This window comes from Nocardia sp. NPDC058705, assembly GCF_042749305.1.
GTDB lineage: Bacteria > Actinomycetota > Actinomycetes > Mycobacteriales > Mycobacteriaceae > Nocardia.
In genome coordinates, this window is the sequence record NZ_JBHYRN010000031.1 from 1 (window position 1) to 56582 (window position 56582).

The 56582-nt window shown below is 67.2% G+C and carries 56 protein-coding genes (1 of these 56 running past the window's edge); 27 read left to right on the forward strand and 29 right to left on the reverse strand.

Going from position 1 to position 56582, the window contains the following annotated elements; all coding sequences use genetic code 11:
- The first annotated feature begins 184 nt into the window (after window positions 1-184).
- Complete coding sequence (locus tag ACFW6D_RS27105; protein WP_379239316.1) at window positions 185-463, forward strand: DUF4190 domain-containing protein; 279 nt, start codon at window positions 185-187, stop codon at window positions 461-463.
- Here the strand turns inward: ACFW6D_RS27105 and ACFW6D_RS27110 are convergent.
- The 7 genes from ACFW6D_RS27110 to kstR form a co-directional block, all read right to left on the reverse strand.
- Complete coding sequence (locus tag ACFW6D_RS27110) at window positions 460-1251, reverse strand: enoyl-CoA hydratase/isomerase family protein (RefSeq protein WP_379332672.1); 792 nt, start codon at window positions 1249-1251, stop codon at window positions 460-462. The genes ACFW6D_RS27105 and ACFW6D_RS27110 overlap by 4 nt on opposite strands.
- 14 nt (window positions 1252-1265) lie before the next feature.
- Window positions 1266-2441, reverse strand: a complete 1176-nt coding sequence (locus ACFW6D_RS27115) for an acyl-CoA dehydrogenase family protein (RefSeq protein WP_379239314.1) — start codon at window positions 2439-2441, stop codon at window positions 1266-1268.
- A 41-nt stretch (window positions 2442-2482) separates the two neighbouring features.
- Window positions 2483-3349, reverse strand: a complete 867-nt coding sequence (locus tag ACFW6D_RS27120) for a metal ABC transporter permease (protein ID WP_379332674.1) — start codon at window positions 3347-3349, stop codon at window positions 2483-2485.
- Window positions 3349-4182: a metal ABC transporter ATP-binding protein gene (locus ACFW6D_RS27125; RefSeq protein ID WP_379332676.1), complete on the reverse strand. Its 834-nt coding sequence runs from the start codon at window positions 4180-4182 to the stop codon at window positions 3349-3351. Before ACFW6D_RS27125 ends, ACFW6D_RS27120 begins: the two co-directional genes overlap by 1 nt.
- Window positions 4183-4190: 8 nt before the next feature.
- A complete protein-coding gene (locus ACFW6D_RS27130; protein WP_379332678.1) occupies window positions 4191-5075 on the reverse strand; it encodes a metal ABC transporter solute-binding protein, Zn/Mn family in 885 nt (294 codons plus the stop codon).
- Between the two features lie 134 nt (window positions 5076-5209).
- Window positions 5210-7780 carry a trehalose-phosphatase gene (gene otsB / locus ACFW6D_RS27135; RefSeq protein WP_379332680.1) on the reverse strand — a complete coding sequence of 857 codons (2571 nt, stop codon included), beginning with the start codon at window positions 7778-7780 and terminating at the stop codon, window positions 5210-5212.
- A 334-nt stretch (window positions 7781-8114) separates the two neighbouring features.
- Entirely contained in the window at window positions 8115-8729 is a 615-nt protein-coding gene (kstR, locus tag ACFW6D_RS27140; protein WP_378908636.1) for a cholesterol catabolism transcriptional regulator KstR, read from the reverse strand.
- Window positions 8730-8876: 147 nt separating this feature from the next.
- Between kstR and ACFW6D_RS27145 the strand changes: the two genes are divergently transcribed.
- The 8 genes from ACFW6D_RS27145 (at window position 8877) to ACFW6D_RS27180 (ending at window position 17748) form a co-directional block, all read left to right on the forward strand.
- Window positions 8877-10988, forward strand: coding sequence for an acyl-CoA dehydrogenase family protein (locus tag ACFW6D_RS27145; RefSeq protein ID WP_379332682.1), 2112 nt, complete (start codon window positions 8877-8879; stop codon window positions 10986-10988).
- 4 nt (window positions 10989-10992) lie between these two features.
- Window positions 10993-12072, forward strand: coding sequence for an acyl-CoA dehydrogenase family protein (locus ACFW6D_RS27150; protein ID WP_379332684.1), 1080 nt, complete (start codon window positions 10993-10995; stop codon window positions 12070-12072).
- Entirely contained in the window at window positions 12057-13220 is a 1164-nt protein-coding gene (locus ACFW6D_RS27155; RefSeq protein ID WP_379332686.1) for an acyl-CoA dehydrogenase family protein, read from the forward strand. The genes ACFW6D_RS27150 and ACFW6D_RS27155 overlap by 16 nt, the downstream gene beginning before the upstream one ends.
- Window positions 13217-14188: a bifunctional MaoC family dehydratase N-terminal/OB-fold nucleic acid binding domain-containing protein gene (locus tag ACFW6D_RS27160; protein WP_379332688.1), complete on the forward strand. Its 972-nt coding sequence runs from the start codon at window positions 13217-13219 to the stop codon at window positions 14186-14188. Before ACFW6D_RS27155 ends, ACFW6D_RS27160 begins: the two co-directional genes overlap by 4 nt.
- 121 nt (window positions 14189-14309) lie before the next feature.
- Window positions 14310-14732: a MaoC family dehydratase gene (locus ACFW6D_RS27165; RefSeq protein WP_379332690.1), complete on the forward strand. Its 423-nt coding sequence runs from the start codon at window positions 14310-14312 to the stop codon at window positions 14730-14732.
- A gap of 88 nt (window positions 14733-14820) precedes the next feature.
- Complete coding sequence (locus ACFW6D_RS27170) at window positions 14821-16008, forward strand: lipid-transfer protein (RefSeq protein WP_379332692.1); 1188 nt, start codon at window positions 14821-14823, stop codon at window positions 16006-16008.
- 108 nt (window positions 16009-16116) lie between these two features.
- Window positions 16117-17253: an alkaline phosphatase PhoX gene (locus tag ACFW6D_RS27175; protein ID WP_379332694.1), complete on the forward strand. Its 1137-nt coding sequence runs from the start codon at window positions 16117-16119 to the stop codon at window positions 17251-17253.
- Between the two features lie 57 nt (window positions 17254-17310).
- Window positions 17311-17748, forward strand: a complete 438-nt coding sequence (locus tag ACFW6D_RS27180; protein ID WP_379332696.1) for an NUDIX domain-containing protein — start codon at window positions 17311-17313, stop codon at window positions 17746-17748.
- On the opposite strand, the gene ACFW6D_RS27185 is transcribed toward ACFW6D_RS27180, so the two are convergent.
- Complete coding sequence (locus ACFW6D_RS27185; RefSeq protein WP_379332698.1) at window positions 17721-18368, reverse strand: TetR/AcrR family transcriptional regulator; 648 nt, start codon at window positions 18366-18368, stop codon at window positions 17721-17723. The genes ACFW6D_RS27180 and ACFW6D_RS27185 overlap by 28 nt on opposite strands.
- 64 nt (window positions 18369-18432) lie before the next feature.
- Between ACFW6D_RS27185 and zapE the strand changes: the two genes are divergently transcribed.
- From zapE to ACFW6D_RS27215, 6 genes are all read left to right on the forward strand, one after another.
- The gene (gene zapE, locus ACFW6D_RS27190; RefSeq protein WP_379332700.1) at window positions 18433-19596 is read left to right on the forward strand and encodes a cell division protein ZapE; all 1164 of its coding nucleotides are present in this window, start codon (window positions 18433-18435) and stop codon (window positions 19594-19596) included.
- A gap of 138 nt (window positions 19597-19734) precedes the next feature.
- On the forward strand, window positions 19735-20664 hold the full coding sequence (locus ACFW6D_RS27195; protein WP_379332702.1) for a DUF4129 domain-containing protein: 930 nt from the start codon (window positions 19735-19737) through the stop codon (window positions 20662-20664).
- 70 nt (window positions 20665-20734) lie between these two features.
- Window positions 20735-21229 carry a hypothetical protein gene (locus tag ACFW6D_RS27200; RefSeq protein WP_379332704.1) on the forward strand — a complete coding sequence of 165 codons (495 nt, stop codon included), beginning with the start codon at window positions 20735-20737 and terminating at the stop codon, window positions 21227-21229.
- Window positions 21230-21246: 17 nt separating this feature from the next.
- Entirely contained in the window at window positions 21247-22209 is a 963-nt protein-coding gene (locus tag ACFW6D_RS27205; protein ID WP_379332706.1) for an AAA family ATPase, read from the forward strand.
- Entirely contained in the window at window positions 22206-23480 is a 1275-nt protein-coding gene (locus tag ACFW6D_RS27210; protein WP_379332708.1) for a DUF58 domain-containing protein, read from the forward strand. The genes ACFW6D_RS27205 and ACFW6D_RS27210 overlap by 4 nt, the downstream gene beginning before the upstream one ends.
- On the forward strand, window positions 23477-23950 hold the full coding sequence (locus tag ACFW6D_RS27215; protein WP_379332710.1) for a hypothetical protein: 474 nt from the start codon (window positions 23477-23479) through the stop codon (window positions 23948-23950). Before ACFW6D_RS27210 ends, ACFW6D_RS27215 begins: the two co-directional genes overlap by 4 nt.
- Here ACFW6D_RS27215 and ACFW6D_RS27220 read toward each other — a convergent pair.
- Together ACFW6D_RS27220 and ACFW6D_RS27225 are read right to left on the reverse strand one after the other, a co-directional pair.
- Window positions 23934-24782, reverse strand: a complete 849-nt coding sequence (locus ACFW6D_RS27220) for a GNAT family N-acetyltransferase (protein ID WP_379332712.1) — start codon at window positions 24780-24782, stop codon at window positions 23934-23936. The two genes, ACFW6D_RS27215 and ACFW6D_RS27220, sit on opposite strands and share 17 nt — an antisense overlap.
- A gap of 39 nt (window positions 24783-24821) precedes the next feature.
- A complete protein-coding gene (locus tag ACFW6D_RS27225) occupies window positions 24822-25169 on the reverse strand; it encodes a winged helix-turn-helix transcriptional regulator (protein WP_379332714.1) in 348 nt (115 codons plus the stop codon).
- A gap of 69 nt (window positions 25170-25238) precedes the next feature.
- Between ACFW6D_RS27225 and ACFW6D_RS27230 the strand changes: the two genes are divergently transcribed.
- Window positions 25239-25997 carry an SDR family oxidoreductase gene (locus ACFW6D_RS27230; protein WP_379332716.1) on the forward strand — a complete coding sequence of 253 codons (759 nt, stop codon included), beginning with the start codon at window positions 25239-25241 and terminating at the stop codon, window positions 25995-25997.
- On the opposite strand, the gene dmpG is transcribed toward ACFW6D_RS27230, so the two are convergent.
- The 3 genes from dmpG to ACFW6D_RS27245 form a co-directional block, all read right to left on the reverse strand.
- Window positions 25987-27021 carry a 4-hydroxy-2-oxovalerate aldolase gene (dmpG, locus tag ACFW6D_RS27235; RefSeq protein WP_379332717.1) on the reverse strand — a complete coding sequence of 345 codons (1035 nt, stop codon included), beginning with the start codon at window positions 27019-27021 and terminating at the stop codon, window positions 25987-25989. The genes ACFW6D_RS27230 and dmpG overlap by 11 nt on opposite strands.
- A gap of 15 nt (window positions 27022-27036) precedes the next feature.
- Entirely contained in the window at window positions 27037-27945 is a 909-nt protein-coding gene (locus ACFW6D_RS27240; protein ID WP_379332718.1) for an acetaldehyde dehydrogenase (acetylating), read from the reverse strand.
- A gap of 127 nt (window positions 27946-28072) precedes the next feature.
- Complete coding sequence (locus ACFW6D_RS27245) at window positions 28073-28858, reverse strand: 2-keto-4-pentenoate hydratase (RefSeq protein WP_379332790.1); 786 nt, start codon at window positions 28856-28858, stop codon at window positions 28073-28075.
- 125 nt (window positions 28859-28983) lie between these two features.
- Between ACFW6D_RS27245 and kstD the strand changes: the two genes are divergently transcribed.
- Both kstD and ACFW6D_RS27255 read left to right on the forward strand, forming a co-directional pair.
- Window positions 28984-30687 carry a 3-oxosteroid 1-dehydrogenase gene (gene kstD, locus ACFW6D_RS27250; RefSeq protein ID WP_379332720.1) on the forward strand — a complete coding sequence of 568 codons (1704 nt, stop codon included), beginning with the start codon at window positions 28984-28986 and terminating at the stop codon, window positions 30685-30687.
- 105 nt (window positions 30688-30792) lie between these two features.
- Window positions 30793-31653, forward strand: coding sequence for a MaoC/PaaZ C-terminal domain-containing protein (locus ACFW6D_RS27255; protein WP_379332722.1), 861 nt, complete (start codon window positions 30793-30795; stop codon window positions 31651-31653).
- Window positions 31654-31689: 36 nt separating this feature from the next.
- On the opposite strand, the gene ACFW6D_RS27260 is transcribed toward ACFW6D_RS27255, so the two are convergent.
- The gene (locus tag ACFW6D_RS27260; RefSeq protein WP_379332724.1) at window positions 31690-32283 is read right to left on the reverse strand and encodes a TetR/AcrR family transcriptional regulator; all 594 of its coding nucleotides are present in this window, start codon (window positions 32281-32283) and stop codon (window positions 31690-31692) included.
- A gap of 31 nt (window positions 32284-32314) precedes the next feature.
- On the opposite strand from ACFW6D_RS27260, the gene ACFW6D_RS27265 reads away from it, so the two are divergent.
- Window positions 32315-33511, forward strand: a complete 1197-nt coding sequence (locus ACFW6D_RS27265) for a saccharopine dehydrogenase family protein (protein WP_379332726.1) — start codon at window positions 32315-32317, stop codon at window positions 33509-33511.
- Between the two features lie 53 nt (window positions 33512-33564).
- Here ACFW6D_RS27265 and hsaB read toward each other — a convergent pair whose 3' ends face one another.
- The 4 genes from hsaB to hsaA form a co-directional block, all read right to left on the reverse strand.
- The gene (hsaB, locus tag ACFW6D_RS27270) at window positions 33565-34131 is read right to left on the reverse strand and encodes a 3-hydroxy-9,10-secoandrosta-1,3,5(10)-triene-9,17-dione monooxygenase reductase subunit (protein ID WP_379332728.1); all 567 of its coding nucleotides are present in this window, start codon (window positions 34129-34131) and stop codon (window positions 33565-33567) included.
- Window positions 34132-34148: 17 nt separating this feature from the next.
- The gene (gene hsaC, locus ACFW6D_RS27275; RefSeq protein WP_379332730.1) at window positions 34149-35057 is read right to left on the reverse strand and encodes an iron-dependent extradiol dioxygenase HsaC; all 909 of its coding nucleotides are present in this window, start codon (window positions 35055-35057) and stop codon (window positions 34149-34151) included.
- Window positions 35054-35917 (reverse strand): 4,5:9,10-diseco-3-hydroxy-5,9,17-trioxoandrosta-1(10),2-diene-4-oate hydrolase, encoded by an 864-nt coding sequence (hsaD, locus tag ACFW6D_RS27280; RefSeq protein WP_379332732.1) that lies wholly within the window; start codon window positions 35915-35917, stop codon window positions 35054-35056. The genes hsaC and hsaD overlap by 4 nt, the downstream gene beginning before the upstream one ends.
- Before the next feature lie 71 nt (window positions 35918-35988).
- On the reverse strand, window positions 35989-37152 hold the full coding sequence (gene hsaA, locus ACFW6D_RS27285; protein ID WP_379239413.1) for a 3-hydroxy-9,10-secoandrosta-1,3,5(10)-triene-9,17-dione monooxygenase oxygenase subunit: 1164 nt from the start codon (window positions 37150-37152) through the stop codon (window positions 35989-35991).
- 194 nt (window positions 37153-37346) lie between these two features.
- Here hsaA and ACFW6D_RS27290 point away from each other — a divergent pair, with 194 nt between their 5' ends.
- The gene (locus ACFW6D_RS27290) at window positions 37347-38516 is read left to right on the forward strand and encodes a Rieske 2Fe-2S domain-containing protein (protein WP_379332734.1); all 1170 of its coding nucleotides are present in this window, start codon (window positions 37347-37349) and stop codon (window positions 38514-38516) included.
- Window position 38517: 1 nt separating this feature from the next.
- Entirely contained in the window at window positions 38518-38934 is a 417-nt protein-coding gene (locus tag ACFW6D_RS27295; RefSeq protein WP_379332736.1) for a hypothetical protein, read from the forward strand.
- Here the strand turns inward: ACFW6D_RS27295 and ACFW6D_RS27300 are convergent, their stop codons facing one another.
- The 7 genes from ACFW6D_RS27300 to ACFW6D_RS27330 form a co-directional block, all read right to left on the reverse strand.
- The gene (locus ACFW6D_RS27300; protein ID WP_379332738.1) at window positions 38935-39684 is read right to left on the reverse strand and encodes a DUF427 domain-containing protein; all 750 of its coding nucleotides are present in this window, start codon (window positions 39682-39684) and stop codon (window positions 38935-38937) included.
- A gap of 146 nt (window positions 39685-39830) precedes the next feature.
- Entirely contained in the window at window positions 39831-40886 is a 1056-nt protein-coding gene (locus ACFW6D_RS27305) for an acyl-CoA dehydrogenase family protein (protein ID WP_379332740.1), read from the reverse strand.
- 221 nt (window positions 40887-41107) lie between these two features.
- Entirely contained in the window at window positions 41108-42313 is a 1206-nt protein-coding gene (locus tag ACFW6D_RS27310) for an acyl-CoA dehydrogenase family protein (protein ID WP_379332742.1), read from the reverse strand.
- Window positions 42310-42675, reverse strand: coding sequence for a hypothetical protein (locus tag ACFW6D_RS27315; RefSeq protein WP_379332744.1), 366 nt, complete (start codon window positions 42673-42675; stop codon window positions 42310-42312). Before ACFW6D_RS27315 ends, ACFW6D_RS27310 begins: the two co-directional genes overlap by 4 nt.
- Window positions 42672-43814 (reverse strand): acyl-CoA dehydrogenase family protein, encoded by a 1143-nt coding sequence (locus ACFW6D_RS27320; RefSeq protein WP_379332745.1) that lies wholly within the window; start codon window positions 43812-43814, stop codon window positions 42672-42674. The genes ACFW6D_RS27315 and ACFW6D_RS27320 overlap by 4 nt, the downstream gene beginning before the upstream one ends.
- On the reverse strand, window positions 43815-44672 hold the full coding sequence (locus tag ACFW6D_RS27325) for an enoyl-CoA hydratase (protein WP_379332747.1): 858 nt from the start codon (window positions 44670-44672) through the stop codon (window positions 43815-43817).
- Window positions 44669-46267 (reverse strand): FadD3 family acyl-CoA ligase, encoded by a 1599-nt coding sequence (locus ACFW6D_RS27330; protein WP_379332748.1) that lies wholly within the window; start codon window positions 46265-46267, stop codon window positions 44669-44671. The genes ACFW6D_RS27325 and ACFW6D_RS27330 overlap by 4 nt, the downstream gene beginning before the upstream one ends.
- A gap of 79 nt (window positions 46268-46346) precedes the next feature.
- On the opposite strand from ACFW6D_RS27330, the gene ACFW6D_RS27335 reads away from it, so the two are divergent.
- The 5 genes from ACFW6D_RS27335 (at window position 46347) to ACFW6D_RS27355 (ending at window position 52299) form a co-directional block, all read left to right on the forward strand.
- A complete protein-coding gene (locus ACFW6D_RS27335) occupies window positions 46347-47528 on the forward strand; it encodes an acyl-CoA dehydrogenase family protein (RefSeq protein WP_379332750.1) in 1182 nt (393 codons plus the stop codon).
- A gap of 62 nt (window positions 47529-47590) precedes the next feature.
- The gene (locus tag ACFW6D_RS27340; protein ID WP_379332791.1) at window positions 47591-48376 is read left to right on the forward strand and encodes an SDR family oxidoreductase; all 786 of its coding nucleotides are present in this window, start codon (window positions 47591-47593) and stop codon (window positions 48374-48376) included.
- Between the two features lie 46 nt (window positions 48377-48422).
- Window positions 48423-49031, forward strand: coding sequence for a TetR/AcrR family transcriptional regulator (locus tag ACFW6D_RS27345; RefSeq protein ID WP_379332752.1), 609 nt, complete (start codon window positions 48423-48425; stop codon window positions 49029-49031).
- A 36-nt stretch (window positions 49032-49067) separates the two neighbouring features.
- Complete coding sequence (locus ACFW6D_RS27350) at window positions 49068-50222, forward strand: acetyl-CoA C-acetyltransferase (RefSeq protein ID WP_379332793.1); 1155 nt, start codon at window positions 49068-49070, stop codon at window positions 50220-50222.
- 115 nt (window positions 50223-50337) lie between these two features.
- Window positions 50338-52299 carry a molybdopterin-dependent oxidoreductase gene (locus tag ACFW6D_RS27355; RefSeq protein WP_379332753.1) on the forward strand — a complete coding sequence of 654 codons (1962 nt, stop codon included), beginning with the start codon at window positions 50338-50340 and terminating at the stop codon, window positions 52297-52299.
- Between the two features lie 173 nt (window positions 52300-52472).
- On the opposite strand, the gene ACFW6D_RS27360 is transcribed toward ACFW6D_RS27355, so the two are convergent.
- From ACFW6D_RS27360 to ACFW6D_RS27375, 4 genes are all read right to left on the reverse strand, one after another.
- A complete protein-coding gene (locus ACFW6D_RS27360; protein WP_379332755.1) occupies window positions 52473-53558 on the reverse strand; it encodes an NAD(P)H-dependent flavin oxidoreductase in 1086 nt (361 codons plus the stop codon).
- Window positions 53559-53664: 106 nt separating this feature from the next.
- Window positions 53665-54453 (reverse strand): CoA-transferase subunit beta, encoded by a 789-nt coding sequence (locus tag ACFW6D_RS27365; protein ID WP_379332757.1) that lies wholly within the window; start codon window positions 54451-54453, stop codon window positions 53665-53667.
- Window positions 54450-55337 carry a CoA transferase subunit A gene (locus ACFW6D_RS27370; protein ID WP_379332794.1) on the reverse strand — a complete coding sequence of 296 codons (888 nt, stop codon included), beginning with the start codon at window positions 55335-55337 and terminating at the stop codon, window positions 54450-54452. Before ACFW6D_RS27370 ends, ACFW6D_RS27365 begins: the two co-directional genes overlap by 4 nt.
- Window positions 55334-56098, reverse strand: a complete 765-nt coding sequence (locus ACFW6D_RS27375; RefSeq protein WP_379332759.1) for an enoyl-CoA hydratase family protein — start codon at window positions 56096-56098, stop codon at window positions 55334-55336. The genes ACFW6D_RS27370 and ACFW6D_RS27375 overlap by 4 nt, the downstream gene beginning before the upstream one ends.
- A gap of 70 nt (window positions 56099-56168) precedes the next feature.
- Between ACFW6D_RS27375 and ACFW6D_RS27380 the strand changes: the two genes are divergently transcribed.
- Window positions 56169-56582, forward strand: partial view of an SDR family oxidoreductase gene (locus ACFW6D_RS27380; protein ID WP_379332761.1) — the 5' portion only. 363 nt of this gene lie beyond the right edge of the window; only the first 414 of its 777 coding nucleotides appear in the window; its start codon is at window positions 56169-56171; the stop codon falls past the right edge of the window.

The window sequence follows — 56582 nt, forward strand, 5'->3', positions numbered from 1 at the left end:
GTTGCTGGAGGCTTCGCCTCGGACGCAACGGCGGCTAACTCGCGGCCGGGCCGCTACCGCCGCTGCGCGGCGGGCCCTCCCTATGGGTCGGGTGTGGGGGTTGGGAGTGCGGTTGTGGCGGGTGTCTTCGATTGCTGGTCGTGTAGTGGGGTCAGCAGCCTTCCCGCACAGTAAGATTCGACGGGTGGCGATTCCGAATCAGCCGATCGGTGAGACGGTCGAGCATCCGCAGGCCAACCTGATCCTTGTGCTCGGGCTGCTCAGTCCGTTCTGCTGCGGGATTTTCGGGCCTGTCGCGTGGGTGCTCGGTAAGCGGGCACTCAACGAGATCGACGCGTCCTACGGTGGGCTCAGTGGCCGCTCGCAGGTGATGATCGGCTATATCGCCGGTATCTTCGGCACCATCTGCATGCTGTTGTTGGCGCTGCTGTACCTGGCCGGTTCCTGTAACGGGAACTTCTAGTCCAGGCTCGGGCGGTCCCAGGCAGGCCATTCCCCGCTGACGCTGCCGGTCCAGTTCGGTGGGCGACGCTCCTTGAACGCCACCATCGCCTCGCCACCGTCGACGCTCTTGGCCACGTGGGCATTGAGCTCGGATTCGAGCTGCCCGACCACCGTGGGCGTCATGCCGAGGCTCTCCCAGATCAGCCGTTTGGTCAGCGCGACCGGCAGGGGAGCCGTCCCGGTGGCGATGTCGTGGGCCACTGCCATCGCCGTCATCAGTACCTCTTCGGCGGGCAGTGCGGCATTGGCGAGCCCGAGCGACTTGGCCTCGTCACCGTCGAAGGTGCGCCCGGTGAGCATGATGTCGGCGGCGTTGGCCAGCCCGGCCAGGCGCGGCACCGTCCAGTGCGCGAAGCCGTCGGCGAGCACCCCGCGTCGCACCTGATTCAGCCCGTACACCGCGTCGCGCGCGAAATACCGCAGGTCACACTGCAGAGCTAGCGCTAGTCCGATGCCGACCGCGTGCCCGTTCACCGCGGCGATCACCGGCTTGCGTACCTGCCAGGGCGGTGGGTCGAGGGTGGCGCTCACGTCGCCGCCGCGCGCGGCCAGGTCCGCACCCGCGCAGAAGGCCGGTGGCGTGCCGGTGATCACGACGGCGCGGATCGCGTCCTCGGTATCGCAGCGGCGTAGCGCCGCGCTCAGCTCGGCCGCCATCGTGGGGGTGACGGCGTTCTGCTTGGCTGGTCGGTTGAGCGTCAGCAGGGCGACGCCACTTTCGACATCGACGAGCAATTCCGAACTCATGGGATCGAATCGTACTAGCGACCGGCCAGCAAGTGTCTGCCGATCGCATACTTGTGCACTTCCGTCGGACCGTCGTAGAGCCGGAACGCGCGCATATCCCGGAACAACATCTCCACGACGGTCTCGTCGCTGATGCCGATGCCGCCGAGCACCTGCACGCATCGATCGGTCACCTTGAACAGTTCCTCGGACACATACGACTTAGCCATCGACGATTCGTGTCTGGCCTGCTGCCCCTGATCCATCAGCCAGCAGGTGTGCCAGATGGTCAGCCTGCACTGGTGCAGCGCCACCTCGTTGTCGGCGAGCATGAACGACACACCTTCGTGTTCGCCGATCGGCTTGCCGAAGGCGGTGCGGGTGCGCGCGTAGTCCAGGGCGATGGATTGTGCGCGGGCGGCCGCGCCGAGCCAGCGCATGCAGTGGGTGAGCCGGGCGGGTGCGAGCCGTAATTGGGCGTAGCGCAAGGCTTGTCCGGTGCGACCGAGCACAGCCGTCGGCGGGAGCGTGAGGTTGTCGAACCGCACCACGGCGTGGCCGCCGACGTAATTGCGGTCCATCGTGTTCATGATCCGCTCGATCACGATGCCCGGCGCGTCGCCTTCGGTGATGAACAGCGTCGGGCCGGCGGGCAGGTGCGGGTTCTCGGCGAGCAGGGCCATGATGATCCAGGTCTTGGCGCCGTCGGCTCCGGTGATCAACCACTTGAGCCCGTTGATCACGAAGTTCTCGCCGTCGAACACCGCTTCGGTACTGAGCTGTCCGGGATCCGAGCCGGCCCCGCCGGGTTCGGTCATCGCGAAAACGGAGCGCTGTTCGCCTCGGATCACCGGCATCAGATACTGGTCGACCTGCTCGGGATCGGCGATCTTGTCGAGCAGAAACATGTTTCCCTCGTCGGGCGCGGCGCAGTTCATCGCGACCGGTCCGAGCGTCGACCACCCCGCCGCCTCGTACACCAGTGCCTGCTCGACATGGCTGAGTCCGAGCCCGCCGTATTCCACCGGCGCCTGCACGGTCAGCAGCTTCTCGGCGCGGGCCAGCTCGACGAGTTCGGCCCGCAGCTCGTCGGTCGGGCCGTGCGCGGTGAGCCTGGGGTCGCGCTCGAACGGCACGATCTGCTCGACGACGAAGGCGCGAACACGATCCCGCAGCGCGGCCAGGTCATCCGGAACGGTGAAGTCGATCATGAACCGATTGTGCGCGCCACCTACCGTGCGCCGTGGCGAATTCAGCGCGCGTGGGCCAGCTGCCGATTGCGATGGCCGACGACCCGGCACACCAGATAGATCGTGAACGAGATCGCCGTGACGAAGGTCGACACCGGAACGCCGGGAGCGAGCGAGAGCAGCAGCCCTCCAACTGCGGCAACTTCAGCGAAGATCACCGACAACACCGTCGCCCGCATCGGACTCGACGTCACCTGCGCGGCCGCCGCGGCAGGCGTGATCAGCAACGCGAGCACCAGCAATGCTCCGACGATCTGCACCCCGAACGCGGCCGTGATGCCGAGCAGCACCGCGAACACCACCGACAACGCCCGCACCGGCACCCCGCGTGCGATGGCGACCTCGGGATCGGCACTGGCGAACAGCAACGGCCGATACACCACGGCCAGCACGGCCAGCACGGCCGCGGTACAGGTGACCAGCAGCGCGAGCCCGTCATAACCGACGCCCGCGACCTGTCCGGTGAGCAGCGAGAACTTCGACCCGGCCCGCTCCGGCGCCAGCCACAGGAACAGCACCGACAACCCGAGCCCGAACGAGAGCACCACCGCGATCACCGAATCACGTTCGCGCGCACGAGAACCCAGCCACCCGAACAAAACGGCAGCCACAACGGAACCAGCGATCGCCCCGAATCCGACCCCGACGCCCACGAGCAGGGCCGCCGACGCACCGGTCAGCGACAGCTCGCTGGTCCCGTGCACCGCGAACGACATCTGCCTGGCGACGATCAACGGCCCGATCAACCCGGCCAGCAACCCCAGCAACGCACTCGCCAACAGCGCCTGCTGCACGAAGTCATAACTGAGCAGGTTCGCGGTTGTCCCGAAGTCGAACATCTGCTGAAAGACCTTGGTGAGCTTGTCCATCAGGCGGTACCGCCCAGCGCATCCATATCGTCACCGGTACCGACGACCACCAGGCGTCCACGCACCCGCAACACCTCGACCTCGGTGCCGTACAGCTCCGACAGCGTTTCCGAGGTCATCACCTCATCGGGCGTCCCGATCCGGAACCCACCGTCGACCAGATACAGCACCCGATCCACCATCGGCAGGATCGGATTGATCTCGTGCGTCACGAACAGCACCGCCGTGTCGTGTTCGCGGCGCCGCTTGTCGACCAGTTCGGCGACCAGCCGCTGATTCGCCATGTCCAGGCTCAGCAGCGGTTCGTCACACAGCAGCACCGACGGATCGCCGACCAGCGCCTGCGCGACCCGCAACCGTTGCTGCTCACCACCGGACAGTGTCTCCAGGGGCGCGTGCGCGAAAGAACCAGCACCCACCGCGGCAATCGCGGCATCGACCTTCGCGGCCCGGCTCTGCCGCCCACGCCATCCGAGCCCCCACCGATGCCCGTCCACCCCGAGCCCGACCAGGTCGACCCCGCGCAACTGCACCCCGGCGTCGATCGTCTTCTGCTGCGGGATGTACCCGATGCCCGGGTTGCCGACCCCGGCGCGCCGCCCCGCGATCTCGGCGCTGCCCGAGCTCAAGCCGAGGGTGCCGAGCAGCACGCGCAGCAGCGAGGTCTTGCCGGAGCCGTTGGGGCCGAGGACGGCGATGAACTCACCCGGCCGCACGTCGAGGTCGAGGTCGTGCCAGAGGGTGCGGTCACCGAAGGCCATCGTCGCCGCGCGCAGGCGGATCGCGGCGGTGTCGGTTACCGACGCGGCGGACAGGGTGGTTGCCTCGGTCATGGAAGTCCTCAGCGCAGGGCCGCGGCGAGCGCCTTGGCGTTGGCGGTCTGCCACTGGATGTAATCCATTCCGGCAGGCAGGGTTTCGGTGACCTCGACGATGGCGATACCCGCGGTCTGCGCGGTGGCCCGCAGGTCCTGGGTGATCTTGTCCTCGGTCTGGGTGTTGTAGATCAGCGCCTTGACCTGCTTGCCGGTGATCAGGTCGCGAGTGGCGGCGACGGCGGCCGGGGACGGGTCGGTCTCCTGCTCGATCGCTTCCTGGAACTCGTGCGGGGTCTTGTCCTGCGCGGTCGCGGCGACGAGCAGGTAGTGCGCGAGCGGCTCGGACTGGGCGACCGGCGCGTTCGGCGTCTGGGTGGCGATGGTGCCGGTGATGGTGCTGACGCCGATCAGCTGGTTCTTGAAGGCGACCGCACGCTCGGTGTAGGCGCCTGCGTGCGCGGCGTCGACCTCGCCGAGCTGGGCCGCGATCTGGTCGGCGACGGCGGCGACGGTGGTCACGTCGTACCAGACGTGCTCGTTCTCGTCGCTCTTGTCCGCACGCTGCTCGAACGCCTCGACGGTCCGCTTGTCCTTGCCCGAGATGGCCTTCTCGATGAACTCGTCGTAGTGCCCACCGTTGAACACCACGAGGTCAGCGTCGCTGATCTTGGCGGTGTCGGTGGCCGAGGTCTCGAACGAGTGCGGGTCGGCGGCGGGATCACTGATGATCGAGCTCACCTGCGCGTCCGGCCCGGCGACGGCGGTCGCGATGGATCCCCACACATTGGTGGAGGCGACGATCTGGGGAGTATCGGAATCGGTGGAGCTGGTGCCGCAGGCGCTGAGGACAGCCACGGCCGCCACTCCCGCCGTGAGACCGGCAAACAAGCGGGCGAATCGAGGGTTCACGCGGCACTCCTGGCAAGCAAACTGTAGATCGTAATGGAAATCGTTACCGTTTTAGATTAGCAGCTACGAATACCCAGGACGAACCGCATCGAAAAGCCGGGCTCGAAATTCGAACCCGGCTTTGTCGAGCGTTGTCACACCAAGGCGTTGACCGGCTGGCTCAGTAGTTGGGCGCAGCGCAGCAAACCGAGGTGGCTGTAAGCCTGGGGGTGGTTGCCGAGAGAACGCTCGGCGACCGGGTCGTATTCCTCGCTGAGTAGGCCGGTGGGGCCTGCTGCCGCGACGAGCTGCGCGAAGAGCGCCTCGGCATCGGAGCGCCTGCCGATCAGCAGGTACGCCTCGACCAGCCAGGCGGCGCACAGGTGGAAGCCACCTTCGCCGCCGGGCAGACCGTCGTCGTGGTGGTAGCGGTACACCGTCGCGCCACTGCGCAGTTCGGCCTCGGTGGCCACGACGGTCGCGGCGAAGCGCGGGTCGGCGGGGTCGATGAGGCCGCTCAGGCCGATGTGCAGGGTGGCCGCGTCCAGGTCGGTGCCGTCGTAGGCGGCGGTGTAGGACTGGACCTCGTCGTTCCAGCCCTTGGCCTTCACCTCGTCGGCGATCGTGGCGCGCAGGGTCGCCCATTCGGGATCGGCCGAGCGATCGAAGCGGTCGGCCAGGGTCAGCGCGCGGTCGATGGTGAGCCAGCCCATCACCTTCGAGTACACGTGGTGGCGCGGATTGCCGCGGATCTCCCAGATGCCGTGGTCGGGCTCGGTCCAGCGTCGCTGCACCGCCGACACCATCGCGTGCACGAGTGCCCAGTCGGCATCCGGCAGCGCCTTGGCGGGTTCGGTGATGCCCTGACGCTCACGCTCGTGCGCCATCGAGGTGATCAGGTCGACGATCGGCCCGAACACATCGAGCTGCACCTGCATATTGGCCGCATTGCCCACGCGCACCGGCCGCGACCCGGCGTAACCGGGCAGCAGGTCGATCACGGCTTCGGGCGGCAGGGTCTCGCCGTAGATCGTGTACAGCGGGTGCAGGCGCTCCGGGCCGGGCAGGGTGTCGAGGACCTTGTGCACCCAGCCGAGGAATTCCTCGGCCTCGGTGAGCGAGCCGAGGTTGACCAGCGCCTGCGCGGTGAGCGAGGCGTCGCGCAGCCAGCAGTAGCGGTAGTCCCAGTTGCGCACGCCGCCGATGTCCTCGGGCAGCGAGGTGGTCGCCGCGGCCAGGATCGAGCCCGACGGGCGATGCACCAGTCCGCGCAGGGTCAGCGCCGAACGCTTCATCAGATCCGGCTTGAGCGGAGGCAGCTGCAATCCGGCCGCCCACTGCGCCCAGTACTGTTCGGCGAGCTGACGACGCTGCGGCTCCGGTGTCATCGACGGCGCGAGATCAGCCGTCCCACACCGCAATTCGAGCACCACCGGCCCGACCGCTGGGTCGACCACCGCGCGCGCCTGCTGATTGGTGCCGTCGGACAGGATCTCCCACTCCACACCGGGGGAGCGCAGCACCATCGGATCGTTGGTGCCGCTGACGATCAGTCCGTTGCGCACGGCTTCCATGCGCACCGGCACCTGCCCGAATTCCGGCTGCGGCGCGAAGGTGACCACGGCCTTCGCGGTGCCGGTGATCACCCGGGTCAGGTCCGTGCGGTTGGGCTCCACGTCGTGAGGCAGGTAGTCGGCCACTTGCAAACTGGCCCACCGGGTTTCGACCGTCATGGTGCCGTCCACATACCGCTGCGACAGCGGCAGGCTCGGCCGCTCCGGCGCCACCGTGAAGTGCCCGGCCGCCGCGCCGCCCAGCAGATGCGCGAACACCGCCGCCGAATCCGGCTCGGGATGGCAGAACCAGGTGACCGTCGCGTCGGGGGTGAGCAGCGCGACCGAGCGCGGGCTGGCCAGCATGCTCAACCGTTCGATCCGCGGCGCACTCGCTCCGGCCAGCCAGGTGCGCCGCTCCTCGACCAGGAACGCCAGCGCGCGCGCCACGTCCTCGGTGGAGTCCACGTGCAGCTTGGCGATGCTCTCGCCCTCGCCGACCTTGATGCCCACGTCGGGCCCGGACAGCACCCGGAACGCCTTCTCGTCGGTCACGTCGTCGCCGAAGAACACTGCGGCGGAAGCGCTTTCCTGGTGGCGGATGGTGTCGAGTGCGGTGCCCTTGTCGGTGGGGATCACCGCGAGCTCGATCACCGCCTTGCCCTCGGTCACCTGCACGCCGACCCAGCACGCCGGGCCCTGACGCACGGAAGTCAGTGCGCGCCTGCCGATTTCGGGGGTGGCGTTACGCACGTGCAGTGCGGCGCTGGCCGGCTTCATCTCGACCGTCACGCCCGGGTTCTCGGCGGCGATCTTCGAGAACGCGGAATTGATCTCTGTCAGTAGCTGTTTGGCGTCGTTGTCGATCGCGTGCACGAAGCCGACGTCGAATTCCGAACCGTGACTACCGATCAGCTGTACCTCGACCGGCAGGCGCGAGAGCGCGGCCAGATCGCGTAGTGCCCGACCGGAGATCACCGCCGCCGTAGTGTTCGCCAACCCCGCGAGTGCGCGTAGCGCGCTCACCGATTCCCGCTGGGGAAAGGCTTTCGCCGGGTCGGACACGATCGGGGCGATAGTCCCGTCGTAGTCCGAGGCAACCAGTAGCCGCGGCACGCGCGCAACCGACGCCAGTGCACGGCGGACATCCAAGGGCAGTTCCTGTGCGCTCACGCATCCAACCTAGTGATGGGAGGAGTTGATCAGGGGGCGCGAAAAACAATACTGCGTCAATTTTGCCGCGCGAGCGGCGCGGCGGGTTGTGCGGACGACCCCCGGTCGTTTGCTCGCGACTTTACGGCAAATTCCGGACCTGTGGTCGGCCACGACGCGCGGGATTGATCTAGGTCGCCGCCGGTCGGCGAGGCGCGCGCGGCCGGTAGATGCACTGTTTCGCATATGCGACGTCGGCTATGCATCTTCCCACTGGAAGGCGCACAGCCGACGCGTGTCAACTGCTATGGGTGTTTTGTGATGATGTAGCCGCGAGAAATGTCGTGTTGCTGGGTTATCCGCGATCGCCCAGCAACAGGTCGACGGTCAGCTCGAGTCGTTCCGTGACATCGGTCGCAGAGGCCCTGCGAGTGAGCCAGGCGACCAAGTTCGACAGCCACACATCGGAGATCACGCGGGCGATGGCGAGCTGACGATCATCGGGTTCGCCGTCGCTCATCGCGCGGGCGAAAACCCGGTCCATCACCTTGCCGACCCGATCCACTTCCGCGGCGGCCGAGGCGTCGGCGAACATGAACGCGCGCGTCATGGCCTCGGTGAGCAGCGGGTCGCGCTGCATCATCCGGGTGATCTGAGTGAGCAGGCCGTGCATGCGCTCGGACGGGCCGTCGCCGGGCAGCGGCTTGCGTTTGCCCTCGAACATCTCGAATTCCCTGGCCAGCGCCGAAACCAGCAGGTGCACCTTGGACGGGAAGTAGCGGTACAGGGTGCCGACGGCCACATCGGCGCGCTCGGCGACCGCCCGCATCTGCACGGCGTCGTAGCCGCCCTTGGAGGCCAGCGCGAGGGTGGCGTCGAGGATGCGCTTGCGCCGGTCGCGCTGCGCGCTGGAGCTGAGCTCTTCCTCGGACAGCGTGGTCACGGTGGGCGTTGGTGCGGGACTGTCCATCGTGGAAACCCTTTCGCATCAGTGGAATCTCATCGGCTGAGCCGCGCGGGGAGCGTCGAGCGAGTGTAGCGCTCTTGACTTATGCCCGGCCAAGATATTAGAACATGTTCTAGGAGTGGGAACCACGCCGGAAGGGCGGATCTTCTTGTGACCATCGCCACCACTGACGAGCATAAAGCCGTCGCGGCGTCGCTGCGGAGCTGGGCGAGTACGGTCGCGCCGATTGAAACAATGCGGGCCGGCGGATCGGGCGCCTGGCGCGAGTACTGGCCCGCGCTCGGCGAGTTCGGGCTGTTCGAAGTCGCACTGTCCGAGGACAATGGCGGCCTCGGCGGCACGGTCGCCGACCTCGCCGTGATGCTGGAGCAGACCGGCGACGACCTGGTCGGCGGCCCGGTGCTGGCCACCGCGCTGGCCGGACTCATCACCGCGGGCACGCTGGCTGTGCCGTGTGCTGTCGCGGTGCCCGGCGACGAGCAGGCCGCGAAGGCGGCAGCCATCGAGACGGGCTGGAGTGTCACCGGCACTTGGGATTTCGTCTACGGCGCCGATGCCGATACGCCCGTCCTGGTACCCGCTGACACCATCGACGGCACCCGCTGGCTGCTGATTCCCGCTGCGGCAGTGACGATTACGCCGCTGCCGCACGGCGATCACACCGTTTCGCTGGCGCGGGTGAGCGCTACCGAAGTAGCTGTCCCGGCCGAGCGATGCTTCGCACCCACGGCGGATGTCACCGACCTCTTCGTCGCGCTCGCGGTAGCCGAACTGGCGGGAGTCGCCGCCTGGACCCTGCGTACCGCCGTCGAATATGCCTGTGTCCGTGAACAATTCGGCAAACCGATCGGCAGTTTCCAGGCGATCAAGCACCTGTGTGCCTGGATGCTGTGCCGCACCGAGCTGATTCGCGCAGTCGCCGCCGACGCCGCCGCCGCGATCGACGACGGCGGCGACGAACTCCCGATCGCCGCCGCCGTCGCCGCGTCGGTGGCCCTCGACGCCGCGGTCGACAACGCCAAGGATGCCATCCAGGTGCTCGGCGGCATCGGCTTCACCTGGGAACACGACGCGCACTTCTACCTGCGCCGAGCGAGCTCGCTACGCCAGCTCCTCGGCGGTTCGGCCCGCTGGCGGGCCAGGGTCGCCGAGCTGACCAGGGATGGTCGACGCCGCACCACCGGTGCCGAACGGGTGCTCGGCGCCGCCGACACCGCACTGGTCGACGAGGTCGCCGCGATCGCCGCCCTCGAACCCGCCGACCAGGCGCGAGCGCTGGTGGAAGCGGGCATGGTGATGCCGCACTGGCCGCGCCCCTACGGCCGCGCCGCCGACCCGATGACCTGCCTGCAGATCGCCGAACAACTGCGCCGCGCCGACCTGGCGACTCCCGACCTCGCCGTCGCGGGCTGGGCGGTGCCGACGCTGTTGCGATTCGGCACCGAGGAGCAGATCGAACGCTTCGTCTGGCCGACCCTGCACGGCGAGGTCATCTGGTGCCAGCTGTTCAGCGAGCCCGGCGCGGGCTCCGACCTCGCCGCCCTGCGCACCACCGCCGAGAAGGTCGACGGCGGCTGGGTGCTGCGCGGTCAGAAGGTGTGGACCTCGCTCGGTTCCACCGCCAACTGGGGCATCTGCCTGGCCCGCACCGATCCGGCCGCGGCCAAGCATCGCGGCATCAGCTACTTCCTCGTCGACATGCGCGCCACCGGGGTGCAGGTGCGTCCGCTGGTGCAGATCACCGGCGAGGAGAAGTTCAGCGAGGTCTTCCTCGATGACGTGTTCGTCCCCGACGATTGCCTGGTCGGCGCGCTGAACAACGGCTGGAAGATCGCGCGCACCACGCTGTCGGCCGAGCGGGTCGCGATGGGTGGTGGCGGTATCGGCGGCGCACTCGAAGCCCTGCTCGACCGTTTCCCGGTCGGCGGATGGGGAACAGAACTGCGTGAGGACCGTTTCGGCGCACTGATCACTTTCTCGATTGCTGGATCATTGCTGGAACAGCGAATCGCGATGGCGACGGTGGCTGGAGCTGAGGTGGGCGCCCAAGCCAGCGTCCGCAAACTGGTCGGCGTCCGGCATCGGCAGGAGCTGGCGGAATACGCGCTCGAACTTGTCGGCCGAGAAGGTTCCCTGGATAGCGATGCTCTGAAAGAATTCCTGCTTACGCGGTGTCTCTCGATTGCGGGCGGTACCGAGCAGATCCTGTTGACCGTGGCAGCCGAACGGATTCTCGGATTGCCGCGTGATGCGGACAGTTAGCTCGATGAGGGAGGACGCCGTGGATTTCACCCGCGACGAAAGCGCCGACGCCGTAGCCGAGGTAGTGGTCAGCCTGCTCGAACGTGAGCCGGCCAGGGACATGGCCCTGTGGCCGAGCCTGATCGACTCCGGTCTGCTCGCCGTGCCGGTACCGGAGCGATTCGGCGGCGACGGCATGGGTCTGCTCGAGGTGTCGGCCCTGCTCATGGAGCTGGCCACCGATGCCGTGGACGTGCCCGCGCTGCCGACCTTCGGGTTCGGCGTGCTGCCACTGGTTGGCGTGCTGTCGGATGAACTGGCTGAGCGGGTGCTCGCCGAGGTCGGCAAGGGGACGGTGATCACCGCCGCGCTCAACGAACCGGGCGCGCCGTTCACCACCGCGCCGAGGACGAAGGCCGTACGCGACGGCGACACGGTGCGGATCACCGGTCGCAAGTCCGGCGTGATCTACGCCAGCGAAGCCCGATGGATCCTGGTGCCCACCGATGCCGGTGTGGCACTGGTGGATTCGGTCGCACCGGGGCTGGAGATCATTCCGGTGGTAGGTTCGGCGGGCATCCCGGAGGCGTCGCTCGTCCTCGACGAGGTCGAGATCCCGGCCGACCAGCTGCTGCCCGACACGCTGCCCACCCTGCACCGCCACGCGCTGGCCTGCATCGGCGCGGTCGCCGACGGCTTGTTGAAAGGCGCCATTACCCTCACCGCCGAGCACGTGCGCACCAGGGAACAGTTCGGCCGCCCGCTGGCCGAATTCCAGGCCGTCGCGCAGCAGATCGCCGACCTGTACGTGGTCTCGCGCACGTTGCACGTGGCCGCGGAGTCGGCGTGTTGGGCGCTGGCACAGCCTGATTCGACACCTGAGCACCAGCACCGCATCGACGAAGACCTCGACGTACTCGCCTACTGGGCTGCCGCCGAACTTCCGCGCGCCATGCAGAAATGTCACCACCTGCACGGTGGACTGGGTGTGGATATCACCCACCCGATGCACCGCTACTACTCACAGGCCAAAGATCTCGCCCGGCTACTCGGCGGTGCGGGTCTTCGGCTCGACCTTCTGGGAGCAAGATGTTCATCGATCTGACCGCCGAACAGCGGCGGTTGCGCGAAGAATTGCGTTCCTATTTCGCCGATCTCATCTCGCCGACCGAAGCCGCCGTGATGGCGGTGGACCGCCACGGCGACACCTACCGCGAGGTGGTGCGCCGGATGGGCCGCGACGGCTGGCTCGGCGTCGGCTGGCCCAAGGAGTTCGGCGGCCAGGGTTTCGGCCCGATGGAACAGCAGATCTTCTTCAATGAGGCTGTGCGCGCGGATATTCCGCTGCCGCTGGTCACTTTGCTGACCGTGGGGCCGACCCTGCAGAAGTACGGCACCGAGACGCAGAAGAAGAAGTTCCTCCCCGGAATCCTTTCCGGCGATATCCATTTCGCCATCGGCTACTCCGAGCCGTCGGCAGGCACCGACCTCGCCGCACTGCGCACCACCGCTGTCCGCGACAGCAACGGTGACTGGATCATCAACGGGCAGAAGATCTTCACCACCGGAGCTCACGAAGCCGACTACGTCTGGCTGGCCTGCCGCACCGGCACCGTCGAGTCCCGCCACCGCGGCATCACGATTCTCATCGTCGACACCAAGGACCCGGGCTACTCCTGGACCCCGATCATCACCTGCGACGGCGCCCACCACACGAATGCCACCTACTTCGACGACGTGCGCGTACCTGCGGAAATGCTTGTCGGCGAAGAGAATCGCGGCTGGCGGCTGATCACCACCCAGCTCAACCACGAGCGCGTCAGCCTCGGGCCCTCGGGCAAGATCGAACAGCTCTACGACCGCCTGCGTGACTGGTCTGCGGAACACGGCCAGCTCGGTGAGCCGGAAGTCCGCCGCGCCCTCGGCAAAGTGCGAACGATGGTGCGGCTCAACGAATTGCTGAACTGGCAGGTCGCCGCCGCCGACACGTCCGCCTCGCAGAACGCGGTGATCGCCGACGCCTCGGCCACCAAGATCTTCTCCACCGAATCGCTGCAGGAAGCGGGCCGCGTGGTCGAGGAGATCATCGGCCGCTACGGCGACCCCGCCGAGCCCGGCACCGCCGACCTGCTCGGCTGGCTGGACCGGCGCACCAAGCAGAACCTCGTCGTCACCTTCGGCGGCGGCGTCAACGAGATCATGCGCGAACTGGTCGCCACCGCAGGCCTCGACCTGCCGCGCGTCCCCCGATGAACAAGGAGCGGCGCGTGCCGGACGCAGGAGAGATCGCGGAGGCCGCGGCGAAGATCGTCGCGGCGGGGGAGTCGGCGCCCCGGATGGGTCGTGACCCGGTGAACCAGCCGATGATCCACAACTGGGTCGAGGCGCTCGGCGACGCCAACCCGATCTACGTCGACGACGAAGCAGCAAGGGCTGCAGGCCATCCCGGCATCGTCGCCCCGCCCGCGATGGCCCAGGTGTGGACCATGCAGGGCCTACACGGCGTCCGTGCCGCCGACGACCCGATGAACCTCGCCAACGCACTGTTCGACGAGGCGGGCTACACCTCGGTCGTCGCCACCGACTGCGAACAGACCTACCACCGCTACGTGCGCCCCGGCGAACAGGTGCAGGTCACCAGCAGGCTCGCGGAAGTGAAGGGCCCCAAGCGAACCGGGCTCGGCGACGGCTGGTTCCTCACCTACGCCACCACCTGGTCGGTCGGCGACGAGGTCGTCACCGAAATGCTGTTCCGGCTCTTGAAGTTCGCGCCGGGAACCGCCGCCGTCGTGTCGGCACCCAGTTCCTCAGCGACCGAGACCGCGCCCGCCGAACGGGTCGGTCCGGTGATCTCACTCGATACCGAGTTCTTCTGGGCGGGAACAGCAGCCGGTGAGTTGCGCATTCAGCGACTACCCGACGGAACGCTGCGCCACCCCCCGATTCCCGCCCTCTGGCAGGACAAGGCAGGGACCACCGACTATGTCGTGGCGGCGGGCACCGGCACCGTGTTCAGTTTCGTCGTGCACCACGCCCCGAAGGTTCCCGGCCGCGACCTGCCCTTCGTCGTCGCACTCGTCGAACTGGACGAAGGCGTGCGCATGCTCGGCGAGCTGCGTGGCATCGACCCGGGCGAGGTCGCCATCGACCTGCCGGTCCACGTCGCCTTCGAAATGCTCACCGACGGAACAGTTCTGCCCTACTGGCAGGCCGCATCGTGACCGCTTCCGGCTATCCGCATGCTCGCCGTCACGCCCCCGTCGACCCGCGCTCCACTCGACTCCGCGTCCACCGCGCGGTGCTTGTCGGTCGATGCTCCGCCAGTACGGAAAGGACGCCCCGATGACCCCCACCGTCGAACCCGCCACCATCGCGGCGGGAACTATCCTGCCGGAGTTGGTGATTCACGCCGACCCGACCTTCGTGATCAGCACCGCCCTGGCCACCAGGGACTTCCAGGATGTGCACCACGACCGCGACAAGGCGGTCGAGCGTGGGTCGAGCGACATCTTCGTCAATATCCTCACCGACACCGGCCTCGTCCAACGCTTCGTCACCGACTGGGCGGGCCCCCGCGTACTGGTGAGATCCATTGCCCTGCGGCTCGGCGTACCCCTGTATGCCGGTGACACACTGACCCTTTCGGGCGAAGTCGTCGAGGTGTCCGGTTCGCAGGTCACCATCGCGGTGCGTGGTCGGGACAGCCTTGGCGACCACATCACCGCCACCGTCGTGATCGCCGTTCCCGATTCCGAGTCGGCGTGACGCTCGCGGCCCCGCGTACGCCTGCGGGCCCGCGGCCTTGCACACGTAGTTCGGGCCGCGTCGTCGTCCACCCCTGTCTGGAGTCGAAATGAACACCACACCAGTCGAATACGGTCTGTCAGGCCGCGCCGCCATCGTCGGCATCGGCGCCACCGACTTTTCCAAGGACTCCGGCCGCAGCGAATTGCGTTTGGCCGCAGAGGCAGTCAGCGCGGCGCTCGCCGATGCCGGACTCACGCCCGATGACGTCAACGGCCTCACCACCTTCACCATGGACACCAACACCCAGGCCGCGGTGTCCAGGGCGGTCGGCATCCCGAGCCTGAAGTTCTTCAGCCACATCGGTTATGGCGGCGGCGCGGCCTGCGCCACCGTGCAGCAGGCCGCTATGGCGGTCGCCACCGGAGTCGCCGACGTCGTGGTCGCCTACCGCGCGTTCAACGAACGCTCCGGCGCCCGCTTCGGCCAGTTCTCCCCAGCACTCGCCGCCGCCCCTACCTCCTCGGGAATCGACGCGGGCTGGGCCTACCCGCAGGGTCTCGGTACCCCCGCCGCTCAGGTCGCGATGGTCGCCCGCCGCTACATGCACGTCACCGGCGCGACCAGTGCCGACTTCGGCGCGGTGGCGGTAGCCGACCGCAAACACGCCGCCGTGAACCCCAACGCCTTCTTCTACGGCAAACCGATCACCCTGGAGCAACACCAGGATTCGCGCTGGATCGCCGAACCCCTGCACCTGCTCGACTGCTGCCAGGAATCCGACGGCGGCGTCGCCATCGTGGTCACCAGCGTCGAACGCGCCCGCGACCTCCCGCAGCGTCCCGCGATCATCGCCGCCGCCGCCCAGGGCAGCGCCGTCGACCAATACGTGATGACCAGCTACTACCGCGACGCCATGACCGGCCTGCCCGAAATGGGCCTCGTCGGCAACCAGCTGTGGGCCCAGAGCGGCCTGACCGCCGCCGACATGCAGGCCGCCATCCTCTACGACCACTTCACTCCGTTCGTCCTCATGCAACTCGAGGAACTCGGCTTCTGTGCCCGCGGCGAGGCCAAGGACTTCATCGCCGACGGCGCCATCGAACTCGGCGGCCGCCTCCCGCTCAACACCCACGGCGGCCAACTCGGCGAGGCCTATATCCACGGCATGAACGGCATCGCCGAAGCCGTGCGCCAGATCCGCGGCACCTCGGTGAATCAGGTCGATGACCTCGAACGCATCGTCGTCACCGCCGGAACCGGTGTTCCTACCTCAGGATTGGTGCTCACGGGATAGGGGTCGCGCTGTTGGTTACCTGGTCGCTTGCCCGACACGTCGGTGACGCGGCGGTGTTCCCCATCGCACCTACCCTCCGACGGAATGCCTGTCGATGGAAGGAAGCGGATGCAGCGACGAGGATTCATGAAGGCGGCTGTGGTCGGTGCCGGTTCGGTGGCACTGACCTTCACGCTCGGACGAGAAGCACTCGCGTACCCGGCGCAGACCGGTGCGAGCCCGTACGGGGGTCTGCAGGCCGCCGACGCCAACGGCCTGATGCTGCCCAAGGGCTTCACCAGCCGGGTCGTCGCGCGAACCGGTCAGCTCGTCGGCAACACCAAGCACGTGTGGCACGGTGCGCCCGACGGCGGCGCCTGCTTCGCCGACGGCACCGGCTGGATCTATGTGTCCAACGCCGAACTCGGTAAGGGTGCCGGTGGCGTGAGCGCGGTGAAGTTCGACGGCGCGGGCAACATCACCGGGTCCTACCCGATTCTGTCCGGGACCACCGACAACTGTGCCGGTGGTGCGTCGCCGTGGAACACCTGGATCTCGTGCGAAGAGCACAACAAGGGCCTGTGCTGGGAGACCGACCCGTGGGGCGTCAAGCCCGCGGTGAGTCACGAGGCGATGGGCGTGTTCAACCACGAGGCAGCGGCCTTCGACCCCGACCGCAAGGTCGTCTACCTCACCGAGGACGAGCCCGACGGCGGCTTCTACCGCTACACCCCGACCGCGTGGGGCAACCTGTCCGAGGGCAAGCTCGAGGTGCTGACCACCGACCTGACCTGGGCCGCGGTGAAGCCCAAGGGCCAGGACTGCCGCAAGCAGGTCAAGAACATGCACCTGTTCGACGGTGGCGAAGGCGCCTACTACCGCAACAACATCTGCTACTTCACCACCAAGGGCGACGACAAGGTGTGGGCCTACAACGCCGCCACCAACCAGCTCGCCACGGTCTACGACAACGACACCACCGCCAACGCGCCCCTCACCGGCGTCGACAACATCACCGGCGACCCGCACGTCGGTGACCTGTTCGTCGCCGAGGACGGCGGCGACATGGAGATCTGCGTGATCACCCCGAACGACGTCATCGCGCCGTTCGTCAAGATCGTCGGCCAGGACGACTCCGAAATCGCGGGCGTCGCCTTCAATCCCGCGGGCACCCGCATGTACTTCTCCTCCCAGAACGGCACCACCGGCACCGACGACGGCGGCATCACCTACGAGGTAACCGGCCCCTTCCGCCGCTCCCTGTAGGACGTCGAGGCCGGATCCACCCCAGCACGGTGGATCCGGCTTCGTAGGCTCATCCCCGTGACACCACTGCACCTCGTCGATGTCCACATACTCCTGATCCGTGCCGACACGATCCTGCTGAGCCTGCGCCGCAGCGGCGACGAGTTCGATCACCGCTGGCACCTGCCCTCGGGAAAGCTCGAGGTCGGCGAGTCGGTGGCGGCGGCCGCGGCGCGCGAAGCCGCGGAGGAGATCGGGGTCGACATCGACCCGGCCACCTTGCGCCTGTTCCATGTCGCTCACGTCACCGCCCCCGGTCGCGACTCCCGGCTCGGCTTGTTCTTTCGCGCCGAGGAATGGCGCGGAGAACCCTTCAATCGTGAACCCGATAAATGCTATGCACTGCAATGGTTTCCGCTGACCGAGTTACCCGCCGACCTGATCGAATACTCCGCTCTCGGATTGGCAGCGCTGGATTCCGCCGCGCCCTATTCCGAATTCGGTTGGCCCGGTTGACAGTTACGCTCGCTTGTCAGCAACTCAGCCAATGGTCTGGCGAGTTGATCGACATCGCCCGCCGCTCCGGCCCGTAGCCCCGCGAACCGATCGAAGACGAGTCCTTCCAGCAGCGCGAGTAGGTCGTGCGCGGACTCGCGGGGATCGGCAGCGCCGAGGGCTTCGAACAGTCCGGTGGCGCGGTCGAGGGAGAACAGGCTGCCTGCCAGGCGGGCGTGTAGCTCCGGGTCGGACAGGACCTCGATGATCAGGGCGTGCCGGGCGATCAGGTCGTTGCGGCGATGTGTGAGTAGATGATCGATCCAGGTCGCGATGTCGTGCGCGACCCGCACGGGATCCATCGGCTGACCGGTTGCTTCATCGCGCGCCACTTCTGTCCGGTATTCCGGGTGGGTCGTTGATTCATATTGTGCGGCAACGAAGTCCGCGCGCGACCGAGCTGTGATCCCGTCCGCGACAGCTTCGATCAAAGCCTGCCGCGTTCGGAAGTAATACGAGGTCGAACCCGATGGCAATGCCAGTTGGGCGTCCAGCGCGCGATGAGTCAGCGCGCGAATCCCCCGTGTCGCGATCAGGTCGACAGCACCCGCCACGATCTGCACCCGCCGGTCTGTGGACATCGTCACCTCTCCTGGCCGTCGACGACGCCCTCCTCTACAACTGTAGAGGACGAAGGAGGTTCGCATGAACACGGTGGTGCTCGATCCCGCGCAGCAAGCGGCCGCAAGCGCACTCGACTCCCTGCTCGACCCGGACAGCCGTCCGATCCGGCGCGGTGGCCACCCCGCGCGCGGGGGTCGCGCTGAGCGCGGGCGGGTATTCGGAATCCCGCTGCGGGGGCGCCGGGCCGAGCGCGTCAACCGGACCGGGCATCCCGCCGAACTCGGTGACCTGTCGGCCGCCCGTTGCGGCAGCTACCTGCACGGGCGCCCTGGGCGCGGCAAGACCATGGTGATGGATCGCTTCTTCGCCTCGGTCGACACACAACGCAAGCGCCGCTTCCACTTCCACTCGTTCTTCGCCGCGCTACACGCCGCCGCCCACGCGCTCGGCTCGATCGAACGCGCCATCGATGACCTCCTCGGCGACGCCGACCTGGTCTGCTTCGACGAATTCCACGTCACCGACATCGGCGACGCCATGCTCGTCGCACGCCTGCTCGAAACCCTCTTCGCCGACCACCGCACCCTCGTGGTCACCTCGAACTACCGGCCACAGGACCTCCTGCCCAACCCCCTGTTCCACGACGCCTTCCTGCCCACCATCGACTTGATCCTCGCCAACCTCGACACCGTCACCCTCGACGGCCCACTCGACTACCGCACCCGCACACCACACCGCGACACTGGCTTCCTCGCGGGACGCTACGTGCTGACACCGGGTGCCGGATCAGCGTCCCCCAACCTGGGCGCGCGCCGTCACAGCACACATCCGCCCGCAGTCGATCAGCCCTACTCGCACGACGGCGAGCCGTCCGCCGTCGAGGTGCCGCTCGGCAACGGCCGGACCCTGCGCGGCCACACCAGTGCCGACACCATCACCGTCGACTTCCACGCCATCTGCGCGACCCCAACCAGCGCCGCCGACTACCTCCATCTCACCGAGCGCTACCGCCGCTGGACCCTGCTCGACGTCCCGCCACTACGCGAAGTCCCGCCCGACTGGTCCATGCGCCTGGTGAACCTGGTCGACGTCCTCTACGACGCCGACCTCCCCTTCACCGTCCACGCCCCGGAACCCGCACCCGAACTGACCGCGAACGTCCCCGCGATCCCCGACCTCGCTCGCACCGCCAGCCGACTCGGTGAGCTGCCGTTAACTGGCGTTTCGAACGTTCGCACTGCGTAGCATGCCCTTGATGGCAGGGGGACAATAAAGGTGAGTGGTCCCAAAAGCATCGATTTCGTCTCGAGCGGACCACTCGGCATGTAACTATGTGGCTGTTTGGTGCAGTCTCTGGGGTTTGGTGGTACAGCTGTGATCGGGGTGAATCAGCCCATAACGCGGGCGATTGTCGTGATCGCACTGGTCGTCGCTTCGACGATCGCGTTGCAGGGCACACTGCCCGGCTCCGGCGAGTCCTCGTCCGGAGCTCCTTCTCCGCTGCTCATCGCCGTGATGCCGGTATTGCTGCTGGTCTCGATCGTCATCCTGGTCGCGGGCGTGATCGCCAGCCAGCATCGACTGCCGCTGGCGATGCCCGAAGCCGAACGCGACGCCATGCCGCGCATCCAGTGGCGGCGGATGGCATTGCTGGTCCCGGTCGCCGTGGCCGCGGTCGCGCTGATCTTCGCCGGTGGCGTCACCGCGCTGTTCCTGCTGCCGGGTGCGCGCCCGATGCGTGCCGCCGTCCAGACACAGACCGAGGATTCCAGCCCCGTCCCCACCACCGACACCCACGCCGCAGACCCCACGGCCGGGGCGACCGAACTCGCGGGCAACGCCCTCGTGGTCGCGGGGATCCTGGCCGTCGTGCTGATCGTGGTCGCGCTGGTCGGCTTGGTCGCGGTCGCCGTGGCCGCCCGTCGCGAACCGACACCCGCGGCGCCCGTCGAGGACGAACCCGCAGCCAGCGATGTCGATTCCCTCACCCGTGCGGCCGAGATGGGCCTGGCCGCGATGAACGCCCCCGGCCAGGACCCGCGCACCGCCATCATCGCCTGTTATGTGGCGATGGAACGCGGCCTGTTCAGCGACCTCGCCGCCCGCCCGCTGGCCTCCGACACCCCGATGGAAGTGCTCGCCCGCGCCTTCGAAAGCGGTGTGCTGCACGACGCTTCGGCCCGTGAGCTGGTCGCGCTGTTCGAGGAGGCGCGCTTCAGCCCGCACTCGATGCTCGAATGGCAGCGCATGCGCGCCGAACAACTCCTACGCATCGTGCTCACCGACCTGCAACGCAGGCTGGTGGCGGCATGAGCGGTCAGCGCCCGGAGGCGGTAGCTTGCGTGACCACGCAGGGCGCCCGAGCATGCCAGGAGGGCACCGCATGAGTCGAACTTCGGTGATTGTCACGGCTGTGCTCGCGGTCGCGGTGATCGAGGTGGCGCTGGTGCGGCTGGATCGTGATTCGGTGCTGCTCGCGGTGTCCGTGCCGGTGGCGGTGGCACTCGCGATGCTGGTCTGGTCCCTGCGCCACCGGGTGATTCGCGAGGAACCGCTCACCGAGTACATCGACAACGGTCCGGCCGAGATGCTCGGTCGCTGGCACGCGCGCGCCGAGATGCTCGCCGCCCGCGCCGACGGCACCCGCGCCGACTGGGACCGCCACCTGCGGCCGTTGCTCGCCAAAGAGTTCGAATTGTCCACTGGGTTGAGGGTTTCCAAGAATCGCCGGGCCACCGAGGCCGCCGGTCAGCTGCAGTTCGGTCCTGAACTGTGGCGCTGGGTGGATCCGGCGAACTCCGCGCTGCGCGATCAAACCGGTCGCGCACCGGGCAAGGAGGCGCTGGACGAGATCCTGCGCCGTTTGCAGACGATGTGAGGGGTTAGAGGCCACCGATGACAATGCCGTTGAACGTGACCGTCCAGCGCTCCGATGCCGTACTGCGTGAGCTGGGCCGAGTCATTGTCGGCAAGCGAGATGAGATGCAGCTCATCATGATTGCCGTACTGGCCGGAGGACACGTACTCATCGAGGACCTGCCGGGGCTCGGAAAGACCTTGATCGCAAGGTCTTTCGCGGCCGCGCTCGGACTCGATTTCACCCGCGTGCAGTTCACGCCGGATCTACTGCCCGCCGATCTGCTCGGTTCGACGATCTACGACATGGCGTCGGGCCGGTTCAACTTCCGTCGTGGTCCGGTGTTCACCAATGTGCTGCTCGCCGACGAGATCAACCGCACCCCGCCGAAGACCCAGGCAGCTCTGCTGGAGGCGATGGCGGAAGGTCAGGTGAGCATCGACGGCGAAACCTTCCTGCTGCCACAGCCTTTCGTGGTGCTGGCCACCGACAACCCGATCGAGTACGAGGGCACCTACCCGCTGCCCGAGGCGCAGCTCGACCGCTTCGCCATCCAGCTGCGCCTGGGTTACCTCTCCGAGGCCGACGAGACGCAGATGATCCGGCGCAGGCTCGAACGTGGTTCCACCGCACCGCAAGTCGGCCAGGTGGTCGATGCGCAGGGGCTGATGGAAATGCGTCAGTCGGTCGAATTCGTCACCGTGCATCCCGATGTCGTGAGTTACGTCGTGGCGCTCGCTTCGGCGACTCGCAGCCACCCGCAGGTGGAGGTCGGCGCCAGCCCGCGTGCCGAACTGGATCTGGTGCAGATGTCGCGCGCCCGTGCGCTGCTGCTGGGGCGTGACTACGTGATCCCGGAAGACGTGAAAGCGCTCGCGGTGCCCGCGATGTCGCACCGCATCACGCTGCGCCCCGAGATGTGGGTCCGCCGCATCCGCGGTGAGGACGTGATCACCGAACTACTCCGCCGGCTACCGGTGCCCCGCGCCACCAGCACATGAAGCACCGCGACGAATCGAGAACGGTCGAGGTCGACCTCCGGTGGCGGCCTGCCCCGCTGGTGTTCATCCTGGCCGGTTGCGCCGCGGCGGCGCTGGTCGTCGCGGTGTTGCTCGGGCAGTGGCAGCTGGTCGTCTTCGCCGCCCCGATGCTCGGTGTGCTCGCCACCGCGCCGTGGCAGCAGGCGCCGACCAGGATCCAGGTCGACGGCAGCGGCACGGTGCGCTGCTTCGAAAACGAGCAGATCAGCTGCAACGCAGTCGCTTTCGTCGAGAGCGGGCACGCACTGCTACGAATGACTGCTGTCCAGATGCCGGGTCTGGAACTAGAGGTCGCCGAAGCCCACGACTCCGGTGGTGCGCCCGCGGGGATGGAACTCAATCTCTCGGCCACCCGCTGGGGGCGTTATCCGGTGCAGGTCAAGGTCGCCGCGCTGAGCCCGGCCGGCCTCGCGGTCGCCACGGCCGAACTGCCCGCGGCCAAGATCTATGTGTACCCGATCGCCGACCCGCAGCGAATGCGGTTGCCGCGCACCGAACTTCCCGACCGCATCGGCACCCACCTCACCCGCAGGCAAGGCCCCGGCGTCGAATACGCCGACATCCGCACCTACGCGCCGGGCGACCAGTTGCGCACCGTGAACTGGCCGGTGAGCGCGCGGCGCGGCAGGCTCTTCGTCACCCAGCGGTTCACCAACCGCTCCGCCGATGTGGTCGTCATGGTCGACACCTCCCTGCAGGCGCCAGGCCCGGCCAGCGCCTCACTGGAACTCTCGGTCCGCGGCGCGGCCCAGGTGGTGCAGTCGACCCTGCAATCCGGTGACCGCACCGCCGTCGTCTGCCTCGGCGAATCCCCCCGCTGGCTGCGCCCCGACATCGGCCGCAGGCAGTTCTATCGCATCGTCGACACAGTTCTCGGCGTCGGCGACGAACACGTCGAGACCACCGGCACCCTCGCACCGCATGCCGCCGTCCCGATCGGCGCGATCGTGGTCGCCTTCTCCACCCTGCTCGACACCCAGTTCGCGCTGTCGCTGATCGACCTGCGCAAACGCGGCCACGTGGTCGTCGCGGTCGACGTCCTGCGCGGGACACCGTTCGAGGAGGGCCTCGACCCGACCATGGCCAAGATGTGGCAGCTCGAGCGCGCCTCGATGTACCGGGACATGGGCACCGTCGGCGTCGACATCATTCCCTGGCCCGAAGGCACCCGCCTCGACCAGGCCATGCGCCTGCTCCCCGAACACCGCCGAGCGGTCCGGGTGCGCCGATGACGAGATTCCTTGCCCTGCTGGCAGGCCTGCTCCTGGTCGCCGCCGTCGCGCTGATCAACCCGATCGCCGGGGTGGCGGCGCTCGCGCTGGTCATCGCGAGCTGGTGGTGGCGGCCCGCCTCGGTCGGCGCGGTCCTGATCACCATCGCCGCCCTCGCCTTCTCCGACGTCGGTGTAATAGCCGCAGCCGCAACAGGTCTGGTCGCCACCACCTACCTGCTGAACGCCGCCGTCCTGCACGCCCCCGAAGGCGTGGTGCCCACCACCATCCCCTCGGTCGGCGGCGCGGTCCTGTTCACCATCGCCGCCGCCACCGCGGCCTGGGTTCCCGTCCAACTGATCTGGGCCCCCTTGGCCGCCCCCGTCCTCATCGTCGCGATCTACGCTCTGCTGGTGAGCGGCCTCTCGGCCAAGGGCCCGACCGTCGAACAGATCCCCCTGGAGCCGGACGCGGTCAAGCGGGATCTTTGACCAGCACTGCCCGGGTGTAGAGCAGGGCGAAGCCTTGGGCCTGGGCGTTGCGCTGGGATTTCGAGCCGGGCTGGGTGGTGATGACCGCGAGGTCGCAGTCGGCCGCGGCGGCCTCGTTGAGCCGGGTCGCGAGCAGTGCTGTTTGCACGCCCTTTCGACGGTGTTGCGGCCGAGTCGCGGCCCCGCCGAGGGCGGCGATGCCGTCGATCATGCGCAAGGTGGCGCCGCCCGCGGGTTCGCCTGCCCGGTAGGCCAGGTAGCGGTGGGTGTCGCCGGTGGCGTTCAGGTCTCGCACGGCGGCGGCGAGGATGTCGCGGGGGAAGTCCTCGTGTGCGGGTAGACCGTCCTCATCGGGGTGCGCGAAGCCCTCGACGACGATATCGAGCCAGGTGTCGAATCCGGTCTCGTCGTCGCGGCGGACCTCGACCGACTGCGGACTCGGCCAGACGCGTCCCGCCAGGCGCATGCCGAGCACATTCTCGAACGACGTCAACCGATACCCGCGGGCGGTCAGTTCGGCCCCGATCCGCGGGTCGGCGAGATGCGCCAACTCCACCTGAACCGCCGCCCCGACCTCAGCGTATGCCCGTTCGACCGCCTCCCACTGCGCATCCGAAGGCACCCCGCCGAACCCGACCCCCACCACCTTGTTCAACGGCGAATTCGGTCCAGCGAAACACGCCGCACCACCGGCGATCTCCCGCGTGAACCCACCGCCGCCCGATTCCGCCCGCTGAAGCCCCGCGCCCACCCCACGGGCGATCACCCCGGTCTCCATCCGCTCGATCCGGGCAGCAGTATCGGTGTCACAGAAGAATGTCGCCACGCTCATCAGCCAGTTATATCGCCCGTGTCCAGCGAGTTTCGGCGACTAGCTCTCAGGCCGCCAAGGGATCCGGCCGTTGCCATCGCCGGTGAGTGTCCGGTTCTCGGACCAGTCCCACAGCGGCTGCAGGGATTCAGCGAGCAGTGCGCCCTCGGTGGTGAGTTCGTAGGCGCCGCGCGGCCCGTTCTTGCGGATCAGCGCCGCCGACTGGAGCTGCTGCAACCGGTCCGACAGCATGCTCGACGAGCAGTTGCCCATGCGCCGGCGGATGTCGAGGAAGCCGAGGGGGCCGGGCTCCAGTTCCCAGATCACACGCAGCATCCAGCGCTGACCGAGCAGTTCGATCGCGGCCAGGATCGCTAGAGAGGGTTCGTCACCGGTTGCGCTTCTCATTCAGAAGCACGATAGTTGCTTCTGAATCAGAAGCATGACGGCCGGTCGGGACGGACGAGGAGATCGACGATGGATTCGACAGATCAGCGGATCGTGCTGGTGACCGGGGCCTCGCGGGGGATCGGTGCGGAAGCGGCCGCGCAGTTCGGCGCGGCGGGGGCACACGTCGTCGTGAACTATCGGGAGAAGCGCAAACGGGCCCAGGATGTCGTGGACGGGATTGTTGCGGCAGGCGGAAGCGCCTCGGTGCTCGGTGCCGACGTCTCCGATCCGGCGGCTGTCGAGACGATGGTCGATGAGATCGGCCGGACATTCGGGCGGCTGGATACCTTGGTGCTCAATGCATCCGGCGGGCTCGAACGGGATGCCGATGCCGGGTACGCCCTCCGGCTCAACCGGGATGCGCAGGTGAACCTGGCGACGGCGATGCTGCCGCTGATGCCCGAAGGTGGGCGGATCGTGTTCGTGACCAGCCATCAGGCGCACTTCATCCACGAAAAGGGTGACGTACCTGCGGGTTACGCGCCGATCGCGATGAGCAAGCGGGCAGGCGAGGATGCGCTACGCGCGTTGATTCCCGAATTCCGGGAGCGCGGAGTCGGTTTCACGGTGGTGTCGGGCGACATGATCGACGGGACGATCATCGTCCGCCTGTTGGAACGGCGCGACCCGGACAGTGTCGAGTCGCGCCGCGCGGCGGGCCCGCTGCCCACTGTCGAGGACTTCGCGCGCGTGATCGTCCGGGCGGGCAGCGAGACAGTCGCCGACGGCCACACGTATTTCGTGGGCGGAGACGACTACCTCGCTGCCGGTGCGCTCACGCGGTGACGGAGGCTTCGCGCTGCAGTTCCAAGGCGATGTCGATGAGTTGGTCTTCCTGGCCGCCGACGAGCTTGCGTTTACCCGCGCGGACGAGCATTTCCGCAGCGGAGACGCCGTAGCGTTCGGCTTGGCGTTCGGCGTGCTTGAGGAAGCTGGAGTACACGCCCGCGTAGCCCATCATCAGCGACTGCCGGTCGAGCAGGCATTCCTGGGGCATGGCCGGGCGCACGACGTCTTCGGCCGCGTCGGCGATGGCGAAGAAGTCGACGCCGGTTTTGATGGCGAGTTTGTCGGCGACGCCGACGAAGGCTTCGACGGGGGTGTTGCCCGCGCCCGCGCCGAAGCGGCGGGTGGAGCCGTCGATCTGGGTGGCTCCCGCACGGACGGCATAGACGGAGTTGGCGACGGCGAGGCCGAGGTTCTCGTGGCCGTGGAAGCCGACCTGGGCGTCGGTGCCGAGTTCGGCGACGACAGCGGCGACGCGGTCGGAAACCTGTTCCAGCACAAGGGCTCCGGCGGAATCGACGATGTACACACACTGGCACCCGGCGTCGGCCATGATGCGCGCCTGCTCGGCGAGCGCCTCGGGCGGCTGCGTGTGCGACATCATCAGGAAGCCGACGGTTTCGAGCCCGAGGTCGCGGGCGTAGCCGAAATGCTGGATCGAGACGTCGGCCTCGGTGCAGTGGGTGGCGATGCGACAGATCGAGGCGCCGTTGTCCTGGGAGATCTTGATGTCTTCTTTGACGCCGACACCGGGCAGCATGAGAAAGGCGATCTTCGCGTTGCGTGCCGTCTCCGCCGCGATCGTGATCAGTTCCTGCTCAGGGGTTTTGGAGAACCCGTAGTTGAACGAGGAACCACCGAGGCCGTCACCGTGGGTGACTTCGATGACCGGCACCCCCGCACCGTCGAGCGCGGCGACGATATCGCGAACCTCGGTGGTGGTGAACTGGTGGCGTTTGTGATGGGAGCCGTCACGCAGCGAGGTATCGGTGATCCGGATGTCGAGTTCTGCTGAGTAGACCATGGTTTCACAAGCTCCTTACACCCGGGCCGAGAGGATCTGACCGGCGATGACCTCGCCGACCTTGGTCGCGGCAGCGGTCATGATGTCGAGATTGCCCGCGTACGGCGGCAGGAAATCGCCCGCACCTTCGACCTCCACGAACACCGAAACCTTCGCCAGCCCACCGGAAACCACCGACGGCTCGTCGAACTGCGGTTCGTTGAGCAACCGATAGCCGGGCACGTACTGCTGGATGTCGGCGACCATCTGGTGGATCGATGCGGTGATCGCGTCGTGGTCGGCGTCGTCGGGGATCGCGCAGAAGATGGTGTCGCGCATGATCATCGGCGGTTCGGCCGGGTTCAAGATGATGATTGCCTTGCCACGCTGAGCCCCGCCGATGGTTTCGACACCACGGCTGGTGGTCTTGGTGAACTCGTCGATATTGGCGCGAGTGCCAGGGCCCGCGGACACCGACGACACCGAGGCGACGATCTCGGCATAGGGGACCGGAACGACGCGGGAAACGGCGGCGACGATCGGAATCGTTGCCTGTCCACCGCAGGTGATCATGTTGACGTTCGGCGCATCGAGCAGCGAGCCCAGGTTCACCGGCGGCACCACAGCGGGCCCGACAGCGGCGGGGGTGAGGTCGACCGCGCGAATCCCGAGTTCGGCATACCGGGGCGCGGCAGCGCGATGGACGTAAGCCGAGGTGGCCTCGAAGACCATGTCGGGCTTCTCATCCCGGGCGAGCAGCCAGTCGACTCCTTCAGCGGAGGTCTCCAGCCCGAGCCCCCGGGCCCGCTTCAACCCTTCGCTGTCGGGGTCGATGCCGATCATCCAGCGGGGTTCGATGGATTCCGAACGCAGCAGTTTGTAGAGCAGGTCGGTACTGATGTTGCCGGATCCGACGATCGCGGCGGTGACGTTCCCGTTGGACACGGTTGGCCTCCTAGGGGCAGCCGGCAGTGGCCGGCGAGGTGGACAGCTCAGGTGAAAGGCAGACGAAGGCAATCGAGTCCGACGAAGGCGGCGACGCGGTTGCGAATATCCTGCGCACAGCGGTGGCCTAGGCGAAGTCCAGGCGGACTGAACCCAGTCCGGTGAACTCCGCGCGGAAGGCGTCACCGGGTCGGGCGTCGATGGCACGGGTGCAGGAGCCGGGCAGCACGATGTCACCGGCTTTGAGTCGCACACCGAACCCGGCGACCTTGCGTGCCAGCCACGCGACCGCGATCAGCGGATCACCGAGCACGGCGTCACTGCGACCTTCGGCGACAACCTCGCCGTTGCGGGTGAGCACGGCGTCGATCGCGGTGATGTCGATGTCGCTGGGGGCAACGCGTTCCTTGCCGAGGACCCAACCGGCCGAAGACGCGTTGTCCGAGATCGTGTCGGCGAGCCCGATCTTCCAATCGGTGATCCGGGAATCGATCAACTCGATCGCGGGTGCGTAAGCGACGGTCGCCGCGAGAACATCGGCCTCCGTGCAGTCTTCGCCGGGCAGGTCGGCACCGAGCACGAAACCCACCTCGACCTCCACCCGCGGCAGCAGAAACGCGGCGGTGTCGACAGGGACGTCCTCGAAGACCTCCATATCGGCGAGCAGATGACCGTAGTCGGGCTCGTCGACCCCCATCATCTGCTGCATCGCCTTCGACGACAGCCCCACCTTGTGCCCGATCACCCTGGCACCGGAACGCAACCGGCGCTGAATATTGAGCAGTTGGATCTCGTAGGCATCGACCACGTCGATCCCTGGATGCCGCGCGACGAGCGGGGCCACGGCCACGCGGTCGGTTTCGGCGCGAGCCAGTTCATCGGCGAGCTCGGAACGTAGCGCGTCGGACAGCACGCGGACCTCCTGGACAATCTCGGCCGAACAGCGTCGGCTTGACATCAAAACTGTAACGGGTTGCCGAAGCGAATATCAGCCCTTCGTCCAGACAACATAGCGCAAAAGCGGCGACTTTCTGTAACGTGTTCTACATGAGTGATCGGGAATATGATGTCGTGGTCGTCGGCAGCGGCGCCGCCGGGATGACCGCCGCGCTCGCCGCGGCCCACAAGGGGCTGAGCGTGGTGGTACTGGAGAAGGCCGCGCACTACGGCGGGTCGACGGCCCGATCCGGCGGTGGCGTCTGGATTCCGGGCAACAAGGCGCTGCTCGCCTCGGGCCGTCCCGACGACCGCGAGGACGCGCGCACCTACCTGCACAGCATCATCGGCGACGTGGTGCCCGCCGAGAAGATCGACACCTACCTCGATCGCGGCGCCGAGGCATTCGACTTCGTCCTCGACCACACCCCACTGAAGATGAACTGGGTGCCGGGCTACTCCGACTACTACCCGGAAGCGCCGGGCGGTCGCGGGGCCGGAAGGTCTTGTGAGCCCAAGCCGTTCAACGCCAAGGTCCTCGGCGCCGAACTGGTGAACCTGGAACCGCCCTACGCCAAGGCGCCGCTCAATGTCGTGGTCACGCAGGCGGACTTCGTGCGGCTCAACCTGATTCGCCGCCACCCCAAGGGCATGATGCGAGCCTTGCGCGTCGGCGCGCGCACCTACCTGGCCAAGTGGACCGGCAAGCATCTGCTCGGCATGGGCCAGGCCATCATCGCCGCCATGCGCAAGGGCCTGCTCGACGCCGGCGTCCCGGTGCTGCTCAACACCCCGCTCACCGACCTGGTGGTCACCGACGGCCGCGTCACCGGCGTCAAGGCCGTCGCCGACGGCGAACCGGTCACCTTCACCGCGCGCTACGGCGTGGTACTCGGCAGCGGCGGCTTCGAGCACAACGCCGACCTACGCGCCAAGTACCAACGTCAGCCGATCACCACCGAGTGGACCACCGGCGCCGCGGCCAACACCGGCGACGGCATCGTCGCGGGCATGGCCGCGGGCGCGACGGTCGGTTTCATGGAGGACGCCTGGTGGGGACCGACGATCTTCAAGGGCGGCAAGCCCTGGTTCGCGCTGGCCGAGCGCAACCTGCCCGGCACCATCATGGTCAACGACCGGGGCGAACGGTTCGGCAACGAGTCGGCCCCGTATGTCGAGGCAGTGCACACCATGTACGGCGGTGAGTACGGTCAGGGCGCGGGCCCCGGCGCGAACATTCCCGCCTGGCTGGTGTTCGACCAGCGCTACCGCAACCGCTACATCTTCGCGGGACTGCAACCGGGACAGCGCTTTCCATCGCGCTGGATGGAGAACGACAACATCGTCAAGGCCGACACGATCGAGGAGCTCGCCGACCGCATCGGCGTACCCGTCGACAACATGACCGCCACGATCGAACGTTTCAACAGCTTCGCCACCGCAGGCAAAGACGAGGACTTCGGCCGCGGCGACAGCCACTACGACCGCTACTACGGCGACCCCACCGTGAAACCGAACCCCTGCCTGGCTGAACTGTCCCAAGGCCCGTTCTATGCCGCGAAAATGGTCCCCGGCGACCTCGGCACCAAGGGTGGCCTGGTCACCGACACCGCCGGCCGCGTTCTGCGCGAAGACAATTCGATCATCGAAGGCCTCTACGCCGCAGGCAACACCAGCTCCCCGGTAATGGGCCACACCTACGCGGGCCCCGGCGCCACCATCGGCCCCGCCATCACCTTCGCCTACCTCGCGGTCCTCGACATCGCCGCGAAGAAGAAGACCGAGTCCGCGAAGGTCGGCGCATGAGCCCGACGATCACCTTCGCCGCCCTGGCGGTGTTCGACGCCGACTCGGAGTGTCGGTGACGCGCCGAACGAACTCAGACCGCTCTCCAGACACGCAGGAGTAACCATGCCTATCGACCTTGCGACCGCACTCGGTGCGGCGCTGCCCACCCGCGAGTTCAGTTGGACCCCCACCGATGTGCAGCTCTACCACCTCGGCCTCGGTGCGGGCGCCCGTCCGACCGACCCGGCCGAGCTGGCCTACCTCGACGACCGCACACCCCAGGTGCTGCCCACCTTCGCGACGGTGGTGCCCACCCTCGGCGAAACCGAACCGCCGCGCGTGAGCTTCCCCGGCATCGAGATCGACCTGGCCAAGGTCGTGCACGGGCATCAGGAAGTGCAGGTGCACAAGCCGATTCCCGCCACCGGCAAGGCGGTGTCGGTCGGCCGGATCGCCGAGATCTGGGACAAGGGCGCCAACGCGGTGATCGTGCAGGAGCACACCGTCACCGGATCCGACGGCGAACCGCTGTGGACAGTGCGGTCCTCGATCTTCGCCAAGGGCGAAGGCGGTTTCGGCGGCGAGCGCGGCCCGAGCACCCGCACTGAACTGCCCGACCGCACCCCAGACGCAGAGATCCGCACCGCCACCCTCCCGCAACAAGCCCTGCTGTATCGCCTGTGCGGCGACCGCAACCCCCTGCACTCGGACCCCGAATTCGCCATCGCCGCAGGCTTTCCCGCACCGATCATGCACGGCCTCGGCACCTACGGGATCGTCGCCAAAGCCATCACCGACGCACTTCTCGACGGTGACGCCACCCGCGTCGCCGGCTTCCGTGCGAAGTTCGCCGGAGTCCTGTACCCGGGGGAGACCCTGCGCACCAAGGTATGGCGTGTGGGTGACGAGCTCATCGCGGCCGTCACCGTGGTCGAACGCGACGATGCCCCGGTCCTCGCTGACGTCACGGTACGAATCGCCTGAACCTGGACGATGGATCACCAGGCACTCTGAACGTGATCACAGCTCGAGGGCTGCCAGCAGAATGTGCGCCGCGCGGATGGCCTGCTCGGTGCGCACGGGATCGACTACTTCTTGCAGGTGGAATGCCCAGTGCGCCTCGAACAGGCACGCGAGCCCGTAGGCGGTGACGGCGACGCGATCCGGTGGGGCGGTGGGGAACGCGTCGGCGAGTTGGCGTTCCAGCTCGGGTAGCCAGCGCTCGGTCCACAACTGCCGAAGGCATTGCCGGACAGCATGATCCCTTACCGCGAGGTGCACCAGCTCGCTCCATACAACCAGGTCGTCGTGGGTTTCGTAGGCTCCCGGCGCGAACATCCTGTTCACTCGGTCGTCGATCGGTCCCTCGGTGCCCAGCCGCAATTGCGCGTCACCGTACGCGGCCACGGCGTCGGTGACGAACGCTTGCATCAGCCCGTCTCTGCTGCCGAAATAGTGCAGCACCAGTGTGCGCTGCACCCCGGCCGCCGCCGCCACCCTCGAGAGCGTCGTGCTGGCGAAACCATCGGCCGCGACCACGGAATGTGCGGCCCGCAGGATCTGCCCGATGCGCTCCTTGGCCTTGCTCGGACGGCCGATTTTATTTACTGTCATGATAGTCAATATATTCGAAGGGGAGGCAGCCATGCGAGTTCTCGCGCTGGGCGGGGCAGGGGAGATGGGTCGGGTCGCCGCGCGCATCATGCACGGCGACGACCAGGTGACCGCACTGACGATCGCCGACCGGGACGGAGTGGCGGCGCGCGCACTCGCCGATGAATTGGGCGCTACGGCCTGTCGGTTAGATGCCACCGACGGCCCGGCGCTCGCGGCCGCGATGGGCGAGGCCGACCTGGTGGTGAACACCGTCGGCCCGTACTTCCGCTTCGGCCCGCCGATCCTGGCGGCGGCGATCGCCGCACACTGCGACTACATCGACATCTGTGACGATCCGCAGCCGACCCTGGAAATGCTGGACATGGACGCACAAGCCCGGGCGGCGGGGGTGACCGCGCTGGTCGGTATGGGCGCCAGCCCCGGCATCGCCAATCTGCTCGCCATGCTGGCGGGCCGGGAGCTGGACCGGGTCGACTCAGTGGTCACCGGCTGGAACATTCACTCCGCGCACACCGAACCGGCCGGTCCGGGCGCGAGCGCGGCCGTGGTCCACGGCATGCTGCAGATCGCCGGCGACATCCCGGTCATCCGCGACGGCCTGCGCACGCAGCGCCCAGCGCTGGAACGGATGCGCATCGACTATCCGGGACTCGGCACCGGCGAAGGCCGCAGCTTCGGGCACCCGGAAGCGATCACTGTCTCCCGCGCTTTCCCCGAACTCCGCGACGCGACGACAGTGGTCGTCGGCGACCGCTCGACCTCAGCCGCGCTGCTGGCATTGCGTTGGGCGATGGGAAAGCGCCTGCTGACCCTCGATCAGGCGGCAGCGCTGGCTGCCCGCGTCGAACGATTCCTGCCCGCTGACCCGGCGAAACTGATCACCGCCGGCGGCCTGCCGCCCCTGTTCGCCGTCGCGACCGGTCTGCGCGAGGGGATCACCGCGACCGCCGCCACGGCACTGTGCCAAGTCCCCGGCCTCAGCATGGCCGACAACACCGGCGTGCCACTGGCGGTCGCAGCGCTGTTGGGGTCGAAGAACCCTGGCGTCCACACACCGGAGACGCTGCTCGATCCGCACGAATTCTTCGCCGCGTTCGCCCCGCACTGTCTCGGAGCACCGCACCCGGCCGCGATGACGGTCACCACCCGCAGCTGGTCAACCGAGAAGGACAACACCGCAGCACTGTCGTCCGCATTGCTGACGGCATTGCTCACCACGAAATGAGCTGACGGCCGGACGAACTCGACAGCGGCGGGCCGAGTGCCGGTCGGACGGATTCACAGCCAGGTGTCGAGGCTGGTGGTGGTGAGGAAGTGGTCGAGATCGGCGCGCCAAGGGGCGGGGGTGGTTTTGTCGGGTTCGATGCCGGTGTATTGGCCTCGATAGAAGAGGAGGGGGCGGCCTGCGGTGGTGGCTGATTCCGAGAGGGCGTGAACCCGCCCGATGACGATGTAGTGGTCGCCACCGTCGACAACGGAGTCGACCGTGCACTCGATCGTGGCGAGCGAATCATCGAGCACCGGCACGCCGAGTTCCGATGTGCGCCAACCGACTCCGGTGAACTTGTCCGGTTCGCGCGAACCGAAGCGGGCGCAGACCGGCTGTTGATCCTCGGAGAGGACGTTCACGCAGAACTTGCCCGCCGCCTCGATCGCCGCCCACGAGCGCGAGCCCTTGGTGGGGCAGAACAGGACAAGGGGCGGGTCGAGGGAGAGGGCGGCGAAGGACTGGCAGGCGAACCCGATGGGTGCACCGTCCGGATCCAGCGCGGTGATCACGGTGATGCCAGTGCAGAACTGTCCCAGCACGGTGCGGAACTGCCTGCCGTCGATCTGTTCGGTCATGTCCTTCGCCGCCGTTCCTATTGCTGCTTGAATCCGACAGTGAAGTCGTGACCCCACAGGCTGACCGCGGTCGATTCGCGGGCGACCCAGTCGTGGTCGTCGACTTCCAGTCCCTCGCAACCGAATTCGATGTCGAAGCCGCCGGGAGTCTTCATGTAGAACGACAGCATCTTGTCGTTGATGTGCCGGCCGAGGGTGGCCGACATCTTCACCTTCTTGCGGTTGGCGCGGTCCAGGCAGAGGCCGACATCGTCGGAGTTCTCCACCTCGACCATGAGGTGCACGATGCCGGTCGGATTCGGCAGCGGCAGGAATGCCAGCGCGTGATGGCGCGGGTTGCAACCGTAGAAGCGCAGCCAGGCCGGGTCGCCGTCGGCGGGGCGGCCCACCATCTGCGGTGGCAGTCGCATGGAATCGCGCAGCCGGAAGCCGAGGACGTCCTGGTAGAACGCCTGTGCCGCAGCGTCGTCGGTGCAGGTCAGCACCACGTGGCCGAGGCCCTGCTCGGCGGTGACGAACTTGTGGCCGTAGGGGCTCACGAAGCGGCGGCCGAGGTATTGCGCGCCGTAGAACGCCTCGAGGGTGTTCCCGGACGGATCCTGGAACCGGATCATGCCCTCGACACGACGCTCACCCAGCTCGTCCTTGGTGCCCTCGGTGAAGGCCACCCCGGCCTTGTCCAGGGTCTCCCGCAGCTGCTGCAGGCCGCGGGCATCGGTGACCTCCCAGCCCGAGACCAGCAGCCGGTCCTGCTCGCCGGGCACGATCACCAGCCGCGCCGCGAAGTCGTCCATCCGCAGGTAGAGCGCGTCGGGATTCAGCCCGGTGCCCTCCATCATGCCGAGCACCTTGAGGCCGTATTCGCGCCAGGCCGCCATGTCGGTGGCCTCGATGCGCATGTAGCCGAGGGCACGAATACTCATCACTTCTCCCCGAGGAAATCGACCGTGAGCCGGTTGAACTCGTCGAACTTCTCCAGCTGCGCCCAGTGTCCGCAGCCACCGAATACGTGCAACTGAACGCGTGGGATCACCTTGGTAGCTACGAGCGCGCCGTCCAAGGGGTTCACTCGATCCTCGCGACCCCAGATCAACAGCACCGGCTGACGCAGCTTGTAGGCGTCGCGCCAGAGCATCCCCTTCTCGAAATCGGCACCGGCGAAGGACTTGCCCATCGCCCGCATCGCCGCCAGCGATTCGGGGCTACTGGCGAGCGCGAACCGCTCGTCGATCAGCTCGTCGGTGACCAGCGACTGGTCGAAGACCATGATCCGCAGGAACTTCTCCAGGTTGTCCCTGGTCGGTTCGTAGGTGAACTTCGAGAGAAGCTTCACGCCCTCGGTGGGGTCGGGTGCGAACAGATTCGTGCTCAGCCCACCCGGACCCATCAGCACGAGTTTGCCTGCGCGCGTGGGGTGATCGAGCGCGAACCGCACCGAGGCGCCGCCGCCGAGCGAGTTGCCGAGCAGGTGCACCCGGTCGGTGATCTCGAGGTGATCGAGCAGCGCGAGCAGAGCCTCGGAGCTGTGTACGAAGTACTGCGGGTGATCAATCGGCTTGTCGGACTTGCCATATCCCGGCTGATCGGGCGCGATCACGTGAAAGTGCTGCGCCAGCACGGGGATATTGCGGGCGAAGTTCGACCAGGCCGAAGCGCCGGGTCCGCCGCCGTGCAACAGTACGATCGTGGGACCGCTCCCGGCTTCGTGATAGTGCAGCTTCAGCGAGGGAGTGACCTGCGCGAAGCGTGAGGTCGATTCGTAGGTGAGTTCAGCGGTCTGGGTCATCGGTGGCACCCTCCGGCGGTGACCTGCGCCGCGGTCGATTCGACGGTGAGTTCAGAAGTCCGGTTCATCGGCTACACCATGGCGTCGGTGACGGGCAGCCCGAACTCGTGCGTGCCGTACATGACGTAGGCGCGCTCGGGGTCGTTTGCCGCGTGTACCCGTCCGGCGTGCGCGTCACGCCAGAAACGTTGCAGTGGAGTGCCATTGGCGAGCGCAGTCGCGCCGGAGGACTCAAAGAGCTTGTCGATCGAGGCGATCACCCGACCGGTCGAACGCACCTGATCGCGCCGAGCCCGCACCCGCAGGTCGAACGGCACCTCCTCGCCGGCCAGCAGCAGCGCGTACTCCTCGGCGACATTGCCCGACAGCTGACGCCACGCGGCGTCGATATCGCTGGCCGCCTCGGCTACACGCACCTTGGCGAACGGATCGTCCTTGGCGTTCTCGCCGGCGTAAGCCGCGCGCACCCGCTTGCCCTGATGCTCGACATGCGCCTCGTAAGCGCCGTAACCCATGCCCACAATCGGTGCGGAGATCGTGGTGGGGTGCACGGTGCCCCATGGCATCTTGTACACGGCATCGGTGTTCTGCTCGAGCCCGGGCGCACGACCCTCGCTCATCGCACGGAAGCTCAGGAACCGGTGCGACGGCACGAAAACGTCCTCGACGACAACGGTGTTGGAGCCGGTCCCACGCAGGCCGACGACGTTCCACACGTCATCGATGCGGTAGTCCGAACGCGGGATCAGGAAGCTGCCGAAGTCGACCGGCTTGCCGTTCTTGATCACCGGCCCGCCCAGCACCGCCCAGGTCGCGTGATCCGAACCCGAGGACCAGGCCCACGAGCCGCGCACGATGTACCCACCGTCGACAGCTTGGCCCGCACCCATCGGCGCGTACGAGGACGAGATGCGCACATCGGTGTCCTCGCCCCAAACATCTTGCTGCGCTTGCTGATCGAAGAGCGCGAGGTGCCAGTTGTGCACCCCGATGATGCCCGCCACCCAGCCGGTGGAACCACACGCGCTGGCGATCTTGCGCACGCTGTCGTAGAACACCACCGGGTCAGCGGCATGGCCGCCCCACTGCGTGGGCTGGAGCAGCCGGAAGAAACCGGTCTCCTGCAGCGCCTTCATGGATTCCTCGGGAATGCGGCGCAGGTCCTCGGCCTCCTGCGCGCGTTCACGCAGCGTCGGCAGCAGTGCCTCGACCCGCATCGTCACTTCTTGCGTCATTTGGGAGCCCGCTCCTGCCTGTGTCAGATCGACAACCGGTTCTATTCGTCTCTGAGATTAGAACAGGTTCTCATTTCTGTCGAGAAGATCGCCCTACCTCGGATATAACAGGGGTCAACGGAGAACTTCGCTGGATAACTGGCGTGAAGCGGCTCTGTTTTGTAACGTGTTCTAGTGAACGAGGAGGGTTCGATATGGCAGGCAAGGTGAGGGAACTCGATGTCGGCGCACCGCCGACGCGGTTCGCGCGCGGCTGGCACTGTGTAGGCCTGGCGTCGACGTTCCGTGATGGCAAACCGCACGCAGTCGAGATCTTCGGTACCAAGCTCGTCGTGTGGACCGATACCGACGACCAGATCCGCGTGCTCGACGCCTACTGCAGGCACATGGGCGGCGACCTGAGCATGGGCACGGTGAAGGGCGACGACATCGCCTGCCCGTTCCACGACTGGCGCTGGGGCGCGAGCGGCAAGTGCACCGCGATCCCGTACGCGCGCCGCGTTCCGCCGCTGGCCCGCACCAGGAAGTGGACCACGCTGGAACGCAACGGTCAGCTGTTCGTCTGGCACGACCACGAGGGCAACGAGCCCCCCGCCGAGGTCACGATCCCGCACATCGAGGGCCCGTACACCGACGCGCAGGGCAACCCCACCGAGACCCTCGACAGCGGCTGGACCGACTGGACCTGGAACTCGCTGCTCATCGAGGGCGCCAACTGCCGCGAGATCATCGACAACGTCGTGGACATGGCGCACTTCTTCTACATCCACTACGCCTTCCCGACGTACTTCAAGAACGTCTTCGAAGGCCATGTGGCGACGCAGTTCCTGGAGACCAAGGGTCGCCCGGACGTCGGCATGGCGGCCAAGCACGGCGGTGACACGCTGCTGAAGTCGGAGGCGTCCTACTTCGGGCCGTCCTACATGATCAATCCGCTGATCAACATCTACAGCGGTTACGAGATCAAGATCCAGCTGATCAACTGCCACTACCCGGTCAGCCAGGACTCGTTCGTGCTGCAGTGGGGCCTGACCGTCGAGAAGCCGAAGGGCATTCCCGACGACGCCGCGCAGAAGCTGGCCGAGACGATGACCAAGTTCTTCGGCGACGGCTTCCTGCAGGACGTGGAGATCTGGAAGCACAAGTCCAAGGTCGAGAACCCGCTGCTCTGCGAGGAGGACGGCCCGGTCTACCAGCTGCGCCGCTGGTACGAGCAGTTCTACGTCGACGTCGCCGATGTCACCGAGAAGATGACCCAGCGCTTCGAATTCGAGGTCGACACGACCAAGGCGAATCAGGCGTGGGAGGCCGAGGTGGCGGAGAACCTGCGCCGCAAGGCCGAATCCGAGGGAGCGGGCGTCTGAGATGAGCTCGAGCGAGCCGCAAAAGTCCGGCGATCCGTCGCGGCTCGCTTCTGCCGAGCCCGGGTCGGGTGAGTCCTCGCAGGGGCCTCGCCCGACCTGGGCCAAAGCGCCCGATTTCGCTGATCGGCCCGCCCTGCAGGCGGCGGTCCGGGCGCAAACCGTGGTCGACAAACAGCATTACCTCGACACAGGTCTGACGCCGCTGCGGTGTCAGACCTGTTCGGCGCAGGTGCTGGTACGTAAGTCGAGCGCGCACCAGACTTCGGTGCAGTGGACCGAACGGCCCGACGCGCACTGCCCGGTTTTCGCGCAGTTGTCCGAACACGGTGCGCGGCCCGGTAGGCCGGAATCGTGTCCGTCGCTGGAGAAGTCGATCAAGTGGGCGGTCGACGAGGGTGTACTCGACGTCGGCGAATAGTCAGCCGAACGGTGTGTGCGGGCGATCCTGGCGCACTCCGTCGAGGTGGATGTCGACCTTCTCGTTGTAGAAGCACGCCAGCCCGGCGACCTTCTGACTCTCCGGCAGCGGCGTGCGATAGATCCAGACTATGTCGGCGTGCTCGGTCTCGCCGATCTGCACGTTCCAGTAGTCGGCGGTGCCCTTGTACGGGCAGCTGGTGTGTGTGTCCGACGGGGTCAGCAGATCCATCCGCACATCGGTCAGCGGCAGGTAATACCTTGCGGGCAAACCGGTTTCGAACAGGATGCGCGGCGAATGCGAATCCGCGACGGTGACTCCGTCGATCTCGACACGTACGTGCCGGGAGCTACCGAGAATGTCCACCCGCGAATACGGGTCGCGCGGATGCACGAAAACCTGCTCGTCCTCTTCGAACCAGTCGAACGCGGCGATATCCAGTCGCACAGCATCTTTCAGCTCCGCCAGCGGCGAATCGAGATAGCGCAGCGCCGCACCTTCCGCGCGCAGGCCATCTATGGCGACGTCGTAGCCGGTCGCGTCGCCACGGCTGGGGGAGTGCTCGGTGCTTCCGTTCGGGTCCAGGTCGGCGCGCACATCGGTGAGCGGCACGTAGTAGGTCGGGTAGTAGGGGACTTCCCAGACCAGCAGGGGCCGCAACGTGTCGGCCACCAACTTCCCGCGCAGGTAAACCCGCACCCGCTTCTGCCCGGTCTCCACCTTGACGCGCCCGCGTCGGTCATCGGCCATGCCATCGACGCTACGCCTGTGCGCCATCGGTGTCCGCCCTGAAAACACCGGCGTAATCACGCAAACCGGCCTCGCAGAATCAGAATTCTGACTGGAACGCGACGAATTGCGTGATTACGCCGGAGGAAGGCCGCTGATGGATGGGCCTATGACGCGACAACGGCCGGGCGGCGGGCCGTGCCGAACAGTTCGGCGGTGGCGTGGGCTCGTTTGAAGTAGAGGTGGGCGTCGTGTTCCCAGGTGATGGCGATGCCGCCGTGCAGCTGGATGGTCTCGGCGGCGACCGTGGAGAACGCCTCCGGGCAGTGTGCGCGGGCCACCCAGACGTCCTCGGCGGCGGAGGGGCTGTCCTCGGCGACGGCCTGCGCCGCGGCAAGTGCTGCCGATTCGGCGGACTCGACCAGCACATACAGGTCGGCCATTCGATGCTTAAGCGCCTGGAAGCTGCCGATCGGCCGTCCGAACTGCACTCGGGAGGCCGTGTATTCGACGGTCATCTCGAGGCAGCGCCGAGCCGCGCCCACCTGCTCGGCTGCTAGTGCAGCCCAAGCGATTTCGCGCAATCGCTTGCGCAGGACGACCGGATTGCCGGCACCGATCGCCGTTGCCGGAGTGTTGGTGAAGGTGATGGTGGCGAGTCCGCGGGTGGGGTCGAGTGCGGGGGTTGGGGTGATGGTGACGCCGGGAGCGTTCGCTGTTGTCTCGAACAATCCGTCGTCGGTGAGCACCAACAGCAAGTCGGATTGCGCGCCGTGCAGCACGTAATGAACTGTGCCGCTGAGTTTCCCATCGGTCATCACGGCCCCGACCGAATCCCATCCCCCGGCATCGGCCCAGCACAGGGCGGCCGTTCGCGACCCGTCCGCGAGGTCCGGCAGCAGCCGCGCACAAGCCTGCTCATCGCCCGACAACAACACCGCCTGCACCCCGAGCACCGCCGACCCGAGCATCGGCACCCCGCTGAGTACCCGCCCCAATTCGCTGACAACCATGAGCGATTCGACCAACCCGGCCCCCGCGCCGCCCCATTCCTCCGGCACCGCGAGTGCGGCCACCCCGACCTGCTCACACAGCATCCGCCACAACTTCGGGTCGTACCCGAGGTCGGATTCCATCCCGGTACGCAGCGCGGCCGAGGTGGCGTGCTTGCCGAGCAGGGCCCGGATGGAAGCCCGGAATTCGAGCAGTTCATTCGATGTCATGGGAGTTCCTTACAGGGCTCGGCGTTGGCGGCCGGATCTTCGGAGAAGGTGGGGAGTGCGTCGGCTGCGGTTCGGCGCCGATCCGGAGCACACCTGCGGCGGGTGCTCCAGCTATCGGCGTCCCGTGATGTGGGCCCCCGCTGGATCGTTGAAACTGGCCGACGCGTTCCACCGGCGCCCGAGCAGCGGACGTCGGGCGGAACGACGGTGGCATCCTTGCCTCAGTTCGTCGACGCGACTGGGGTGGCGAACCGCAAAGCCGAGGCGATTCGGCCACGGTGGAAATCAGCTGTGCCCCAGGCGGTTCGCAGTGCGGCGACCTTGGTCAGCCACAGCGACAGGTCGAATTCCGCGGTGTAGCCGATGGCGCCGTGCACCTGGAGTCCGGCGCGTGCGGCGCGGTGGGCCGCATCGCCGCAGGCCACGACGGCCGCCGAGACGTCGCGGGCGCGGTCGCTCGATTCCAGGGTGAGCGCCGCGCGGTACAGCAGCGGCTCGGCCAAATCCAGCGCGATCAGCACATCGGCGAGTTGCTGCTTCACCGCCTGGAATTCACCGATCGCACGCCCGAACTGCTTGCGCTGCTTGGCATAACCGGTGGTCTGCTCGAGAATCGCCCGACCCGCACCGAGAAGCTGCGCTGCGCAAGCCAGCACGCCGACATCGAAGGCGTAATCAATGGCCGCTCCGACCCCGGGCCCATCAGCGACCAGCTCGTCGGCGATGACCCGAACCAGGATGCGGGCGGGGTCGATCGAAGTCACCGCTCCCGAGGTCCCCGTCCCCGAGGTCCCGGCGCCCGAAGTCGCCGCCTCTGTCTTCGGCGCGGCGCGCACATGCGTCTGTCCGGCGGCTGAACCGACGGTGGCCGCGCGCGGGTTCCGGTCGCGGGTCGACTCGCTGGCTCCTGCGGCCGCCCCGGAGTCCTCGAGTTGGGGCGAACCATCGGCTCCTGGGTCGGTCGACCGATGCCCGAGCATCAGTCGACCGTCGACGGTCATGAGCACCGGCTCGGCGATATCGGCGTCGAGGGCGACGGCGCGTTGCAGCTCGAAGGTGATGGTGCCGAGCGCATCGCCGCTCGCGAGCGCGGGCAACCACCGCTGCGCCGCCGAGGAATCCGGAAGTCGTTGCAGCAGCGCGGGAATCACGGCGGCAGTCTCGATGACCGGCCCGAAAACAGCGCCGCGCCCGAGTTCGATCAGCGCGACGACGAGATCAACCGGGGTCGCATCCGCCCCGCCGTACTTCTCGTCGACGATCAATCCGAACACGCCCATGTCGGCGACCTGCCGCAGCAGCGCGCGCCCCTTGGCAGGATCGCCGGCGGCCCAAGCGCGCACCGCGGCGGGCACCTGACCCGCGTCGAGAATCTTGCGCAGCTCGCCGGCGAAATCGAGCTGTTCGGTACTGAGCGCGAATCTCATCGCATACCTCCAATATTCGGAAGGGCGATTCGGCCCAAGTGAGTGCCGGCCACGCCGATCGACCCAGCGGTTTCGCCGGGTAGCGCCACGGCGCGCCCATCCGTGCCGCTGGGTAGCGCTACGACGTGGTGGTCGGTGCCGCTGGGTAGCGCTACGACGTGGTGGTCGGTGCTGACGGGTAGTGCCACCGTGTCGCGGACCGTGCTGACGGGTAGTACCACCGTGTCGCGGGCGGTGTCGACGGGCAGGGATATCGCCTGGAGGCCGCCGTCGGTCGGCGGGATCGGGTCCATGGTGCGGTCGCGCTCGCTTCTGAGCTGGGCGGTCCGCAGTTCCAGCTGGATCATGAAGTGCACGTTCATCGCTTGCTCTCCCGCGGCAGGCCGAGGATGCGTTCGGCGATGATGTTGCGCTGGATCTCGTTGGTGCCCGCGTAGATCGGGCCCGAGAGCGAGAACAGGTAGCCGTCGGTCCAGGCGCTGCGCTGTTCGGCGGCGGCGCCGAGCAGGTCGAGCGCTGTCTCGTGCATGGAGATATCCAGCTCGGACCAGAACACCTTGGTGATCGACGATTCCGCGCCGAGTTGCCCGCCGTCTTGGAGGCGGGTGACGGTGCCGAAGGTGTGCAGGCGATAGGACTCGGCGCCGATCCAGGCGTCCACCACCGCATTTCGGGCGGCGGTGTCGGTGGGTTCGGCGGTCTCGGTCCACAGGTCGATGAGCCGCTGCGCTGTGGCGCTGAACCGTCCAGGGCTGCGTAGCGACAGGCCACGCTCGTTCGACGAGGTCGCCATCGCGACGCGCCAGCCCTCGTTCACCCCGCCGATCACATCGCGATCCGGCACGAAAACGTCGTCGAGGAAGATCTCCGCGAAGCCGGGTTCGCCGTCGAGCTGGGGGATGGGCCGCACGCTCACACCTTCGGCGGTGAGGGGGAACATCACGTAGGTCAGCCCGTGGTGACGTTGCGCCTCGGGATCGCTGCGGAACAGCCCGAACGCCCAATCCGCGAAGGACGCACGGGAACTCCACGTCTTCTGGCCGTTGAGCAGCCAACCACCTTCGGTGCGTCGAGCGGTCGAACGCAGGCTCGCGAGGTCGCTGCCCGCCTCGGGTTCCGACCAGGCTTGCGCCCAGATGTCGTCACCGCGGGCCATGCGCGGCAGGATCCGTGCGAGTTGTTCGGGGGTGCCGTGCTCGAACAGGGTCGGCGCCAGCAGGAAGATGCCGTTCTGCGCAACCCGCCCCGGCGCCCCGGCGGCGTAGTACTCCTGCTCGAAAAGCACCCATTCGAGAATCGACGCGTCCCGCCCGCCGAACTCACGCGGCCACGAAACGGCGGACAACCGCGCCTCAGCCAGCTTGGCTTCCCATTCCCGATGTGCGGCAAAGCCTTTCGCGGTATCCATCGACGGCAACGGCTCGGGCGGGACGTTGGCGGCGAGGAACGCGCGCACCTCCAGCTGGAATTCCCGGGCAGCCGGGTCGATCTCTAGATCCACTTACTTCGTCCCGTTCTGTTCGGTCGAGCCTGCCTTCATCGAGCGGGCATTCATCCCGCCGAGCGAGTCGGCACCGACTTCGGCATTGTGGGCGTGCGCGAAATGGTGCAGCCCGAAAACCGAGTCCATGCCGCTGCGCATCCCCATCAGATCCTCGGCCTGGTTGACGGCCTTCTTGGTGAGCGTCAACCCGAATTGCGGCATGGCGGAGATCTTTTCGGCCAGGCCCATCACTTCTGCCTCGAGCTCGTCGCGCGGCACGACCCGGTTGACCATGCCCCACTCCTTGGCCTGCGCCGCTCCGAACCGATCACCGGTGAACAGGAACTCCTTGGCCGCACGCGGACCCATCACCCACGGATGCGCGAAATACTCGACGCCCGGAATGCCCATCCGCACAACCGGATCGGAGAAGAACGCGTCATCGGAACAGACGATCAAGTCGCATACCCAGGCCAGCATCAACCCGCCCGCGATGCACGCGCCCTGCACCATCGCCACCATCGGCTTGGGGATTTCCCGCCAGCGCCTACACATTCCGAGATACACCTCGGACTCGCGCGCGAACCGCTGATCACCGCCGGGGCGATCGATGTGGTCCCACCACAGCGCGGCCTTGTTCTCGAAGTGCACATCGTGATCGCGCCCCGGCGTGCCGATATCGTGCCCGGCACTGAAGTGTTTTCCGTTGCCCGCCAGCACGATCACCTTGACCTCGGGATCCTCGACGGCGCGCACGAAAGCGGCATCGAGGGCGTAGGTCATCTTCGAGTTCTGCGCGTTGCGGAAATCGGGCCGATTCATGGTGACCACGGCGACCGACCCACGCACCTCATAGGTGACAACCTCGGAACTCACGACTTCTCCTCACGTAGCTCACGCTTGAGCACTTTGCCCGCTGCGCTGTAGGGCAGCTGGTCGCGGAACTCGACAAGCCTCGGAACTTTGAAATTCGCCAATTGCCCTGCAGCGAAGGTGATTACCTCATCGGCGGTCAGCGTCGACGAGGCCTTGCGCACGACAACGGCCTTGCCGACCTCGCCCATGCGCTCGTCGGGCACGCCGATCACCGCGGACTCGGCCACACCGTCGAGCCTGGCCAGGGTCTGTTCGATCTCGGCGGGATACACGTTGAACCCGCCGGTGATGTACATGTCCTTGAGCCGGTCGGTGATCTTCAGGTAGCCGCGCTCGTCGACGACGCCGATGTCGCCGGTGTGCAGCCAGCCGTCGGCGTCGATGGCCTCGGCGGTGGCCTCGGGGTCGTCGAGGTAGCCGAGCATCACGTTCGGCCCGCGCAGCAGCACCTCACCCTCGTCGGACAGTCGCAGCTCGAAACCAGCGATCGGTCGCCCGCAGGTGCCCGCGATGGTGGCGGCATCGTCGTCGGCCCGGCACATCGTCCCGAACCCGGAAGCTTCCGACAGGCCGTAACCCGTGACGACAACGTCGAATTCGAGTTCGTCACGCATCCGTTCGACCAGCACCACCGGCACGGTCGCGGCACCGGTGACGGCCACCCGCAGCGAGCTCAGATCGCGTCCGGTTCGCGAGGGATGGTCGAGCAGGGTCTGATAGATCGTGGGCGGTCCGGGCAGGACCGTCACGCCTTCGGCCTCGATCAGCGAGAGCGTGGTCGGCACATCGAAACTGGCCTGCGGAATGATCGTGGCCCCGGTGACCAGGCACGCGAGAATCCCCGCCTTGTACCCGAAGTTGTGAAAGAACGGGCTCACCACCAGATACCGGTCCCCGGCCCGCACCGTCGTGCACTCCACCCACCCGCGCACCACATCGAGCGCCTGCCGGTGCGCCACGAGCGTGCCCTTGCTGCGGCCGGTGGTGCCGGAAGTGAACAGGATGTCGGCGATGTCATCGGGCGAGACCTGCGCGGCCCGTTCCTCGCTCGCCGCGTCGGAGACGGTCTCCGCGCATTCGAGCAGCTCTGCCCAGGTCAGTGTGGCGGCACCGATCCCGAAGTCGGCTGGTTGCGACGGGGGTCGCGCGGTCGTAGTTGTCGAGCCACTGGCGTTCTCGACCGGGACCACCACGACGGTCCCGATGCCCAGCTCCGGCGCCTCGGCCAGCAGTTCGGCCGCCCGATCGCGACCGAGGAAGGCCCCGGCGACGAACAGCGCCTTCGCGTCCACACGTGACAGCACATCGACCGCCTCGGCCACCACATAGCGGGTGTTCAACGGAACCAGCGCGGCCCCGACCGAATGCGCGGCCAGCGCGGCGATCACCCAGTGGTGGGTGTTCGGCGCCCACATCGCGACCCGATCGCCGGGGGAGATGCCGCGCGCGATCAGCGCGCGGGCGGTGATGCGCACCTGGGCGAGCAGTTCGGACCAGGTCAGGCGGGTCGTGCCGTCGATCAGGGCCGGTTCGTGCGGATGCGTCGCGGCGACTTGTCGCAGCGCCTGCGGGGTGGTGTGTGCGGGGGTTGTCACGGGGTCCTCACCGTAGTGCGGTCGCTGTTCTTGACGAAGCAGCCAACAAAGCAAGTGCTTGGTAGGTTATCCTACCGACGTGGGCGTGATCCAGACCTCAGATTCCGATACCGCGATCTCCGATGCGGAGTTTTGCGCGGAAATACGCGATTGGCTTGCCGAAAATCTTGCGGGCGAGTTCGCTGACCTGCGCGGAACCGGCGGACCGGGCCGCGAGCACGAGTTCTTCGAAGAGCGGCTCGCCTGGGATCGCCACCTCGCGAAGGCGGGCTGGACTTGCCTCGGCTGGCCGGTCGAACACGGCGGCCGCGGCACAAGCGTGCGTCAACAGGTGATCTTCCATGAGGAATACGCGAAGGCGGATGCTCCCGCGCGGGTCTCGCACGTGGGCGAGGAACTGCTCGGCCCGACGCTGCTCGCCTTCGGCACCGAGGACCAGAAGCAGCGATTCCTGCCCGGCGTTCGCTCGGTCGGCGAGCTGTGGTGTCAGGGATATTCCGAACCGGGTGCGGGCTCCGACCTCGCCGCGGTCGCCACCACCGCCCGCCTCGACGGCGACAAATGGGTGATCAACGGCCAGAAGATCTGGACCTCCCTGGCCCACGTCGCCGACTGGTGCTTCGTGATCGCCCGCACCGAACGCGGCTCGACCAGGCACAAGGGCCTGTCCTACCTGCTGGTTCCGATGAACCAGCCCGGCATCGAAGTACGGCCGATCGAACAGCTCACCGGCACTTCGGAATTCAACGAAGTGTTCTTCGACAACGCCGTCACCGACGCAAACCTCGTCGTCGGCGAACCCGGCGACGGCTGGCGAATCGCTATGGGCACCTTGACCTTCGAGCGCGGCATCTCCACCCTCGGACAGCAGATCCGCTTCGCGCGCGAACTCGCCGACATCGAAGAGTTGGCGAAAAGAACCGGCGCCGCCGACGACCCGATCGTCGCCGCCCGCCTCGACCGCGCCTTCGTCGGCCTCAAAGTTCTACGCGCCCACGCCCTGCGCACGATGAGCGAGGGCGACGCCGGCGGCGCCTCGGTGTCGAAGTTGTTGTGGGCCAACTGGCATCGCGATCTGGGCGAACTGGCGATGGCCGTCCAAGGCGCGGCAGGCCTTGTCCTAGGCCCCGACGACATGACCGCATGGCAGCGGCTGTACCTGTTCAGTCGCGCCGACACGATCTATGGAGGTTCGAACGAAGTGCAGCGCAACATCATCGCCGAGCGTGTGCTCGGTCTGCCGCGAGAGGCCCGCCCGTGAGTGCGCACAACCCCACTGCGGGCGAACAGTCGAGCCCGGCCTATTCGGGTGCGAAGAAGTCACTGTCGATCGCGCCCGCCTCGATTCCTGGCCACGGCCTGCTCATCGGTCGAACGGCCGTGATCACCGCCGCCGCGGGCACCGGCATCGGCTCGGCCACGGCACGCAGGCTTCTCGAAGAAGGTGCTGATGTCGTCGTCTCGGATTGGCATGAACGTCGCCTCAACGAGACCGCCGAACTGCTGGCCAAGGAATTCCCGGAGCGTCGGGTCGGCGCGGTGGTCTGCGATGTTCGCGACACCGCGCAGGTCAACCAGCTGATCACCGCTGCCGCCGCCGAACTCGGCCGGATCGACATCATGGTCAACAACGCGGGCCTCGGCGGCGAGACCCCGGTCGTCGACATGACCGACGAGCAGTGGGACCAGGTCCTCGACATCACCCTCACCGGCACCTTCCGCTGCACTCGTGCGGCCCTCACGTACTTCCGAGGCGCGGGCCACGGCGGCGTGATCGTCAACAATGCCTCCGTCCTCGGCTGGCGTGCCCAGCACGGCCAAGCCCACTACGCCGCCGCGAAAGCCGGCGTGATGGCACTGACCAGGTGCAGCGCTGTCGAAGCCGCCGAATTCGGCGTGCGAATCAACGCCGTCGCGCCGAGCATCGCCCGCCACCCGTTCCTCGACAAGGTGAGTTCCACCGAACTGCTCGACTCGCTCAGTGAGCGTGAGGCTTTCGGCCGCGCCGCCGAACCATGGGAGGTCGCGGCAACGATCGCCATGCTGGCCAGTGACTACACCTCGTATCTGACCGGCGAGGTTGTCTCGGTGAGCAGTCAGCGCGCATGATCACCGGGGCGGGCTCACCTGAACCAAGCAAGTGCTTGGTTGTACGATGACGAGTGTGACCGCAGCCGACACCAAACGCACCCGCCGCGCCGAACTGCTCGACCTCGCCGCCGACCTGTTCGCCGAACGGGGCCTGCGCGCCACCACCGTGCGCGATATCGCCGACTCGGCAGGCATCCTCTCGGGCAGTCTCTACCACCACTTCGACTCCAAGGAATCGATGGTCGACGAGATCCTGCGCGGCTTCCTCGACGACCTGTTCGGCCGCTACCGCGAGATCGCCACGGCCGGACTGAGTTCGCGAGACACCTTGGAAGCCTTGGTGATCGCCTCCTACGAGTCCTTCGACCGCCACCACGCCGCGGTCGCGATCTATCAGGCCGAGGCCAAGAACTTGCGTGACGTGGAACGTTTCGCCTACATCCGTGACTTCAACATCGAGTTCCGCGAACTGTGGCACCGGGTGCTCACCACCGGCGTCGCCGACGGCAGCTTCCGCCCCGAACTCGACGTGGAACTCGCGTTCCGCTTCCTGCGCGACACCGTGTGGGTGGCGGTGCGCTGGTACACCCCCGGTGGCCCGATCACCGTGAAAAACCTTGCCCAGCAATATCTCACCATCGTGCTCGACGGGCTCACCATGCCCCACGCTTAGGAGTTCTCCATGACCGATCGCCGCCCCTACACCCCGGTGCGGGAAGCCTATGTGATCGACGCGGTGCGAACCGCGGTCGGCAAACGCAACGGCGCCCTCGCCGACGTGCACCCGGCCGACCTCGGCGCCGCCGCCCTGCGCGGACTCGTCGAACGCACCGGCATCGACCCGGCCGTGGTCGACGATGTGATCGTCGGCTGTGTCGACAACATCGGTCCGCAGGCGGGCAATATCGGCCGCACCATGTGGCTGACCGCTGGTTTCCCGGAAGAGGTTCCCGGCGTCACCGTCGACCGGCAGTGCGGGTCGAGTCAGCAGGCGATCAACTTCGGTGCCCAGGCCATCATGAGCGGCACCGCCGAGGTGATCGTCGCGGGCGGCGTGCAGAACATGAGCGCCATCCCGATCTCGGCCGCCATGCTCGCCGGTAAGGAATACGGCTTCGACTCCCCGTTCGTCGGCGCCACCGGCTGGGATGAGCGCTACGGCACCGGCGAGGTCTCGCAGTTCCGCGGCGCCGAACTGATCGCCGAGAAGTGGGGCATCACCCGCGAAGACATGGAGCAGTGGGCGCTGCGCAGCCACACCCGCGCCCGTGCGGCCATCGCGGAGGGCCGCTTCGATGCCGAGATCGTGCCGGTCGGCGACTTCACGGTCGACCAGGGCCCGCGCGAGACCAGCCTCGAGAAGATGGCGACCCTGCAGCCCCTGAGCGAGGGCAGCCCCCTCACCGCAGCGGTGGCCAGCCAGATCTCCGACGGCGCCAGCGCGACGCTGCTCGCCTCGGAGTGGGCGGTGCGCGAGTACGGCCTCACCCCCCGCGCGCGGATCCACCACGTCAGTGCCCGCGGTGCGGACCCGATCTTCATGCTCAGCGCCCCGATCCCGGCGACCCAGTGGGCACTGGAGAAAACCGGCCTGACCATCGACGACATCGACGTCATCGAGATCAACGAGGCCTTCGCGCCGGTGGTGCTGGCCTGGATCAAGGAGATCGGCGCCGATCCGGCGAAGGTGAACGTCAACGGCGGGGCGATCGCGCTCGGCCACCCGCTCGGCGCGACCGGCGCGAAACTCTTCGCCACCCTGCTCCACGAACTCGAGCGGGTGAACGGTCGCTACGGGCTGCTCACCATCTGCGAGGGTGGCGGCACGGCGAACGTGACGATCATCGAGCGCCTCGACGCATAAGAGACCGGCGTAATCACCCACTTCGTGCCGTTTCAATCAGAATTCTGACTGAAACGAGCCGAAGTGGGTGATTACGCCGGTGCATCGCCCGCGCCCGGTGCCTACGATTGGTCCAATGAAGGTGCTCGGCGCATGCCCGCTCGACTGCCCCGACGCGTGCTCGTGGGTGGTGACCGTCGAAGACGGCGTCGCCACCGGCCTGCGCGGGAACAAGGAACACCCGGTCACGCGCGGTGCGCTGTGCGTGAAGGTGAACCGGTATCTCGAGCAGGTCGGTGCGCCGGACCGGCTGAGGTACCCGATGCGCCGGGTCGGGCCGAAGGGCTCCGGACAGTTCGAGCGGATCAGCTGGGACGAAGCGCTCGACGAGATCGCCACCAGGGTCACCGGCATCATCGACGAATTCGGCGGTGAGGCGATCTGGCCGTTCCACGGAACCGGCAGCCTGGGGTACATCCAAGGCATGGAAGGCTTTCCGGGCCGCCGGATGTTCAACCTGCTCGGGGCCTCGCATCACGCACCGACGATCTGTTCGGTCGCTGGCGGCGCCGGCCTGAGCTACACCCTCGGCACGTCCGGTGGGATGGATCCCGAGGACTTCGCGAAGTCGAAACTGATCCTGCTGTGGGGCACCAACCCGCTCACCTCCGGCCACCACCTGTGGAAATTCATCCAGGACAGCGGCGCCTACCTGGTCTCCATCGACCCCGTCCGCACCAAGACCTCCGAGCGCTGCGACGAACACCTCGCCCCGCTGCCCGGCACCGATGCGGCGCTGGCGCTGGGTTTGCTGCACGTCGTGGTGTCGCTGGGTGCGCAGGACGATGAGTTCATCGCCGAGCACACCGAGGGCTGGCCCGAATTCCGCGACGTCATCGAGGAATACACACCCGAACGTGTTGCCGCGATCACGGGACTGCGCGAGGAGCAGATCATCGCGCTCGGTGAGCGGATCGCCCACACCAGGCCGACCGCCATCCGCGCGTCGCAGGGCATGCAGCGGCACGCGGGCGGCGGTATGGCGCTGCGGATCCTCGGCTGCCTGCCCGGCGTCACCGGTGACTGGTCGATACCCGGTGGGGGACTGCACTATTCGACGAGCGGACACTTCCGCCTCGACGATGCCGCACTGCGCCGCGACGACCTGCTGCCGCGCCCGGTCCGCACCCTGTCGATGACCAGGCTCGGCGAAGCCTTGCTCGAGACCGATGGTCCGCCGGTCAAGGCATTGTTCGTGATCGCGGCGAACCCGGTCGGTTCCAATCCTGATCAGCGTCGCGTGATCGAGGGCCTGTCCCGCGAAGACCTCTTCACCGTGGTCCTCGAACACGTCGGCACCGACACGGTCGACTACGCCGACATCGTCCTGCCCGCCACGATGCAGCCCGAACACCTCGACGTGCTCGCGGGTTACGGACACCTCTACCTGATCTGGAACGAGCCCGCCGTCGAGCCGCCCGGCGAATGCCTGTCCACCACAGAGACTTTCCGCCGGCTCTCGCAGCGCCTCGGTCTCACCGAGTCCGCGCTCTACGACTCCGACGAGGAGCTGGCTCGACAGCTGCTCAAAGGCTATGACCTCGAACGCCTCCGCGCGGACGGATTCCTGAAGGTGCAGGCGGGTCCTGTTCCGGCTGGGAAACTCCAATTCGTTTCCACCAGAGCGGAACTGGCAGGCCATGACCCGATGCCGACCTACACCCCGCCCGCCGACCCCGGCGACGGCCTGGTGCTGATCTCGGCTGCCTCGCACTACTTCCTGAACACGATCTTCGGCTCCAATCCCGAATTACGGCGTCGTGCAGGCGAATCCACGATCACCCTGCATCCCGATGATGCCGCCGCACGCGGTATCGCCGACGGTGTCGCGGTGGTCGTGTCGAACGACCGCGGCTCGTTCGAGGCCGTCGCCCAAGTCTCGGACCGGGTGCGACCCGGCGTCGCGGGCACGACCAAGGGCCGCTGGGCCAAGTTCACCGGCGGAGCCACCGTGAATGCCACTATCGCCGAACGAGATTCAGACTATGGCGGCGGCGCGGTCTTCCACGACAACCGCGTCGAAGTCGCACTGCGCTGATGTATCGCTGGTGAGGCGCCGCACACGGTGGATGGTTCCGTGACAACCCCATGTCAGTGAAAAGCGCCGGACCCTGCGCGCCGTGTCGGCGTCGCGCCTGGTCCGGCGCCCTCGTCACCCCAGCGAACTCGACGGACGCTCCAAGTCGTCGAGTCGGGGGAGCTCGAGATCGGTCAGCGAGTTTCGGTGGCGGGCTCGCTGGTCAGCGCGCCGATCGCCGCGATCCTCGCCACCGCGTCGGTGACGATCTGGTCGATCAGTTCCGCCACCGTCGGCAGGCTGTCGATGATGCCGGTGACTTGGCCTGCGGGTAGTACGCCGGCGTCCGTGCGACCCTCGACGAGACCGGCCTTGGTCAGCATGGCCGAGTTCGCGGCCATCACTACCTGAGACCAGCTGAGGTCCTTCGTCTTTCGCATCGCCAGGCCGTCGCGGGCCAGCGTCGACCACTTCATGCCGGTCATCGACTTGAACTTGGCCGCGTTCGACACCGCCGCTGAGAGGCCACGCCAACCGCCGGAGTGTTCGAGTCGGGTCACCAGTTCGGTGTTGAGCATGCGGTGGGGCATGCCGTCGACCTTGACCGACACGATGGTGTCCTGGAGGCCGCGGGCGAGGTATTCCTGCTTCACGGCTTCCGGGACGGTGCTCTCCTGGGTGAGCAGGAAGCGGGTGCCCATGGCGACGCCGGCCGCACCGTAGGACAGGGCGGCGGCCAGGCCGCGACCGTCGAAGAAGCCGCCTGCCGCGATCACGGGGATGTCGACGGCGTCGAGTACCGACGGCAGCAGCAGGGTGGTGGCGACGGGGCCGGTGTGGCCGCCGCCCTCGCCGCCCTGCACGATCACCGCGTCGGCTCCCCACGAGGCCACCTTCACCGCGTGCTTGGCCGCACCGATCGACGGAACAACAACGACACCAGCATCTTTGAGCCGGGCGATGAGTTCCTTCTTCGGCGCCAGCGCGAACGACGCGACCCGCACCTGCTCGCGGATGAGCAGTTCGATGCGCTCGGGAGCATCGGTGGCGTCGGCGCGGATGTTCACGCCGAAGGGCTTGTCGGTGAGCGACTTGGTCTTGGCGACCGCCGCCTCGAGTTCCTCGAAAGTCATTGTCGCTGAAGCGAGAATGCCGAGTCCGCCCGCGTTGGCGGTAGCCGCGACCAGCCGTGGCCCGGCGACCCAGCCCATCCCGGTCTGCACGATTGGATGCTCGATGCCGACCAGTTCGGTCAGGGGAGTCCGCAAGCGTGCGCTCATGCCGCTTCCTTTCCGCATGCTCGGCTGGCCCGGGGCCGGCCGCTCATGCTGTTTCCTTCGGGCAACCGATTGGCGTGGGTACGCGCCGCTGCCGACCGTTCACCGCTCACACCGTCACTTCCTTCTCACGGAAACCCTTGGGGTCGAGCATCGTTCGAATGATCCGCAGCTCGTCGTCCGTGGGCAGACGGCTCTCGCCCGCTTCGCCGAGCCCTGCGATCTCGAACGACGTGTTCTCGGCTACCTCGTCGGCGCTCACACCGGGATGCAGCGACAGCGCGCGCATCGTATGTTCGGGGCCGCCGAAGTCGAACACGCCCAGGTTGGACACCACCCGGTGCAGATGGTGGAAGCGGTAAGCCGGGTTGGTCGGGTCGACCTTGTCGTAGCCGATGCCGGACACGATATCGACCTGCTCGCAGAACACCCGTGCGTTGTGCTTGGGGATGAAATAACTGGTCGCGTGGTTGATGGTGTTGCCGGGCGCGCCACGCACACCGAACATCTGCCGCGTCGGCTGCTGCAGCGGACCGAAGGCCGACAGGTTCTGATTGCCGAACCGGTCGATCTGATTGGCCCCCATCACTACATGGCGACGGCCCGAGGCGACCACGTCGAACACCCGCGAGAACGGAATCCAGCCCTCCACAGGAGCTTTCGCACCGATCGCAGGCACCTCGGCGAAGAACAGCGCCTCACCGTCGGACAGCAACAGATCCGGTTCGAAGGTGAGCCGGGCCAGCCGCGCGCCGGTGGTGGTGATCGTCGACATCGGGCTGGCCATGATCTCGCCGGCGCCACGGAAGATCTCCGCCGCCGCGACGACACACACTTCGGCGCGAGTGATGGGTCCGCCGGTTGTCGCGTCGGCCGCGCTCTGCGATGCGGAATTCATAGCTGCTCCTCGGCGAAAGTGGCGACGGCGGACTGGTATTCGTCTTCGGAGACATCCAGGTAGCGTGCCTTGAACTCGGCCCACGACTCCGGCGTCTTCGCGGCCGCCACGTAGTGTTTCTGAAACTTCTCGTCGCGCCCATAGCTGCCGGAGAAGGTGAAGTGCGCGCCGCCGGGTGACTCGATTACACCGTCGACCAACATGCGATTGAGGATGATCGCCTGCTGCGGAACCGCTTTCACCAGTTCTTCGGTCTCGACGATCCGATCCACCGAGACATAGCGGCGCTCAGCGGCCAAGCAGTACAGATCATCGAAGTACGGATCGACGCCCGTGTAGGCCGCGTTCCCGTGCTTGTCGGCCAGATCCAGATGCACGAGCGACGCATCGAGATTCAGCGCGGGCATCGCGACCAGGGTTTCGACGCGACCGTCGGCGGCGGGATACGGCGACGAAATGGTCTTCAGCTCGCCCTCCCAGAAGTCGAGCACCGCCGACCCGAGCCCGGCCCGGATCGGCAGGAACGGCAGTCGCGCGGCCGCCGCCTGCAGCCCGCACTTCACCATCCCCTCGTCCATCTCGCGCACCGTGAGCTCACCGGAGGTGCGGGCCTTCGCGAACCACGGATCGTAGAACGGCGCCGAATCCAGCGACACGAACCCGTAGTACGCCTTGCGGACCTTGCCCGCCGAACACAGCAGCCCCAGGTCGGGACCGCCATAGGTGACCACGGTCAGATCGGTGACATCCGAGCGCAGCAGCGCGCGCACCAGCGCCATCGGCTTGCGCCGCGAACCCCAGCCGCCGATCCCGATGGTCATGCCGCTGCGCAGCTCGCCGACCACCTCGTCGAGGGTCATTCTCTTGTCGCGCATGGCTTTCAGCTCTCCTTCTTCTGCGCGGCGAGATCGTCGTCGAAGCGCGCCCTGATCTCGTCGGCGACACCGGCGAGGTTGAGCTCCATCGTGAAGCCCTGTTCGTAGCGGTAGGAGCGGTGCACGTCCTGCACGTCGATGCCGTTGAGCGCGCGCTTGGCGGCCCGGATCACCCGGCCGTCCTTGTTCGCGATGTTCTTCGCGACTTCCATTGCGGCAGCGTCGAGTTCGGCGCGCGGCACGACCTTGTACACCGAACCGAAGTGGTGCAGCTGCTGGGCGGTGAGCTTGCCCGCGGTGTAGAACATGGTCCGCATCAGGTGCTGGGGGACCAGTCGCGCCAGGTGGGTCGCGGCGCCGAGCGCGCCACGGTCGACCTCTGGCAGGCCGAAGGTGGCGTCGTCGGAGGCGACGATGACGTCGGAGTTACCGACCAGGCCGATGCCGCCGCCGAGGCAGAAGCCGTTCACGGCGGCGACCACGGGCACCTCGCAGTCGTAGACCGCGGCGAAGGCCTCGAAGCAGCCGTGGTTGGCGCGGATCAGCGCGGTATGGCCGACGTCGGCGTTCATTTCCTTGATGTCGACGCCCGCGTTGAACCCGCGCCCCTCCGCGCGCAGCACGACCACCCGGGTCTCCTGGTTGCGGCCCGCGGCTCGCACGGCTTCGGCCAGCGCGAACCAGCCGTCCGAGGGCAGGGCGTTGACCGGCGGATAGTCGACTGTGACGACCTCGACCCCGTCGGCTTCGGTGTGACGGTTTATCCCCATCGCGATGTCTCCTCGTGCACGCCTCGGCGAACCCGAGACAAAGCAAGCAATTGCTTGGTAGGTTAACACGGTGGCTGTAGAAATCGACCTTTCCGGGCAGATCGTTCTGGTGACAGGCGGTGTGCGCGGCGTCGGCGCCGGAATCAGCCGCGCCTTCCTCGCCGCGGGTGCGACGGTGCTGACCTGCGCGCGCCGACCGGCCGACGAACCGATCGCCGTCGGCGACCGCAGTACCGAACACCTCACCTGCGATGTGCGCGACGTCGACGCGGTCTCGGCCATGTTCGCCGAGATCCAGTCCAGGCACGGCCGCATCGACCAGGTGGTGAACAACGCCGGCGGCGCGCCGTTCGCGATGGCCGACACCGCGAGCCCCAAATTCCACGTCAAGATCGTGGAGCTGAATCTGCTTGCGCCGCTGCTGATTTCCCAGCAAGCCAACGCCCTGATGCAGAAACAGGACACCGGCGGCTCGATCGTGATG

Bases quoted from the DNA above. Each gene is read 5' to 3' on its own strand.
- ACFW6D_RS27110 (WP_379332672.1), bottom strand. From the start codon at position 1,251: ATGAGTTCGGAATTGCTCGTCGATGTCGAAAGTGGCGTCGCCCTGCTG.
- ACFW6D_RS27115 (WP_379239314.1), bottom strand. From the start codon at position 2,441: ATGATCGACTTCACCGTTCCGGATGACCTGGCCGCGCTGCGGGATCGT.
- ACFW6D_RS27120 (WP_379332674.1), bottom strand. From the start codon at position 3,349: ATGGACAAGCTCACCAAGGTCTTTCAGCAGATGTTCGACTTCGGGACA.
- ACFW6D_RS27125 (WP_379332676.1), bottom strand. From the start codon at position 4,182: ATGACCGAGGCAACCACCCTGTCCGCCGCGTCGGTAACCGACACCGCC.
- kstR (WP_378908636.1), bottom strand. From the start codon at position 8,729: ATGGACAGTCCCGCACCAACGCCCACCGTGACCACGCTGTCCGAGGAA.
- ACFW6D_RS27150 (WP_379332684.1), top strand. From the start codon at position 10,993: ATGAGGGAGGACGCCGTGGATTTCACCCGCGACGAAAGCGCCGACGCC.
- ACFW6D_RS27155 (WP_379332686.1), top strand. From the start codon at position 12,057: ATGTTCATCGATCTGACCGCCGAACAGCGGCGGTTGCGCGAAGAATTG.
- ACFW6D_RS27160 (WP_379332688.1), top strand. From the start codon at position 13,217: ATGAACAAGGAGCGGCGCGTGCCGGACGCAGGAGAGATCGCGGAGGCC.
- ACFW6D_RS27165 (WP_379332690.1), top strand. From the start codon at position 14,310: ATGACCCCCACCGTCGAACCCGCCACCATCGCGGCGGGAACTATCCTG.
- ACFW6D_RS27170 (WP_379332692.1), top strand. From the start codon at position 14,821: ATGAACACCACACCAGTCGAATACGGTCTGTCAGGCCGCGCCGCCATC.
- ACFW6D_RS27175 (WP_379332694.1), top strand. From the start codon at position 16,117: ATGCAGCGACGAGGATTCATGAAGGCGGCTGTGGTCGGTGCCGGTTCG.
- ACFW6D_RS27185 (WP_379332698.1), bottom strand. From the start codon at position 18,368: ATGTCCACAGACCGGCGGGTGCAGATCGTGGCGGGTGCTGTCGACCTG.
- zapE (WP_379332700.1), top strand. From the start codon at position 18,433: ATGAACACGGTGGTGCTCGATCCCGCGCAGCAAGCGGCCGCAAGCGCA.
- ACFW6D_RS27200 (WP_379332704.1), top strand. From the start codon at position 20,735: ATGAGTCGAACTTCGGTGATTGTCACGGCTGTGCTCGCGGTCGCGGTG.
- ACFW6D_RS27205 (WP_379332706.1), top strand. From the start codon at position 21,247: ATGACAATGCCGTTGAACGTGACCGTCCAGCGCTCCGATGCCGTACTG.
- ACFW6D_RS27210 (WP_379332708.1), top strand. From the start codon at position 22,206: ATGAAGCACCGCGACGAATCGAGAACGGTCGAGGTCGACCTCCGGTGG.
- ACFW6D_RS27215 (WP_379332710.1), top strand. From the start codon at position 23,477: ATGACGAGATTCCTTGCCCTGCTGGCAGGCCTGCTCCTGGTCGCCGCC.
- ACFW6D_RS27220 (WP_379332712.1), bottom strand. From the start codon at position 24,782: ATGAGCGTGGCGACATTCTTCTGTGACACCGATACTGCTGCCCGGATC.
- ACFW6D_RS27225 (WP_379332714.1), bottom strand. From the start codon at position 25,169: ATGAGAAGCGCAACCGGTGACGAACCCTCTCTAGCGATCCTGGCCGCG.
- ACFW6D_RS27230 (WP_379332716.1), top strand. From the start codon at position 25,239: ATGGATTCGACAGATCAGCGGATCGTGCTGGTGACCGGGGCCTCGCGG.
- dmpG (WP_379332717.1), bottom strand. From the start codon at position 27,021: ATGGTCTACTCAGCAGAACTCGACATCCGGATCACCGATACCTCGCTG.
- ACFW6D_RS27255 (WP_379332722.1), top strand. From the start codon at position 30,793: ATGCCTATCGACCTTGCGACCGCACTCGGTGCGGCGCTGCCCACCCGC.
- ACFW6D_RS27260 (WP_379332724.1), bottom strand. From the start codon at position 32,283: ATGACAGTAAATAAAATCGGCCGTCCGAGCAAGGCCAAGGAGCGCATC.
- ACFW6D_RS27265 (WP_379332726.1), top strand. From the start codon at position 32,315: ATGCGAGTTCTCGCGCTGGGCGGGGCAGGGGAGATGGGTCGGGTCGCC.
- hsaB (WP_379332728.1), bottom strand. From the start codon at position 34,131: ATGACCGAACAGATCGACGGCAGGCAGTTCCGCACCGTGCTGGGACAG.
- hsaD (WP_379332732.1), bottom strand. From the start codon at position 35,917: ATGACCCAGACCGCTGAACTCACCTACGAATCGACCTCACGCTTCGCG.
- hsaA (WP_379239413.1), bottom strand. From the start codon at position 37,152: ATGACGCAAGAAGTGACGATGCGGGTCGAGGCACTGCTGCCGACGCTG.
- ACFW6D_RS27290 (WP_379332734.1), top strand. From the start codon at position 37,347: ATGGCAGGCAAGGTGAGGGAACTCGATGTCGGCGCACCGCCGACGCGG.
- ACFW6D_RS27295 (WP_379332736.1), top strand. From the start codon at position 38,518: ATGAGCTCGAGCGAGCCGCAAAAGTCCGGCGATCCGTCGCGGCTCGCT.
- ACFW6D_RS27300 (WP_379332738.1), bottom strand. From the start codon at position 39,684: ATGGCCGATGACCGACGCGGGCGCGTCAAGGTGGAGACCGGGCAGAAG.
- ACFW6D_RS27305 (WP_379332740.1), bottom strand. From the start codon at position 40,886: ATGACATCGAATGAACTGCTCGAATTCCGGGCTTCCATCCGGGCCCTG.
- ACFW6D_RS27310 (WP_379332742.1), bottom strand. From the start codon at position 42,313: ATGAGATTCGCGCTCAGTACCGAACAGCTCGATTTCGCCGGCGAGCTG.
- ACFW6D_RS27315 (WP_379332744.1), bottom strand. From the start codon at position 42,675: ATGAACGTGCACTTCATGATCCAGCTGGAACTGCGGACCGCCCAGCTC.
- ACFW6D_RS27345 (WP_379332752.1), top strand. From the start codon at position 48,423: ATGACGAGTGTGACCGCAGCCGACACCAAACGCACCCGCCGCGCCGAA.
- ACFW6D_RS27355 (WP_379332753.1), top strand. From the start codon at position 50,338: ATGAAGGTGCTCGGCGCATGCCCGCTCGACTGCCCCGACGCGTGCTCG.
- ACFW6D_RS27360 (WP_379332755.1), bottom strand. From the start codon at position 53,558: ATGAGCGCACGCTTGCGGACTCCCCTGACCGAACTGGTCGGCATCGAG.
- ACFW6D_RS27365 (WP_379332757.1), bottom strand. From the start codon at position 54,453: ATGAATTCCGCATCGCAGAGCGCGGCCGACGCGACAACCGGCGGACCC.
- ACFW6D_RS27375 (WP_379332759.1), bottom strand. From the start codon at position 56,098: ATGGGGATAAACCGTCACACCGAAGCCGACGGGGTCGAGGTCGTCACA.